We start from the raw sequence: 57,065 nt of genomic DNA on the forward strand, positions 1-57,065 counted from the left end.
ACCTGTTCGCCGACGCGCAACGTGCGGACGGACTTTTCCTGGGGTTCTTTGTTCATCTCATCCCTCTCCCGACGGGAGTATCAGGCCGTCCATGCTCCCAGCATAGACTAAACCGCGCGGGGCGCCGTCTACCTGATACTGGAGGGGCCCGCCCGGCGCAGCCGGGTGGGAAGGTGAGGGCGGCGTCTGCCACCTCACCTGCCCTCACCCTTCCGCCGGCATGGCCGGCTCCCTCCCTCTCCCGCCGGGAGAGGGAGAGTGGATTACAACGTCCGTTCGCGCATCTCGACTTCGAACGTTTCGAGGAAGTCGCCCGCCTTGATGTCGACGAAGTTCGACGTGAACGTCACGCCGCACTCCAGACCGGCGCGCACTTCGGGAACGTCGTCCTTGAAGCGACGCAGCGACGCGATCTCACCCTGATAGATGATGACGTCGTTGCGCGTGATGCGTGCCTTGAGCGCCTTGCGGATGATGCCCTCGACGACCAGCAGACCGGCGGCCTTGCCGTGCTTGCCCGCCGAGAAGACGTCGCGGATCTCCGCACGCCCCACCACGGTCTCGAACGCTTCCGGCCCGAGCTGCCCGGCCATGCCGGCGCGGATCTCGTCGGTCAGGTCGTAGATGACGTCGTAATATTTCAACGCCACCTTCTGCCGGTCGGCGATCTCGCGCGCCTTCGCATTGGCGCGGACGTTGAAGCCGATGATCGGCGCGCCGCTGGCACCCGCCAGCGTCACGTCGCTCTCGGTGATACCGCCGACGCCCGCATGCAGCACGCGCGCCTTGATGAGGTCGGTCGAGATCTTGTTGATCGACGCGACGATCGCCTCGACCGTCCCCTGCGTATCGGCCTTGACGACGAGCGGATATTCGATCGCCGCATTGGCCTTCAACGCCGAGAACATGCTCTCGAGGCTCGCCGGTGCGGTCGTGGTGCGCTTCTGCGTCAGCACGCCCTGGCGATATTCCGCGACCTCGCGGGCGCGGGCCTCGCTCTCGACCACCTGCAACGGATCGCCTGCCGAGGGGACGCCGGTCATGCCGAGCACCTCGACCGGCATCGCCGGGCCGGCTTCCTTCACCTGACGCCCCTTGTCGTCGATCAGCGCGCGGACCTTGCCGCTTTCCGCGCCGATGACGAAGACGTCGCCGACCTTCAGCGTGCCGCGGTTGACGAGGATCGTCGCGACCGGGCCGCGGCCCTTGTCGAGCTTCGCCTCGATCACGGTGCCTTCGGCGGCGCGATCGGGGTTGGCGCGCAGTTCGAGCAGCTCGGCCTGCAGCTGGATTTTCTCGATCAGCGTGTCGAGCCCGGTCTTGTTGAGCGCGGACACTTCGACGTCCTGGACGTCGCCGCCCATTTCCTCGACCACGACCTCTTCGCTCAGCAGGCGCTCGCGCACGCGCTGGGCATTGGCCTCGTACTTGTCGATCTTGTTGATCGCCACGATCATCGGCACGCCGGCCGCCTTGGTGTGGTTGATCGCCTCGATCGTCTGCGGCATCAGCCCGTCGTCGGCCGCGACCACCAGCACCACGATGTCGGTGACGTCCGCACCGCGCGCCCGCATCTGCGTGAACGCCTCATGGCCCGGCGTGTCGAGGAAGGTGACCTTCGACTTGTCCTTCAGCGTGACCTGATAGGCGCCGATATGCTGCGTGATGCCGCCGGCCTCGCCGCGCACCACGTCGGTGCCGCGCAGCGCGTCGAGCAGCGAGGTCTTGCCGTGATCGACATGGCCCATGATCGTGACGACCGGCGGACGCGGACGCAGCTGGTCGTCGGCATCCTCGCCGGTGTCGAGCGCCAGATCGATGTCGCTGTCGCTGACGCGGACGATGTTGTGGCCGAATTCGGTCACCAGCAGTTCCGCGGTGTCCTGATCGATCGTCTGCGTCATCGTGACGGGCATGCCCATCTTGAACAGCGTCTTGACCAGATCCGCACCCTTTTCCGCCATACGGTTGGCGAGTTCCTGGACGGTGATCGCCTCGGGAACCTGGACGTCGCGGATCTGCTTGGCCTGCTGCTCGCGCGGGCCGCCGAAGTGACGCTTTTCCTTTTCGCGCGCACGCTTGAGTGCGGCGAGGCTGCGCGAGCGCGCACCATCGTCGCCCAGCGCACGATTGACGGTCAGCTTGCCGCCGCGACGCTCGTCGCCCTTGCGGTCGCGCTGCGTCGGCCGGCTCGGCGGAGCGTTGCGCGGCGTTGCTTGGCCCGAGGGCAGGTTGCGCGATGCGGCGCCGCCCGCGGACGAAGCGGAAGCTGCCGCCGGTGCCGCCGCGGGAGCGGGAGCCGGTTCGGGCTTGGGCTGCGGCTTCGGGATCTCCGGGCGGGCGACCGGCGAGAAGCGGCGCGGGGCCGGCATCGACGGATCGCGACCGAGCTGCAGCGTCGGTGCGGGCGCGGGCGCCGGTGCAGCCGGACGCGGTGCGGGAGCGGGGGCGGGCGCCGGAGCTGCCGCCTCGACCGGTGCCGGCGCGGGGGCTGCGACCGGAGCGGGCGCGGGCGCCTCGACCGGTGCGGGCGGCGGCACGGGCCGCTCGACCGGGCGGAAGCCACGGCCGGCCGGCGTCGGCACGACGACGGGTGCCGCCTGCGGAGCGGCGGGTTCCGCCGCGACCGGCGCGGGTGCCGGGGTCGGTTCGGGGGCGGGCTCGGGTGCCGGGGCAGGCGCCGCAGCGGCGGCCGCCTTCTCGGCCGCGCGGATGCGCGCGTCCTCGGCGGCCTGCGCACGCGCGGCCTCCTCGCGACGGCGCGCGTCCTCCAGCGCATGCATGCGCTGGTCCTCGGCCTCGCGCAGCATCCGTGCCTGACGCTCCTGCGCCGTCTCGTTCGACGGGGCGGGACGCGGGGCAGGGGCGGGCGCGGCGACCGGCGCCGGCGCGGCGACGGGCGCCTGCACCTGCGGCTCGGGTGCGGCCGGCGCCTCACCCGGACGACCGAGCACGCGCCGCTTCTTCGTTTCGACGATCACCGTGTTGGACCGGCCATGGCTGAAGCTCTGCTTCACCTGGCCGGTCTCGACCGTGCGCTTCACCCCCAGGGGCGTGCGCATGCCAAGTTTCGGCTTCTCGTTGTCGGTGTCGCTCACTCAAATTCCTCGTTTACGTCTACGGCCGGTCGATGCCCGTCGGATACAGCCCCAAGAATCTCGGGGGAAAGTCCGGGCGCCGATGCGCCCTGCGAGGCCGTTTCGCAAGGCACGGGGGTGGGTTCAGGTCCGATAAAATGCAGCCAGCGGTCGAGCGCGTCGCTCACCCGCGCGGCGGCAGCGCGGTCGGTCAGGCCGATATGTACCACATTCTCGCGGCCTAGCGCCAACGACAATATGGTGCGCGGTACAGGTAATACCAAGCCCCTCAGCGCGGAGCCTTCGCGATCCGATCCGATCCGCCACGCCTGGTCGAGCTTGCGGTTGCCGTCGGTGCCGGCATCGGCGGCGTGATACAAAGCGTGGAGCTGCCCCGAACGCGCCGCGGTCTCGATCTTCTCGGAGCCGGTGAACAGGCCGCCGGAGCGCGATTCGAGCCCGAGCCGGTCGAGCGCATTGCGTTCGAGCGCCGCCTCGATCCGCTGGGGCAGGTCGTCGGGGATCGTCAGCGCCTCGCCCTTGAACGCCCGCGCGAGCGCGCCGCGCAGGCGTTTGCGGGCGATCGCCTCCTCGAGCGCGGCCCGGGTGACGCCGATCCACGCGCCGCGCCCCGGCGCCTTGGCACGCACGTCGGGCAGGATCCTCCCGTCCGGCGCGAGCGCGAGTCGGACCAGATTGTCGCGCTGGTCGCGATCCTGCGTGAGGATACACTTGCGGATCGGGTCGGTCATGCGACGCCTCCCGATGCCGGAGCGCAGGCGCGCACGATCGTCCCCGCGGTCACCCGCGAGTCGACCCGCCCAGCGCGAACCTGATGGAGCGCTAGCGGCTCATTGTGAGGGAACCGCATGCGCGTCCTCCCTCGGTTCGGGGGCATCGCGGTCGGCGAGCAGCTGCCCGCCGGCACCGTAATTCTCCGTCGAGACTTCCTCGATCACGACCTGCACCGCGGCCGGGTTCTTGCCCAGCCGCGTCACCAGCGAGGCCGTCACGTCGGCGACGATCCCCGCTTTCTGGTCGCGGGTCGCACTGCCCGCCAGTCGGATCGAGACGAAAGGCATCAGGCCTCCTCCGCCTCCCCGGCGTCGGCCGCCGGCGCGTCCTCGGCGGCGGGCGCCTCGTCATCGGCGAACCAGTGCTGGCGCGCGGCCATGATGATCTCGTTGCCCTGCTCGTCGGACAGGCCGTATTCGCTCAGGATGCCGCCCTTCGGCTCGGGGCGCTTGGGCGCATCCTCGTTGCGACGGCGCGGTTCGACGCGCTTCTTCTCGACCAGCTCGTCGGTGGCGAGATCGGCGAGGTCGTCGAGCGTCTTGATGCCCGCCTTGCCGAGCGTCACCAGCATCGCCTCGGTCAGGTACGGCATGTCGATCAGCGCGTCCTCGACGCCCAGACCGCGGCGTTCCTCGCGGTTCGCGGCCTCGCGGCGGTCGAGCGCTTCCTGCGCGCGGCTCTGCAGCTCCTGGCCCAGGTCCTCGTCGAAGCCTTCGATGCCGGCGATCTCGTCGAGCTCGACATAGGCGACCTCTTCCAGCGCGCCGAAGCCCTCGGCGACCAGCAGCTGCGCCAGCGTCTCGTCGACGTCCAGTTCGTTCTGGAACATCTCGGTGCGCTCGACGAATTCCTTCTGGCGCTTCTCGGAGGCATCGGCCTCGGTCAGGATGTCGATCGCCTTGCCGGTAAGCTGGCTGGCGAGGCGGACGTTCTGGCCGCGGCGACCGATGGCGAGGCTCAGCTGGTCGTCGGGAACGACGACCTCGATGCGCTCTTCCTCCTCGTCGATCACGACGCGGCTGACGCTGGCGGGCTGCAGCGCGTTGACGACGAAGGTCGCGATGTCGGGCGACCAGGGGATGATGTCGATCTTCTCGCCCTGCATCTCCTGCACGACGGCCTGCACGCGGCTGCCCTTCATGCCGACGCAGGCGCCGACCGGATCGATGCTCGAATCGCGGCTGATGACGCCGATCTTGGCGCGGCTGCCGGGATCGCGGGCCGCCGCCTGGATGGTGATGATGCCGTCGTAGATTTCGGGCACTTCCTGCGCGAACAGCTTCTTCATGAAGTCGGGGTGCGCGCGGGACAGGAAGATCTGCGGCCCGCGATTCTCGCGGCGGACGTTGAGGATCAGGCTGCGGATACGGTCGTTGACGCGGACCACTTCGCGCGGGATCTGCGCGTCGCGGCGGATCACGCCCTCGGCGCGGCCCAGATCGACGACGACATGGCCGAACTCGACGCGCTTGACGACGCCGGTGATGATCTCGCCCTGGCGATCCTTGAACTCTTCATACTGGCGCTCGCGCTCGGCATCGCGCACCTTCTGGAAGATGATCTGCTTGCTCGCCTGCGCCTGGATGCGGCCGAACTCGATCGGGGGCAGGGGATCGACGATATAGTCGCCGACGACCGCACCCTTCTGCAGCTTCTGCGCCTGGGTGACGTCCACCTGCTTGAAATAATCGTCGACCGCCTCGACCACCTCGACGACGCGCCACAGGCGCAGGTCGCCGCTGACGGGATCGAGCTTCGCCCGGATGTCGTTCTCGATGCCGTAGCGCGTCTTGGCGGCGCGCTGGATCGCCTCTTCCAGAGCCTCGATGACGATGCTCTTGTCGATCATCTTTTCCGAGGCGACCGAATTGGCGATCGCGATCAGTTCCGCGCGGTTGGCGGTGGCGACGGTGGCCATCTTACTTCTGTCCTTCGCTAAGGGCGTCGTTGTCGTCTGATTCTTCGAATTCGTCCGCACCTTCGCTCGAAAGCGGCGCGGTGGCGGCGAGCAGCCGGTCGGTGATCGTCAGCTTGGCGTCGTGGATCGCATCGAGACCGACGGTCATGCGGGTGTGGCCGCGCACGTCGATCGAGACCTGGTCCCCGTCGATGCCGACGAGGTCGCCGGTCAGGATCTTGCGGTTGTCGATCTTCTCGACCAGCGTGATCTTCGCCTCATGCCCGGCCCAGTTGATATAGTCCTGCGGGCGCGTCAGCGGACGGTCGATGCCGGGCGACGACACTTCCAGCCGGTACGCGTCCGGGATCGGATCGCGGCCCTCGGCCTCCAGCGCATCGAGCACGTCGGAGATGCGGCGCGACAGCTCGGCACAATCGTCGATCGTCAGCTGGCCGGTATCGGGACGCTCGGCCATCACCTGCAACGTCGGGTCGGATTTGCCGCCGAACATCTTCACGCGCACGAGGTCGAAGCCCAGCGCCCGGGCTTCGGGTTCGATCAATTGCGTGAGTAGGGCGATATCCGCCATGCAGGCTCCGGTCATGCGGCGTTGCCCCGCCGCGGGGATACAGATTTTCGCCGCCGCGGGAGGGTCCCCCGCAGCCTCTTTCACCTGACGATGTTAGAGAAGGCACGAGCCATATACGCGTGACCCGATGTGGAAACAAGCATCCATCGCACCCCTCGCGCGTTCGCCGCACAACCAACCGGGAGACCTCCATGCGCCTCAGCCTGCTCGCCACCCTGCCGATCGCCCTCATCGCCTGTTCCGGCAACGCGCCCGCCGCCGGCGACGGCGCGCAGGCGGGCGAGACGCTCCCCTCCGCCAAGCCGTTCCGCGAGACGGTCGTCGCCGACTTCGTCTCGCCCTGGGCGCTGGCGTTCCTGCCCGACGACCGGATCTTGGTGACCGAGAAGGCGGGGCAGATGATCCTGCTGTCCGCCGACGGCAAGCGCCGCCAGACGATCGCCACCATCACCGTCGATACCGAGGGGCAGGGTGGGTTGATGGACGTCGTGCCGGCGCCCGATTTCGCGACCAGCAAGCGCATCTACTTCAGCTATTCCGCGGCGGGCGAGGGTGGCAAGGGCGTGATCCTGGCGCGCGGGCGCCTGCGCCCCGACGGTGGCGGCACGGGCGGCGAGCGGCTAGGCGAGATCGAGGCGCTGTTCCGCGCGCGGCCGTTCGTGTCGGGCGGCGGCCATTATTCGGGCCGCATCGCCTTCTCGCCCGACGGCAGCTCGCTGTTCTTCACCAACGGCGAACGCCAGAAGTTCACGCCCGCGCAGGATCCGCAGGCGACGCTGGGCAAGGTGCTGCGGCTGACGCTCGACGGCAAGCCCGCGCCGGGCAACCCGCTGGTCGCCAAGGGATTCGCACCGGAAATCTGGAGCTACGGCCATCGGAACCTGCTCGGCATCGCCTTCGACGCGCAGGGGCGGCTGTGGGAGCAGGAGATGGGGCCGAAGGGCGGCGACGAGCTCAACCTCGTCATGCCGGGGCGCAACTACGGCTATCCCAACGCGTCGAACGGCAGCCATTACGATGGCCGCGACATTCCCGATCATGCGCCGGGCGACGGCTACGAACCGCCCAAGGTCTGGTGGAACCCGGTGATCTCGCCGGGCGGGCTGATGATCTATTCGGGGTCGATGTTCCCGCAATGGCAGGGCGACGCCTTCATCGGCGGCCTGTCGTCGCAGGCGCTGATCCGCGTCGATCTCGACGGGCAGACCGCGAAGAAGGGCGACCAATGGCCGATGGGCGCGCGCATCCGCGACGTCGAACAGGGGCCGGACGGCGCGATCTGGGTGATCGAGGATGGCGGCAAGTCGCAGGGACGCTTGATCCGTCTGACCGCGAAATAGGACCGTCCTAGTTCAGGCTGCGCATCAGGTTTTGCGCGCGGAGGGACGACGGCCTTATAATGCCTTGCCGTGCCCTCGCGCCCAAAACCGGGGACCATGCCGTAACCGAACGAAAGACGACCATGACCAAACCCCCCATCAGCCGCAATACGTTGCTGTGCATGTCGCTGTCGGCACGGCCGAGCAATTTCGGTACGCGGTTCCATAACCGGCTCTACGAACTGACCGGGCTCGATTACGTCTACAAGGCATTCTCGACCACCGACCTGCCCGCGGCGATCGGCGGCATTCGTGCGCTCGGCATCAGGGGGTGCGCGGTATCGATGCCGTTCAAGGAGGCGGTGATCCCGCTGCTCGACGGGCTCAAGGGCTCCGCCGCGGCGATCGACAGCGTCAACACGATCGTCAACGATGGCGGCCGGCTGACCGGCTACAACACCGATTATTCCGCGGTGAAGACATTGGTCGAACAGGCGGGGCTGCCCGCCGATACGACGGTCCTGCTGCGCGGATCGGGTGGCATGGGCAAGGCAGTGGCGACCGCGCTGCGCGGCGCCGGCCTTACCCGTGGCACGATCGTCGCGCGCAACGAGGCCGCCGGGCGGGCGCTGGCCGATTCGGTCGGCTGGGACTGGGCGCCGGAGGTCGGATCGCTGACCGCGGGCCTGCTCGCCAACGTCACGCCGCTCGGCATGGAGGGCGCCGACGCCGATGCGCTGGCGTTCGAACGCGGCACGATCGCGGCCGCCGATCTGGTCCTCGACGCGGTGGCGCTGCCGCCCGAGACGCCGTTGCTGCGTGCGGCACGCGACGCGGGCAAGCAGACGATCACCGGTATCGCGATCGGTATGTTGCAGGCGGTCGAGCAGTTCGTGCTCTACACCGGCGTCACCCCGACCGATGCACAGATCGCCGACGCGGCCGCGGTGGCGCGGGGATGATCCGGGGATCGCCCCTCCCCCGAAGAGGAGGGGGTTTCGACCGGGATCAGTCGCGTGCGATCAGATAGTTCATCCGCGCATGCGCGATCGGCCTGGTGCGGTCGTCCTGCCACGCGATCGCCTCGACATTGGCGACGCGGGTGCCGAGGCGGGTGACGATCCCTTCCGCATGCGTCGGCTTGTCGCGGCCGCCGCGCATGAAGTCGACGGTGACGTTGACCGGCTTGATACGCGCGGGCGGTTCCTTGGCGCCGTCTTCCTCCGCCAGCGCATGCTGCAACGACACGATCGCCGCGACCTCGAGCAGGCCGGAAATGGCGCCGCCATGCAGGAAGCCAGGGCGGCCGAGCACATCGTCGCGGAACGGCATGACCAGCACCGGTGCTTCGCCCTCGCGCGGCTCCAGCGTCACGCCGAGCAGTTCGGCATAGGGCGGCAGGGTGAGCAGCGGCGTCATGCCCTGGCGCCCGGCGCGGGGGCCTCCATCAGCATGAAGGTGCCGGCGACATGCGCGAGCGGATCCTCGGGGCTCTCGTCATAGCCGATGCCGCGGACGAAGGCGATCGAGCGGGTCAGCTTCAGGCATTCGCCGCGGCCGATCACGGTACGGCCGGGCACCGCGGGGCGCAGATAGTCGACGCGCAGGTCCAGCGTCGCCTGCGGTGCGAACTTCTCCCGCGCGACCCACACCGCGACGCTGGTCGCCATGTCCATCAGCGCGATGATCGGTCCCGACGCCAGCACCTTGCTGGCGGGATCGCCGATCAGCGTCTCGGCATAGGGCAGCGCCAGTTCGACCCAGCGCGCGCGCGCGCCATCATCGCTGCGCCCGTGATAGACGATGCCCAATGCCCCGCCATGGCCACCGAAGCGGTGCGCCATGAAGGCGTCGATGTTGAAGCCGCTCATGCCGGTTCCTCTACACGCTGACGGCGGTAGCGCAACGCGGGCGCTTGGCCTAGCAAGGCCGGTAAAAGGAGAGATGCCATGAACGACCGCGTCACGTGCACCGTCGCCAGCGGGATCGCCGACGTCCGCCTCGCGCGCGCCGACAAGATGAACGCGATCGACCCGGCGATGTTCGAGGGGATCGGCGCGACGATCGATGCGCTCGCCGATCGCAGCGACGTGCGCTGCGTCGTGCTGTCGGGCGAGGGCAGGGGGTTCTGCGCCGGCCTCGACATGGCGAGCATGGCGCGGGGCGGCTCGGGCACCTCGCAGGAGCGCAACGCGCAAGGCAGCATCCTGCCGCAGCACGTCACCTGGGGCTGGCGGCAATTGCCGATGCCGGTGATCGCCGCGGTCCATGGCGTCGCGTTCGGCGGCGGTTTCCAGATCATGTCGGGCGCCGACATTCGCATCGCCGCGCCGACGACGCGCTTCGCGATCCGCGAAATGCATTGGGGGCTGGTGCCCGACATGGCGGGCTTCCCGATCTGGCGCGGGCTGGTGCGCGACGACGTGCTGCGCGAACTGGTCTATACCGCACGCGAATTCGACGCCGACGAGGCGCTGCGCCACGGCTTCGTGACGCGGCTGGCGGCGGACCCGCTGGCGGAGGCGCTGGCGCTGGCGCAGGCGATCGTCGCGCGCTCGCCGCATGCGGTGCGCGGCGCCAAGCGGCTACTCAACATGGCGCACGACGCCGATCCGCGCGCGATGCTCGCGGCGGAGACGGAGGAGCAACTCAAGGTGATCGGCAAGCCGAACATGATGGAGGCGGTCGCCGCCAACATGGGCAAGCGACCGCCGGTGTTCGTCGATTGAGCGCCCGGGTGTTTAGTCCCTGCATCTGGTGGATCGGGTCGACGATGTAGCGATCTGGCTCTGACGTCCAGATTTTGGCAATGTATTCTTAGGCGCGCGAAGCTATAGGCCGCCATGAAGTCGGCAAGGTGCATCGGTAGCTGGTCGTGGCTCTCGTAGTGGAAGCCTTTGACGGTCGCCTGCTTGATGATGCGGTTCATCCGCTCAACCCCGGCCTTCGCCGCGGCAGGCTCTGACCGTTCGATTGGGTTTGGTGAGCCGGTGCTCGATGCCGACGAACAGGTCGAGCGTGCCTTCGGCGGTCCGCACCTCTGCGATATCGATGTGGAAGAAGCCGATCGGATAGCGCTTGAAGCGTTGCCGCTTCGGTTTGTCGCCTTCGTCCGGCAGGCGGGAGATGCTGTGCCGCTCATAGCAGGGGGTGATAGCAGCGGTGCAGCGCCGAGCGGGTCAGCTGCGGGATCGATGGCTGCAACGCATAGAGGCAGTTGTCGAACGGCAGCAGCGTGTGCCGCTACAGGATGATCTGGCTATTAACGTTCGGCTTAGCCGCCTTTCCGCGTGGGGAAAAGTAAACGCCAGTACGTCGCGGGCTCGAAAAGCATCGGATGTTAAGGGGCAGGGACGAAGCAATATGTTGTATCGAATGGCTCGGTAGGCTTTCATCGCGATCGACCGCCAGTGGTGAACGCAGTCAGCATTCTGGTGGACGCCTAATGCGAGCCGACACCGATAGCCTTGGTTCGGTGGCATGTTTCCATCGGCACCTTTCCCGACATGTTGCCTGACATCTTTTTGCCCCATGATGGCGGCGAGGGGCAATGAGCGAAGGCCGGATATCGACCGACCCCATCGGCGCCGGCAAAACCGATATGGTGTAATATTATTTACCATTCTGGTTTTATGCCCTTTGCAACAAGGGGTTAAGAAGATGGCAGAGGAATTCTGGGGGGCGGCTCAGCTTGGTCGCAGCCTTTGGCGCGACCGTCGCGGATCGGCGATCACGCTTATGGTGGCCGGGCTCATTCCAAGTATCGCGGCATTGGGCTCAGCCATCGATACCGGTCGCGTCTATGTCGTGAAATCCCAGTTGCAAGCCGGGGTCGACGCCGCCGCGTTGGCGGGCGCGCGCGCCTTCGAGGTCGCAGACGGGTCGCCGGCAGGGCGCGACGCCCAAGCGATGGCCTATTTCCGGGGAAATTTCGCCGACGGCTATATGGGCACCACCGGACTAACCGTGACACCGACGTTCGCGGCAATCGACGGTCGCAACAATACGACGGTGCGTGCGAGTGCGACCGTGCCGATGTCGTTCATGCGTGCATTCGGCTTCGACCGGCAGACCGTCACCGCTGTCGCGCGCGCGGAGATCCAGCCGCATCCCCTCGAGGTGATGATGGTGCTCGACAATACGGGGTCGCTCAAAGACAATCTGCCACGCGACGCCAATGGCGTGGTCAAGACGCGGATTACCGCGCTGAAAGATGCGGCAAAGAGCTTCCTCGGCGTGCTGTATCAGGGCGGTACGAGGCGGGCCGATCTTGCTGTGGGGATGGTGATGTACGACGTCACCGTCAATGTCGGGAAATTGCTCCCTAATTGGCAGTCTCCGGCGATTGTCCGGCAGCAGTTCGCGTTCAACGACCAGTATATGACCCAATATGGCGGATCGTGGCCCGCCAACCATCTCGCGTGGAAGGGATGCGTGTTCGCCGACGACAGCGTCAGGGATCTCAACAGCACGCTGACCTATCGCGAGCCGAATGCATGGGATATCGATCGCACGTTGCCGGGCGAGGGCGCGCACCCCCCGCTCACGCCCTATTTCATTCCGCCGATGTACGTGCCGCAGCTCGCGCAGGGTCAGGCCACCGCCGCAGAGCGGGCCAGCGATACCGGGAGCTATTACAAGGTCGCCGGCGTCGAGCCCAACAACAACCTTTACCGTCTCGATGCCAATTACGCCGACTATATGCTCAACTACGACGCCTACGCGAACAATTTTCAGAACAACCCGTATCGTCGCTGGATGTACATGATGTACATCGGACTCAACGACGGTGCCGGCAGCGCAGGCAACGATGTCATTACGCGCACGGATGGCAGTTACTACGATCCCGCCGATGCACCGTGGAATTTCTCGACGCGCACGGGCACGCCGTTCAAGGTCAATTACACGCGCATCCCGCGTCTCGCGACCGACTGGAAGGACGCCACCGAGTATAGCGTCAATCCGCTCGGCGGCAGCGTGAATGACGGCAGCAAGAACAAGACCGAATTTCCGTCCCCCAATTGGCAGTGTCCCGAAGAGGCATTGCCGGTCGCATATGGGCGCGACCGCAGCGTCTACACGAACATGATCGATCAGAAGAACGCGGCGATCTATCCGGCCAACGGCACGCTGCACCATGCCGGACTGTTGTGGGGATACCGGCTGCTCGTCCGCGACGACGTCTTCCGCCGCACGAACCCTTCCCGTGAATCCCCGAAACGCGCCCTGGTCTTCATGACCGACGGTGAGACCGCACTCGGAACGACGCAGAACGGGTACACCGATCGGACGTGGACCTTCTACGGCAACTACGCCGACAGTCCGATCTCGGCGACGCCGGGTGGATTGACCGGCCAGTCCGAACGCCGTTTCGCCAAAACCTGCGCGTCGCTGCAGGCGGAGGCGAATCCACCGACGGTCTATATCGTCGCACTGACGACGACCGACGCGAGTACGCTGAAGATGTTCGAGAAATGTGCGCCCGGGCATGTCTATCGCACGTCCGATGCGGCGACGTTGACCGCGGCCTTCAACGACATCGCGGCCGAACTCGTCGATCTTCACCTGGTGCAGTGATGATGCGACCTGTCCTTCGCGACACCCGCGGCGTCACCATCGTGGAGTTCGCCATCATCCTGCCGGCGATGCTGACGCTGATCTGCGGTACGATCGAAATGGGTCACATGATTCTCGCCCGCCAAGTGCTCGAAGGTGCCGTCGTCGAGGCCGCCCGCAAGGCGACGGCCAGTCTCGAGACCGATGAAGCGCATCGCAAAGGCATCATGACCGCCAGTATCACCCGGTCCATGGCCGCGTTCGCAACCGCGCCCGGGCAGGCGGTCGAGATCCAGACACGGGTCTATGCCGACTTCAGCTCGGCCTATCCCGAAACCTACACCGATCAGAACGGCAACGGGCGCTACGATGCCAGCGAACCGTATGTCGACCGCAACCGTAACGGCAAATGGGACGACACCACCGCCAAATCGGGGACGCTGGGCGGGCCCGGCGACGTCGTGAGCTATACCGTCCGCTTTCCCAAACGGCTATTGTTCGGGTTCGTCGGCCGATTTATCGGGCGTACGGCCACGCTGCCGCTGAGCGCGACGACCGTGGTCCGCAACGAAGCCGTGGTGCGCAGTTGAGCCCGGTGCTCATGTCGCGGCCGTTGCGACGGCTTGCCGGCGACACCCGCGCCGTGTCGATCCTCGAATTCGGACTGATGCTGCCGCTGTTCCTGGGCTTTGCGCTCACCGGGATCGAATTTGCCAATTACGTCATGGCGAACAATCGCGTGCAGCGGCTGGCGGCGATGAGCGCGGACCTCGTCGCGCAGAGCGGCACCGGCAGTATCGGCATCGGTGAGGGGCAGGTCTATGACCTGTTCAGCGCGATCGATCTTACCGCTCAACCGTTCGACCTGCGCAAATTCGGTCGCGTCGTCATCACGGGGGTGCAGGGGACCGACGCCGATAATGACGGCACGATCGAGAACCGCATCCTCTGGCAGCGGTTCGATGGCAGCTTCGTCACACCACCGATGCTGGGGTGCAATCAGGCGACGTCCACCGCGACGTTGCCGCAAAATCGCCGGCTGATCCGTGATGAGATCCTGTTCCATGTCCAGGTGAGCTACCGCTATCAGCCGCTCTTCAGCAGCCTGCCGTTCCGGTGGTTGACCCTGCCTACCAGCTTCACACGAAGCGCGATGTTCCGTGCTCGCAGCAAGGATTTCACGACGCCGACGCCCGACAGCCGCTTCCCGGCGAAAACGAACTGCTCCTCGGCAACCGGGCTGTAAGCGGGGCCGATGCAGCGATCCGGCTGTATGTCACCGGATCAGACGGACTTTCCCGGATCGGATGCTGCCGGGCGATGTCGCAGGATCGAGGATGCTCGCCGTTCGAGCACCTTGGCCCGCTTACGGTCTGGTCACCACTGGCCTGTAGGACAGCGGCAAAAGGAAGAAAAAGATGGCATTCTACGTTGTGATGTCCGGCTTTATCGCCGCAAACCTGACGGTCATTGGCGCCGAGGTGCGCAACAAGCGCCGGCTGGGGTCGGAAAAGCCTTCGGCAAGGAGTTAACCCCTGTTGGCAAAATATGAAAAGCACATGTTGCTGACCGGCCGTCCGCGGTTGGTATCACCGACGAACTGATCGGCAGCGCCGGCTCCGGCCGGCGGTCGCGCCGCGGCGCCGGATTACCTGTACGGCGACCCCAACAACCGCCTCGACCTGGAAAGCGGGTCAGGGCGTCCTGAACGATTGCGCGTGCGTCGCTGCGGCCTGAAAACGGCGTCAGATCACTATGCCTGAATGACCGCCTCCGGGGCGGTGACCAATAATGCGAACCAGCCAAGGCAACGACGCATCGGCTCCGTCTGTGATGTCAGAAGACATCCGAAGGGGATCGAATTCGTGTACCGCCTGCTCCTTACATCATCCGCCACGCTCGTTATTGCCACCGCGGCGTCGGCGCAGACCGTGGTTGATACCAAGCGCACCGCTGCCGTTCGCACGTCGACCATCAGGAACGGGGGCGCCGACAACGTCAGCATCGTCGCGGCAGGCAGCGTGGTGCCGGCGAGCGGTGCCGCGGTGACGATCGACAGCAACAATAGCGTCGTCAACGCCGGTACGATCCAGATCACCGACGCCGACGGGGCGACGGGCATCCTGGCACAGGCGGGGGTGAACGGGGCGATTACCAACAGCGGCAAGATCGTCGTCGACGAAAGCTATACCCCGACCGATACCGACAAGGACGGCGACCTCGACGGCCCTTTCGCGCAAGGCAGCGCTCGCACCGGTATCCGCACGGCCGGCGCCTTCACCGGCACCATCGTCAACAGCGGCGAGATCGCGGTCGAGGGCAATGATTCCTCCGGCATCTATCTGGGCGGACCGCTGACCGGCACCTTCAGCCACAGCGGCAAGACCAACGTGCTGGGCGATCGATCGGTAGGCGTGCGCATCGCGGCGGTGTCCGGCAACGTCACGCTCGGCGGGACCATCACCGCAAGCGGCCGCGACGCGATCGGTGCCCGCGTCGACGGCAACATCGGCGGCGCCCTCGTGATCGAGGGCCTCATCGGCGCGACCGGCTATCGCTCCACCGTGCTTCCGGCGGACGCATCGAAGCTGGACGCCGACGATCTGTTGCAGGGTGGATCGGCGCTGATTGTCGCGGCCGACGTCGCCGGCGGGATCACTGTGTCGGGCGCGACCGACAAGGCGGCGGATGTCGTGTCCTACGGTGCGGCGCCGGCGTTTCGGATCGGCGCGACGGATCGGTCGGTGACGATCGGGACGATCGCCGCCAGCGCGCCGTCCGCAGGACTGGCGATCAACGGCCGCGTTACCGGCAGCGGTGTCTATAGCGGGGTCGCGGCGACGGGACTGGCGATCGGTGGACTGGGCGGCGCGGTGACGATCGCCGGCGGCGTGAGCGTCGGCGGGGTGGTGCAGGCGAACGCCAACGGCGCCGCGGCGACGGGCATCCGCTTCGGCGCGGGCGCGACGACGCCGGAACTGCGGATCGGCGGAACGGTCGCCGCAGCCGGCGGTGGCACCGCCGCGACGCAATCGGTGGCGGTGCTGGTCGACACCGGCGCCGCGGTACCGACGATCCGTAACACCGGCACGATCCGCGCCGGTGCGCCCGGGGCCGCTGCGGTCGCGATCCTCGACCGCAGCGGCGGCGTGACCCTGATCGAGAACAGTGGCACGATCGCAGCCGCCGGCGGCGATGCCGCCCGCTCGGTCGCGATCGACCTGTCGGCGAACACCAGCGGGGTGACGGTGCGCCAGACCGCGCCGACCACGGGAGCGGCCCCGACGATCACCGGCGCGGTCCGCTTCGGCACCGGCAGCGACCGGCTCGACCTGGCCGCGGGATCGGTCAGCGGCGATGTCGCGTTCGGCGCCGGGAACAACCGGCTCGAGATGAGCGGCGCCAGCACCTTCGCCGGCACCGCCAGCTTCGGTGGCGGCGCGGACGTGATCGCGATCGGCGGCACCGCCCGCTTCACCGGCACGGCGGACTTCGCCGGCGGCGGTGCGGATACGCTCGCGATCAGCGGCAAGGGCGTGTTCGCGGGTCGGCTGGTCAATGCCGGCAATGTCGCGGTGACCGTCGCGTCGGGCGGCGGGACGTTCGCGGCGAACGGGGGCACGACGATCGGTTCGCTCGCGCTCGGCGACCAGTCGATCCTGTCGGTCGCCCTCGACAAGGCGAACCCAACCGCCAATCTGGTCCAGGTGACGGGCGCGACCGCGATCGGCACCGGCAGCCAGCTGGCGTTGCGCGTCGCCGGCGGCGTCGATGTCGCAGGACGCTACGTCGTGCTGCGATCGGGCACGCTGGTCGGTGCGCAGAACCTCACCCTCTCCACCGCCGCGGTGCCGTTCCTCTACAAGGGCGCGATCGTCGCCGGCGCCGCGAACGAGATCGCGGTCGACGTGGTTCGCAAGGCGAAGGCGGAACTCGGCCTCAACGCCGCCGCGACCGGCGCATTCGATGCGGTCGACACCGCGATCGGCAGCGATGCGAAGCTCGCCGCCGCGATCCGCGGCATCTACGATGGCGCAGCGTTCCGCGCCGCGATCGACCAGATGCTGCCCAATTATTCGGGTGGCCTGTTCGAGAGCGTCACGCTCGCCTCGCGCGCCGCAGCGTCGCAATTGCGCGAACCAGCCGGAACCTATTCCGAGGAGGGCGGCTGGGGCTTCTGGCTCAGCCCGGTCGGCTGGGACGCATCGAAGGCGCAGCGGAGCACGACCAGCTACGACGTTCACGGCTGGGGCCTCAGCAGCGGACTGGAGCGCAAGACCGACGCCGGCAACTTCGGCCTCTCGCTCGCCTATCTCAGCGGGCGCGACAGCGAGGGGCTGGCGGTCAACCGGATCAAGCACAGCCAGTACGAACTCGCCGGCTTCTGGCGCGGCCATTGGGGCGGGTTCGCGGCGCAGGTGCGCGGCGCGGCGGCGTTCGTCTCCTTCGACAGCGTCCGCCAGTTCGACGGCGTGCTCGGCACCGAGCCGGTGCAGCGGCGTGCCAACGCCGACTGGGACGGCATGCTGTATTCCGGCTCCGGCGCGGTTTCATACGAACAGGCGGTCGGCCAGTTCAGCCTGCGGCCGGTTCTCGCGATCGACTATTACCGGCTCAACGAGGATGCCTATCGGGAGAGCGGGGGCGGCACCGCCTACGACCTGACCGTGCGCAAGCGCAGCAGCGACGAGCTGGCGCTCACCGCCAGCCTGGCGGCCGGGATCAACTTCGGTGGCGCCAACCGCTACGACCAGTGGAGCCGGATCGAGGTCGAGGGCGGGCGGCGCGAGCGGGTCGCCGGCGCGGTCGGCCGCACCACCGCAAGCTTCGGTAGCGGCGCCGCCTTCACGCTCGACCCGGAGGCGCGCGACAGCGGCTGGACCGGCAAGGTGCGGGCGATCACCGGTACGACCGAAGTGCGGCTGAGCGGCGAAGTCGGCGCCGAGCAGCGTCTCGGCGACGTCGCGCTGTCCGCGCGTGCCGCCCTCCAGTTCGCCTTCTAGGCGAAGCGCGCGTGCCCGACCCCTGCATGCGCGCAGCACGGGAGCTCCACCGTCCCCCGGGTGGAGCTCCTTCTCTCTTCACGACGGTTCGGCTAGACGGCTGCCCTCCCACCCCCCTTCGACCGGTCATCGCCATGCCGCCCCCCGGATCTCCCACAGGGATCGAGGCCGTCTTCCTCGCCAATCGTGACAAGCTGGTCCGCTTCCTCGTCGTGCGCGGTGCGGGCGATGCGGCGGAGGACCTGATCCATGACCTGTGGATCAAGGTGTCGGGGCGGATGGACGGCCCGATCGGCAATCCGGTCGCCTATCTGTTTCGCGCCGCCGACCTGCTGATGATCGACCGCTATCGTGCGCGACGACAGGCGGAGCGGCGCGACCATGCCTGGAGCGAAGGGCAGGGCGATGCCGATCCGTCCGCCGACCGCGTCATCGCGGCCCGGCAGGAGGCGGAACAGGTGGCCGCAGCGCTCGACGGACTGGGAACGCGGACCGCCGCGATCTTCCGCCGTGCGCGGATCGACCGGGTGCCGCAGCGGCAGATCGCGGCCGAACTCGGGGTCAGCGTCAGCACGGTCGAAAGCGATCTGCGCATGGCCGCCCGCGTGCTCGCGGACCTGAAGGAACGAATGCGATGACCGATCGGCATATCGACGACGAAGCGCTCGACTGGGCGATCCGCATGGCGGAACCGGAGGCCGACTGGGATGCGTTCCTGGCGTGGCTGGAGGGCGATGCGACGCGCTCCGACCGCTACGATCGCGCGGTGGCGATGCTGGACGATGCGGCTGCGGCTTCGGCCGTAACGGCACCGGCGTCGGCACCTTCGGCACCGGTCGCGCGACCGACGCGGCGGCGCTGGATCGGCGGCGCGATCGCCGCGGCGCTGGCGGGAGCGATCGGGCTCGGCGTCTGGACGCAGCTGCCGCAGCCCTATGCGATCGCGACCGCCCCCGGCGAACAGCGGACCGTGGCCCTCGGCGATGGCAGCAGCATCGTGCTGGCCGGCGCCTCCGTCGTGACGCTCGACCATCGCGATCCGCGCGTCGCCACCGTCGAACGGGGCGAGATGCTGTTTCGCGTGCGCCACGACGCCGACCGGCCGTTCGCGGTGCGGGTCGGCGCCCTCCGCCTGATCGATCTCGGCACCGTGTTCGACGTGAAGACCGACGGCGCCCGCACCCGCGTCGCGGTGTCGGAGGGGGCGGTGATGGTCGACCCCGACGGCGCGGCGCTCCGCCTCGATCCGGGGCAGGCGGTGGTCGCCGAGGGCGAAACGCTGGCGCGCCACGACGTCGCCGCGGCCGATGTCGGCGGCTGGCGCGAGGGCCGGCTCGCCTATGACGATGCGCCGCTGTCCGAGGTTGCGGCGGACCTGTCGCGGCAGACCGGGCGGCGCATCGTCGCCGGGCCGGGGATCGCGGCACGGACGTTCCGCGGCACGCTGGACGTCGCGACGATCCGCGAACGCCCCGCGCTGCTGGGGACGCTGCTGGGCGTTGCGGTCCGTCAGGATGCGGAGGGCTGGACGCTGGAGCCACGTCGGTGAAGCTGCTGGGGGGCACCGTCGCGGCATTCCTCGTGGCAGCGGCGCCCGCCGCCGCAGCCCCCGCCGCCGCCGAGGTGCGGCCGGTCGACCTGCCCGCGGGCAGCGTCGGCCAGCAGGTGATGGCGCTCGGCCGTATCGCGCGGGTCAGCGTCGTGGTGCCGGACGCACGGCTCTGGGCGCGAGCCGTGCCAGCGCTGCGGGGGGCGTTGCGCGTCGAGGCCGCACTCGCGCTGATCGCCCGGCGGGCGGACGCGCGGGTGGAGAGCGTCGGGCCGAACAGTTGGCGGCTGGTCCCGAAACCCAGGGTCCGGGTAACCCCGCAACCGCTCGCCCCGCGATCCCCGCCACCCCCGGACACCGGCGCCGACATCGTCGTCACCGCCAGCAAGCGCGACACGATCCGGGGAAATTTCGCGGGGCAGTTCGCCCGCGTCGCGGGCAGCGATCTCGAATTCGGCGGCGCCGGCGGGACCGAGCGGCTCGCCGACCGGCTGACCAGCGTCGCCTCTACCCATCTCGGCGCCGGCCGGAACAAGCTGTTCATCCGCGGCATCGCCGATTCCAGCTTCACCGGCCCGACACAGGCGACCGTCGGTCAGTATTTCGGCGATCTCCGGCTCAGCTACAACGCGCCCGATCCCGATCTGCGCCTTGCGGACCTCGCCGCGGTCGAAATTCTGGAGGGGCCGCAAGGCACGCTGTACGGCGCGGGATCGCTCGGCGGTCTGATCCGGCTGGTACCCAACGCCCCCGACCCGTCGCGCTTCGCCGGCTCGGCGATCCTTGGCGGCTCGGCGACGACGCATGGCGCACCCGGCATCGACACGCAGCTGGTCGCGAACGTGCCCATCGTTCCCGACCGGCTCGCGATCCGGATCGTCGCCAATGCGGCCAGCGAAGGGGGGTATATCGACAAGCCGCTTCTCGACCGCACCGACGTCAACCGCACCCGCATCCACGGTGGGCGCGCCGCCGCGTATCTGGATATCGCACCGGGCTGGAGCGTCGAACTCATCGGTATCGGCCAGCGCATCCTTGGCGCGGACAGCCAATATGCCGATCGCGACGGCCGTCCGCTCAGCCGATCGGCCTCGGTGACGGAAGGGTTCGCAGCCGATTTCGGACAGATGCAGTTCGTGCTCGCCGGCGCGTTCGGCGACATCCGCTTCCGTTCGACCAGCGGCGTCACCGCGCATGACCTGATGGAACGGTACGACGCCACCGCGCCCGATGGTCCGCCGCGGCTTTTCGCGCAGGCCAACCGTACCCGGATGCAGGCGAACGAAACCCGCATCTGGTCGTCGCGTGCCGATGGATCGGGCTGGCTCGCGGGCTTCAGCCATATCCACAACCGCACGCGCCTGACCCGGCTCTACGGTGCGCCGGACGCGCTGCAACCCACCACCGGTGTCGTCAACGGGATCACCGAGACGACCGCGTACGGCGAAGGCAGCCTGCGCCTGTTGCCCGGATTGCTGACCACCGGCGGGGTGCGCGTCACCCGATCGGTCCTCGACGGCGAGGGGGCGGACGTGACGCAGCGGATCACGCTGGCGCAGCTCGCGATGACCGCGGAGCGGGCGCAGACGATCGTGCTGCCGTCGGCGTCGGCGTTGGTCGACCTGACGCCGCGCGTGCAGATGTTCCTGCGCTACCAGCAGGGATTCCGCCCCGGTGGCCTCGCGATCGAGGGCGAGTTCGTCCGGCGCTTCCGCAACGACCGGGTGGCGACGATCGAGGCAGGGCTGCGAACGGCGCGGCCCGGCAGTGACCGGTTCGATGGCGCGCTGACGCTGGCGCACACGTCGTGGCGCGACATCCAGGCGGATTTCATCGACGGTTCGGGACTGCCGAGCACCGCCAATATCGGCGACGGCGTATTGTGGACGATCGAAGCCACCGCGAGCGCGCGGGTGACCCGCACGCTGCGCATCGACGGAGCCGTGTCGTACAACGACAGCCGCATCGACGAACCCTCGCGTATGCGCCTGTTCGACCTCGTCGGCGGCTATGCGGTCGATCCCGTCGTCGCCCGTGCGCAACTTGCGGCGCGGCTCAGCCAGATTCCGAACATCGCCCGCGTCACCGCCCGTGCCGGCGCGGTGTACCGGCGGCAGCTCGGCGGCACGAAGGACCTCAGGATCGACGGCTGGGTCCGCTATGTCGGATCGTCGCGGCTCGGCGTCGGGCCGGTGCTTGGCCAGAGTCAGGGCAGCTATCTGGATAGCGGGATCACGGCGCGGCTCGGGCTCGGACCGCTCGGGCTGACCGCCGGCTTGACCAACGTCGCCGACGTGCGCGGCAACCGCTTCGCGCTCGGCACGCCGTTCACCACCGGTCGCGATCAGGTGACGCCGCTGCGCCCGCGGACGCTACGCATCGGCATTGACGCCGCATTCTGACGGCTGGTGGAACGTTCCATGGGTGAGGACGGCCTTTTGACGAGCACAGGATGCGCAGCCGCCCTCCATCTGTAGACGAAGTCGCTACCGATGATCCTTGGTCACCATGCCGAGGACCGACGATCGATCGCCTGAGCGAACCCGGCCGGTGCGCGCCGACCCTCTTACAAGGTACAATCGGACCGATTGCCCCTCGATAGATGAGCATTCAGGGGGTGAGCGCACTGGTGCAGAACCCTGTTCGTAACGTCGTCGCGGGCTGTCGACCGCCCTCGATGTGAGGCCGTGCGATCATGCCGGAACCGGTCGCTTCAGCACACCTAAGGAAAACTTCCTTCAATTCCCACCCCGTAAGAGGGCATTGCGCCGGCGCAGGGTGGCAAGGGTATACGTATTGACGAGCATATCGACCGAAGCGCGGCGTCATCGACCTTGGCGGCGCACGACGACCGCCGCCGTTCTTGCGATAGGCGCGATGCTGGCGGGCGCGTCATCGGGCAGCGCTCAGACCCCGGTCGGTAATCGACGGCCGCTGATCCAGAGCGCCACGACCGATGACCCCAGGCTTGTTCCGGTCCGGTCCGACGGGGCAAGCCGTTCCGTCACGATCCTCGTCGGCGGGCTTGTCTTCGACGCACAACTGGCGCGAACGACCCCCGGCACCGTCGTGATCGAGGGTAACAGGATCAGCGCGATCTGGCCCGCAGGCAGGCGCGATTGGCCCGCCGATGCCCGGGTCATCGATGTCGGTGGCAAGACGATCCTGCCGGGGCTGATCGATCTGCATGTCCATTTGACGTACCCGGACAGCGACACGCCGATCGACCGCCAGGCCAGCGAGGGTGATGGCGTCCTGAGAGGGGTCAGGAACCTGCGGTGGATGCTCGAGGCCGGGATCACGTCGGTCCGCGATCTGAACGGGGTCTCCGATGCGCCCTATATTCTCGCCGACTGGAGCGCGGCGAACCGCATCCCGGCGCCGCGTGTGTTCACGGCCGGCCACATCATCACCGGAACCGGCGGCCATGCCACGGAGCGGCCGGTCTCGCCCAGTCATGGCCCCGATTTCGCCTGGGAACGCGATGGCGCCGATGCCTGGCGCAGTGCGGTACGGGAGACGTTCAAGCGCGGCGCCAGCGTCATCAAGGTCGCGAGCCATTTCTCGCCCGAAGAGATTGCCGCGGCGGTGGATGAAGCGCACCGATTGGGCCTGAAGGTGACGTGCGACTGCGAGACGGTCTACACGGCGATCGCCGTAGACGCAGGCGTCGACATCATCGAGCATCCCTTGCCCCGGACCGATGAGACGATCCGCGCCATGGCGAGACATCGTACCGCCGCGGTGCCGACGTTGCAGGTCTACCAGAACGTTCTGGACCGTGCGGGCGGCTTCTATGGATCGACATCGCGTCGATTCACGCTGACCGCGCAGGCGGACTTCGATGTCTTCCGGAAAATGAAGGCGGCGGGGATCGTCATGGGGGTCGGCACCGATACGATCGGCGACGCGAACCAGTTGATACCCAATGTCTATCTCGCCGAGCTGCAATGGTTCATCCGGGGCGGATATTCCGCCGCCGAAGCGCTTCGCGCGGCGACGCTGACCAATGCCCGTATCCTCGACATGGACGACAAGCTCGGCAGCATCTCATCGGGCAAACTCGCCGATATCGTCGTGGTCGACGGTCGACCCGATCTGGACATCGAGGCGCTGCGCAGGGTCGACAAGGTATTCCGGGACGGGATCCTGCTGGTCGATGGCGGTCAGATCCTTGTCCCGCGACATCAGGCACGCCCGCTGACCAAAGCTCCGCCGTTCGACACCGTTCGCTGACGGCCCCGCCCGCTTTCCGTCATTTCCAACATCACGCTGTCCAGCGGAGATCCCATGCACATCGTATCCAGCCTTCTGGCCCTTTCCATCGCCTCGCTCTCACCCACGGCCGCTCAGGCGCAGCAGGTCGAGGCGCCGCCGTCCCAACCGGAGGAAAGTGAGGGCAGCGACATCGTCGTGACCGGTTCACGCGGGCAACCGCGCACCATTGCCTCCAGCCCCACGCCGATCGACGTCATCAGCGGGCAGGACATCGCCAGGCTGGGAGGCTCGCAACAGCTCAGGGATGTGCTGACGCAGCTCGTGCCGTCCTTTCAGGCGCAGCAGGTCGGCAGTTCGTCCTTCGACAGCGTCGCCCGGCCTGCGGGCCTCCGCGGTCTGTCGGGCGTCCACGTCCTGGTGCTGGTGAACGGCAAGCGACGGCACAATTCGGCGCTCATCAATCTGAATTCCGGCAACGTATCCGCCGGTGGCAACCCGGTCGACCTCGACCAGATCCCCGTCGGCGCGATCGAGCGGATCGAAGTGCTGCGGGACGGTGCAGCCGCGCAATACGGTTCCGATGCGATCGCCGGCGTCATCAACATCATCCTGAAATCCAATACGACCGGCGGCACCGCCAGCATCGAAACCGGGCAGCGGTACAGTGACGGCGTCAACGGCAGCGATGGCGAGACGATCAGCGCGCAACTCTCACAGGGCTTCGCGCTGGGGGATCGCGGTTCACTGGCCGTGTCGATCGACGGCAAATACCAGAATGCGACCGTCCGCAATTCCGATGTGACCGGCACATTCTATTTTCCGGTCAACGGCCAGCCCGATCCGCGCGAAGCCACCGTGGATCGCCGGACATATCAGGGCGGCTTGCCCCAGATCCGCCAGATCCAGGGCGCCCTCAACGGCAGATACGATCTCGGCAACGTAGAAGCCTATGTCACCACGACCCTGGGCTATCGGGAAGCGCGCGTCGGCCAGGCGGGGCGAAAGCCGAACACGACGAGCAATGTCATCGCAATCTATCCCGATGGCTTTACGCCCTATTACACCCTGCATGAGACGGATGGGCAGTTCACCGGCGGACTGCGTGGCTCGATCGGTGGGTGGAAACTCGATCTCAGCAGTACCTATGGCCGCGACTATGCGCGCAGCGGGGCGGACAATTCGCTCAACGCCTCGCTTGGCGCCGGCAGTCCTACATCGTTCGATACCTTCAGCGCCGCATTCGACCAGTGGACGAACAATCTCGATCTGACGCGCGGCTATGCCGTCTTCGGTGGCCGGAACCTGCAGGTGTCGGCGGGCGCGGAATACCGGTACGAAAGCTATGTCACGAAAGCCCTAGATCCGGCAGCGTACACCAACGGGGGCTATGTATACGCCGCAGGTACGCCACTCGCCCGCCAGCCGGGCGCGGTCGGTGCGCAGGGCGCGATCATCGTCACACCGGGCGATGAGGCCGATATCAAGCGCAATGTCTGGGCGGGCTATGTCGATCTCGCGCTCGATGTCACCGATCTTTTCCTGCTGACCGGGGCGGTCCGATACGAGACCTATGACGACAGTTCGGGCGACGTCTGGAGCGGAAAAGTCTCAGGGCGCTACAAGGTGGCGGATTGGCTGAACCTGCGCGGCGCCTTCTCCAACGGGTTCCGGGCACCCAGTCTTGCACAGCAGGCCTATGCCCAGACCTCGACCCAGTTCAACCTCGTGAACGGCGCGTACCAGCTGATCGAATCGAAGATCGTACGGACCGGATCTCCGATCGCTGCCGCACTCGGCGCGGAGCCGCTGAAGCCCGAAAAGTCGCGCAATTACAGCGTCGGCTTCGCACTGACGCCGCTGTCCGGCCTGTCGGTGACGGTGGATGCCTATCAGATCGACATCGATGATCGCATCACGTTGACCGGCCTGCTCTCCAGTGCGGGCGTGCGTGCGATCTTGCGCGCCAATGGGTTCTCCGGCGATCAATATGTGCGCTTCTTCACCAATGCGATCGACACCCGCACCCGCGGGCTCGACATCGTGGGTGCGTACAATCTGCCTCTCGGGAGCCTTGGGCGGCTCCGCACCACGGTCGGGTACAATCACAATGTCACCGATATCAGGAAGATCGCCCCCACGCCGACGCAGCTGGGCGGACTGGGTCTTACGCTCTTCGACCGCCAGACGCAGGGCTATTTCACGGTCAGCACGCCGAAGGACAAGCTGATCCTCGGTCTCGACTGGAATCTGGACCGGATCGGCATCAACGTGAAGCAGACGCGGTATGGGAAATGGGCGTCACTGAACAACACGCCCAGCTCGGACCAGTTTTACGGGGCGAAGTGGATCACCGACGTGGAGGTCGGCTATGACGTGACGCCCGCCGCCCGGGTGTCGGTGGGCGCCTACAACATCTTTGATACGTATCCGGATCGGAATACCGTTCCGAACACGATCGGAAGCTCGATCTACGGGTCGAACTCTCCGTTCGGGGCATATGGCGGATATTATTACGCTCGGTTGTCGCTGAGACGCTAGAGTATTGCGGCTTTCGACGGACATCATGACGCTGGACGTGATGGTCTTCCGGCCCGGTGCCGCCGAGTTTGGTTGGTCTGTGCCGCAACCGGGAAGGGTTGCGGCACATTCGGCTAGGCCGGTTGACCGTTTCCGCCCGTCGAACCGAAGATCTGGCCCGTCGAATAGCTCAGGGACGGGTCGGCTGCGGCAACGTAGAGCGCTGCGATTTCAGCTGGCTGGCCTGCTCGTGCCATCGGCGAGTCGCCACCGAAGCTCCGCAACTTCTCGGGCGTCGCTCCGCCGCTGACCTGCAGCGGGGTCCAGAACGGGCCCGGCGCGACCGCATTCACGCGGATACCGCGGCTGGCGAGCTGCTTGGCCATGCTCTTGGTGAAGTTCAACACGGCTGCGCGGGTGAGGGCATAGTCGACGATGTCAGGCGAGGGATTGCCCGCCTGTTCGGAGGATGTGTTGACGATGACGGCGCCGGCACCCATGCGCTCCAGAGCCGCCTTCGTCAGCCAGAACGGCGCGTAGACGTTGGTCTTCATGGTATCGTCGAAATCCTGGCTCGAAATATCTGCGATACCGGGACGGGTCTGCTGACGGGCCGCGTTGTTGATCAGAATATCGAGGCCGCCGAGCTGTTCGCTCGCTTGCTGCACCAGCCGGCGGCAAAACCGCTCGTCGCGCAGATCGCCGGGAATGGCGACCGCCTTGCGTCCCTCTGCCCGGATCAACGCGATGACTTCGCGCGCGTCGGGTTCCTCCGCGGGCAGGTAGTTGATGGCGACGTCCGCACCCTCGCGGGCATATGCGATGGCCGCAGCGCGGCCGATGCCACTGTCTCCGCCGGTGATCAGCGCCTTCCTGCCGGCGAGCTTGCCCGACCCCTTGTAGCTCGTTTCCCCGTGGTCCGGCCGCGGCGTCATCCTGGATGCGAGACCGGGCCAGGGCTGGCGCTGTACGGGGTAGGGGGGCTTGGGGTAGGCTGCGGCTGCAGGTGTCGTCGCGGCGGGGTTGCCATCACTCTGCGTCGCGGCGTTCGCCGCTGTAACGGCCATAGCCCCGGCTGTAATGGTCGCTCCCGTCACGAAAGTACGGCGTGTGGTATCGGTCATCGTGATTGCTCCCGGAATGGTCACCACCCCAAGCGCCAACGATTGCATCTGTTCCGAAGTCACCCGTCACAGGGTTTCGGATCGGGCCTACACCGCTGCTCCTGCAAGCGAATGCCAACATCGAACATTGCCCGACATCCGCCTCTCGTTCAGACATGTCGCCATCGACCCCTCACGTGACGCAGGGTAGCAGATGACGATATCGGTAGACCGCCGCTCACTTCTCCTGACCGCGTGCGGGCTTCCCCTCGTCAATCTGGGGGCGAATGTCCGTGCTGCGTCGTTGCCGATGCAAAGGGTCACCGTACCCGCGCCCTTCGATATGCCGACCATCGCCGTGCCGGATTTCACGGCGAGCCGGACATTCCTCATCACCGACTTTGGCGCGTCGCAAGGTGACAGGGCAGCGACGAGCGCGGCGATCCGGCGGGCGATCGACGCAGCGAACGCAGCGGGATCGGGCATCGTCGTCGTTCCGGCCGGCATCTGGCCGACCGGAAAAATCCACTTGAAGAGCAACGTGAACCTGCACCTGGACAAGGGAGCGACACTACGTTTCTCCGACCAACCTTCCGATTATCTGCCTGCGGTGCAGACGTCGTGGGAAGGTATCGAGTGTTTCAATTACTCGCCCCTGATCTATGCATTCGGGTGCGAGAATATCGGGATCACCGGCAAGGGCAGGCTGGAGCCGGTCCTGGATCGCTGGCTGATCTGGTCGGCCAGGCCCAAGCCGCACATGGATGCGCTGGTTGCGCTCTACAACATGGCCTATCGCAACGTGCCGGTGCGCGAGCGCCAGATGGCGGTGGGTACCAACAACCTGCGGCCGCATCTCATCCAGTTCAATCGGTGCCGCAACGTGCTGGTCGAGGATATCTCGATCGACGGCAGTCCGTTCTGGACACTCCATCCGCTGATGTGCCGCGACGTGGTGATCCGTCGCGTCAGCATCCGGGCGCATGGGCACAACAACGACGGTGTCGATCCCGAGATGAGCGAAAACATACTGATCGAGGACTGCCAGTTCGATCAGGGGGACGACGCGATTTCGGTGAAGTCCGGCCGTGACATGGATGCCTGGCGTCTGGCCCAGCCCTGCCGGAACGTCGTCGTGCGCAATTGCCGGATCGTCAACGGGCACCAGCTCATGGCCGTTGGCAGCGAGCTGTCGGCCGGCATCGAGAACGTCCTCGTCGATGATTGTCACTTCATTGGAAACGGGAAGGGGGCAGACGACCATGCGGTCCCGATCAACAACCTGCTCTTCGTGAAGACCAACGAGCGTCGCGGTGGTTTCGTGAAGAACATTCATATGACCAACGTCAGCGCGACGACGATCGCAGGCGGCGTGCTCGCCGTCGAAACCGACGTGCTTTATCAGTGGAAAGCGCTGCTGCCGACCTATGTGCGCCGCTTGACCCCGATCGAAGGGCTGTATGTCAGCGATGTGGCCGTAAATCAGGCCAAATTCATCTCAAGCATCAAAGCCGAACGCGAGATGCCGGTGCGGAACGTACGGCTCGATCGGATCAAGGTGGAAAGCATCACGGGCGTGCCCGTCGTCACGGAAAATGCGATCAATTTCAATTATGCGACCAACGCGCATCAATAACTATTCGTACCTTACCGGCGCTCCATAAAAGCATGCGTACAAGAATATAATAAGGGCAGTCCGAGCACCAGCAATGCGAAGCCGGGAGGCCTGCATCGTCGGCACACCCGATCCGCAGGCAAGCGCCAACTATTGCCGCGTTCCGCGACCCCGTTGGGGCCGAAGGTTGAGTGACAGGAATACGATACCGGCCGAAAGCATGACGGCGCCCAACCAGAGGACAGGCCCGAATGCCCAGCCTCGTGATGCTACGGCCGCACCGAAGGCGCCCATCAGGGCAAACCATGCACATGCTTGCCATCTCGTCTTGCTGTCAGGGGCAAGTCGGCGCCCGGTCAATCGATGATGGTGGTCATCGGTGGCGAAGCCGAAGCATGCGAACGCCAGCAGCGACAGCGCAAAGGCCAGCCACGTCATGCCATCACCTCCATCTCGGACATCGGGATTGCTGCAGCCCGTGCGCGTCGGGTTGCACGCACGGCAGGACGGTAGCGCGCAACGCGACGGGCAAGCCACAGGAAGGCGATGGCGAACACGATCACGGTTGCGTCGACGCCGAGCGGCAGCAGGTCGCCTGCCAGCAGGGAGGTCCAGGCATTCCAGCGCATGCCCAGCAGATTGTAGATCGGCAGTGCAGCCAGCGCGGCGCCGGTCAGGCCGAACAGCATTAGCCAGACTTTTGCCGGCCGCCCCACCAGCGACGGGATGAATGCCGCACCCCAAACCAGAAACAGGACGTGCACCTCCCATCGCGATCGATCCGGCATGGCCACCGGCAGTAACCGGTTGGCCCAGAACAATCCTGCGATCCCGAGCGGAAAGCCGCCGATGACCGCGACGTTGAGCCGCTCGACCATGCGAAACCCGACATGCGGGCGGGTGGGGTCAGGGAGTTTTTCGCGGCGCTTGACCGTCCATAGCACCAGCCCGCTCGCAACCATCAGCGTGCCTGCGATGCCGCAGAGGAAATAGACCCAGCGCAGCAGGAGGTCGGCAAATCTGCCGGCGTGCAGTCCGATCATCACCCCGGCGGTCGCCGCCGCTCCGCCCGGGGCGGGAGAGCGCCAGACAGGGGTCGCGGTGGTGCCGTCATAGGTGATGGCAGGCGCGCGTGTGTTGAGAAGCGAGGCCGGGGTGCGATAGAAGGTCACACGCGCCGCCGCGTCGCCGGGTTCACTCACCTGGATCGTACCGATCGGGCCGCCGAGCCGACGCTCCGCGTCCTGGGCGATCGCTGACAGCGACAGGATCGGCGCCGGCCGACCCGTGCGCTCCACCACCGGCGCTTCAGGAAACAGGTCGGCGAACATCCTGGTCTGGTCGGCGTAATTGGCCACGCTCGCCCAGGGCATGAGCAACGCCATGAGCGTCACGATGCCGGTGTAGGTTATCATGAGGTGGAAGGGGAGTGCCAACACGGCGGTGGCATTATGCCCGTCGAGCCACGATCGCTGGCCCTTGTGACGGCGTAGGGTGAAGTAATCGCGGAAGATCTTCTTGTGGGTGACGATGCCCGTGAGGATCGCGACCAGCATCATCACCGCGGCGACACCGACCAGCCAGCGCGACCAGATCACCGGCAGATAGTAGAGGTCGAAGTGGAAGCGGTAGAAGAACTCGCCCCCGCGTGTATCCCGGGCGTGCGTCGGCATGCCGTCCGCACCGATCAGCGCCTGATTGTCGCGCCGACCGCGTCCTCCGCCGCCTCGCCGTCCGCCATGCTCGCCCTTCTTGGGCTGCGGTTGCCATGTCACCTGCGCACCGGGCATTGCAGCGTTGGGCATGGCGATGAACCAGCTTTTCGCGTCGGGTGCCTTGCGGCCGAGGAAACGCTGTGCGCCGTCGAGAACGCGCATCGGCTGTTCGATCCGCGCCAGTTCCGGCCGCATGTAGCGGTTGAGCGCCTCGCGCCAGAAGGCGATCGTGCCGGTCAGGAAGACGAGGAACAGGACCCAGCCGAGCAGCAGGCCCGACCAGGTATGGAGCGTCGATTGCGACTGTCGGATGCTTTTGCTCATACCCGCCCCGTCATCATGATCGACCAGCAGACGATCCCGCCGGCCGCCGCACCGGCGAGACCCAACACCCATGTCGCCCGCCAGCCGCTGCGCGCGCCGTAAGCGTACATCGCGAACAGCGCGCAGAGCAGCAACGCGACCAGCGTACCGGTTGTTGTTGCTTCAGACCGTGCCATCGGCAGCACACGCGCCAGCGCAGCCGCCCACAGGCTGGCGACGGCATAGCCGAGCGGCACGGCGGCGACGAAGCGCAGCGTGTTGTCCCCACGCCGTCGCCAGATCACGGCGCGACCGGTCGCCGGCGCGATCACGGGTAGGCAAACCGCAGCGTCGCGAACACGGTTCGCGGCGTGCCATAATAGTTGCCACGACCGGTGGAGGAGATGCGGGCATAATAGGTCTTGTCGAGGACGTTGGCGACGTTGACCGAGAGGGACAATTGCTCGCTGACCTTGTAACCGGCACGCAGATCGACGACCGCATAGGCAGGTTGGCGGACAACCGAGGAGATCGAACGCCCGTTGGGCGTAGCGACGCTGACCGGCACGACGATCGACGGGGTGCCACCGAACGTCTCGCTGAACCAGGTGACGCTACCACCGACGCTCGCACCGCGCAGTGTCCCGGCCGGGACCGTGTAGTTGGTGAACGCCTTTATCATGTGCCTGGGAATGATCGGGGTCAACGACAGACCCTCGTACTGGGGCTGCGTGTCTTCGAGATACTTGGTGCGCGTATAGGTATAGCCGCCGTTGACGCGCCACCCCGGCAGGATTTCGCCGGTGGCCTCCGCTTCGATACCGCGAGAACGGACCTTGCCGACCTGCAGATAGACCGTGGTCAGTTCCGGAGGATTGAAGATGCGATTGGTCTGCTCGATCTGATAGACTGCTGCCGACAACAGCAGCCGGTCGTTCATCAGCGCCAGCTTGGTGCCGACTTCGTATTGACTTCCGATCAACGGCTCGACCTTGCCGCCATCGTTGCGGACGCGATTGGCCGGCGCGGCCTGCGGGGTGAAGCTGTCGGCGTAGCTGGTGTAGATGTTGAGGTTGTGCGTTACGTCCCAGACGATGCCGGCGTAGGGCGTGAACCGGTTGTCGATAGCCTGTGGCTGACCGCGTGCGGGGGTCGGCAGCAGTGTGTCGATCGTCTGTTCCCACCAGGTCAGGCGACCGCCGCCGACCAGCGTCAGGCCGGCGACCGGCTGCAGGCGCAGCTGACCGTACATGCCATATTGCTCGATGATCGTGTTCGTGCCGCCGGAACTCTGGATGACGCAATTGGCCGGCGCGGGCGTTACCGGCGTCGTCCGGTCGGGGCAGACGGCGTTCGTGCCCTGCACGGGGTAATAAGGGGACGGCGCATAGGGGTTGAGCGGCGGTTCCGCCGGAGACACGGGATTGAAGACGTTGATCCGGGCATAGCCGTTGAGGCGGGTGTAGTAGCTGTCGTAATCCTGCGCCTGGTAATCGGCACCCAGGATCAGCGTCTGGTCCCGCCCGAACAGCGGGAAGCTGCCGACCCCGTTGAAGTCGAACGACCGCGTTTTGGCGAAACTATCGCCGCGATAGGCGATCTGGGTGGTCGTGCCGTTGTTCGCGAGTGCCGGCGTTACCGCGTTCGCGGCCGTGGTCACCGCCGCATTCCCGACGTAGCTGTAGATGTCGACGCGATCGACGTCGGTGAAGAGGCCCGTGGCACGCAACGTCCAGCGGTTGCTGATACGATGGGCGATCTCGGCAAAGCCGGTCCAGGTCGTGGATTCGAACCGGTTCCAGTCGGCACCCAGATAGGTCGACCGGCGCACGTCGAGCAGCCGGCCCTCGTTGCCCGCGCTGTCGCCGGCATAGCCCGGCAGGCCCGACTGGATCGACGGGCGGAAGCGGTCGTATGATCCGCCGACGGTGACCGTGGTGCGATCGCCGATCTCGATACTGCCCACGGCAAAGGCGTTGACGCGGTTGCGGTGGGCGTAATCGAAGAACTGATCCTGGTCCTGGGCCATCACGCCCATCCGGACGCCTGCTCGATCGCCGAGCGGGGCGGAGACGTCGAGTTCGAGCCGAAGATTGTCGTAGCTGCCGTACCCGGCCGACCCCTGCATCCGGAAGGCGTCGAGTGGCCGCTTGCGGACGAGATTGATGCTGCCCGAGGGATTGCCCGAGCCGCTGAACAATCCGGCCGGCCCCCGGAGGACCTCGATCCGGTCGTAGGCGAAGAGGTCGGGCACCACCCCGGGAAAGTTGAAGGTGAGTGTCGGGACGCCGTCGACGAGATAATTGGTGATGGCGAAGCCACGCGAGAAATAGGACGGGTCTTCGCTACCGATGCCATTGACGGTGATGCCGTTGGTCGCGGTCAGCGCGTCTTCCAGCGTGAACAGGTTCTGCGCCTCGATCTGCTCGCGCTCGATCACAGTGACGGTGTTCGCGACGTCCTTCAACGGGGTGACGGTCTTGCCGACCTCCCTGCCATAGCTTTTGCCGACGACGACGATCTCGCTTTGATTCCGCTCGTCGCGCTCGCCGGTCTGGACCTGATCGATTCCCGCAGGATCGGCATCGTCTTTGGTAGCGGCCCCGGTCCTGGGCTCGTCCCGTTCCATCGCGAATGCACACGTGGGCGCAGTCGCCATCACTGCCGTGGTGGCGAGCAGCATCGTTGAAAAACGCACTGTTACTTCCCCTTCGATTTTGGGGTTTGCTAACAGCAACGCAATTGCAAGTCACTATCAATAATGATTCCGCGATAGCGCATCTTGCTCAAACCGCGGCGGAATCGCGGATTTCAGCGGTTCGCAATCCTGAATTTTTCATGATCGAAGGTCGCATTGTGGCGGCTGGAGTGGGGTCCGATGGTGGTGGTCGCCGGTCGCCCCTTGCAAAGCAGGTCGTCGTCGGACGACGCCGTCGATCGCGTGGCCGATATCATGTCCCGATGATCCGGGTGCCCACCGTTTCATCCCGAATGCACCAGCCTTTGAGTAGTGTCGCGGATCACCAGCCGAACGTCAGCATGTCGGGGGTGAGGTCGTTCCAGGTCGCATGTGCGACGAGGAGGTCGACATTGCCGAGGTGGAACAGCAGACCATCGGCGGTCTGTTCGCCATGACGGAAGACATCGGCGGCGCTGGTGAAGCTGCTGCCGGCGATCCGGATCGTATCGCGTTCGACGTCGCTCAGCCGGAAATCCTCGATCGTCACCCGGCCGGCCCGCGTCGTATCGATGACGAACGTATCGTCGCCGAGGCCGCCATTGAGCCGGTCGGTGCCGCCGCCGCCCGTCAGCCGGTCGTTGCCTTCGCCGCCATAGAGGACGTCATTTCCGCCGCGGCCGTCGATCGTGTCGTTGCCGGCACCGCCCGAGAGCAGGTCGTTGCCCGCCGTGCCGGTGATCGCGTCGCTGCCGGCGAGGCCGAACACGCGCGAGCCGGTCAACGTGTCATTGCCCGCCGTGCCCTGCCGGGCCGCGGTGTAGGCGACGTCCTGATCGAGCGATTCGAAGAAGCCGCTCCACGTCATATCCTCGAGATGGTCGGCGGCGAGTGCGTAGGTGCGGCCGACCAAGGGCAGGCCGGTATCGAGGAACGTCACCTTCTCGACGCCCGACACGATGTTAAGGCCGAAGGATTGCGAGAAGAACGCGGTCGTGCCGTCCGACAGGCGCGACACGCTCCAGTCGCTCATCCTGCCGTCCAGTTCCAGCGTGTCACTGCCCGCGCCGCCCTCGACCCGGTTGGCGCCCAGCCCGGTGCGGATGATGTCGTCGCCGGCACCGCCGTCGATATAGTCGTTGCCGACATTGCCGCGCAGCCGGTCGGCATAGTCCGAGCCGATCAGGAAGGCGGAGTCGCCGACATGGTCGTGCGTGTCCGACGGGCGGCGGACATCCTCGACCCAGGTGATGCTACGCGTCAGCCCGGTGAGGTTGGAGACGATGACCAGACTGTCGCGCGCGGTGTAATCGTAGAAGGCGGAATGCGTGATGCGCGGGATCGCGTCCGAGACGATTCCGGCGATATGCGCGCTCCACCCCCCGACCAGATTGTACAATGCGAAGGGGCCGGCCGGCCACAATGGGCTGGCGTAGTCGTCGCTGAACAGGATCAGATTGTCGGTCGAGGAGGCGAGGGCGTAATCCTGCCCCTGCAAGCCGGGGGCATGCGCGACCGCATCGCCGAACGTGGGAAAATCCGCCGCGGCGCGGTGCACGACGTCGTTCTCGTACCCGATGTTGAGCACGCGGTCCTGCCCCTCGAAGGTATAGGGCACCTCGTGCGCGATATAATTGCTGTTCGCGAAGAAGCCGCCGGCGAGCGTGTCGGCATATTTCGCCATGATATTGGTGTAGGCGGCGCCCAGCGAATAGCCGGTGACGAGGACGTGATCGGCGGCCACGTCATGCGCGAGCGCATAGGCGCGCACCGCGGCGAGCAGCGGTTCCAGCCGGGGCGCGATCTCCCCACTGTTGAGCTGGGTATAGTCGGGCAGATCGACGGGGGAGTTCGTTCCGGTGAAGGTCACCGACAGGCGGGTGATCCGCCCGGCGGCATCGCGTTCCTCGAACACCTCGGCCTGCGGGCCGGAATAGGTCCTGCCGGTCAGCGGGCTGTCGATGATGAAATAGCCGTCCGCATCCACCGAATCGGCCGGAAGGTGGAGCGGCGCGGCGCCAACCTTGGTCCATCCCGCAGGCAGCGCGGCATGCGGCGTATTGGCGGTCAGGCCGGCCGGCATGATGCTGCCGAACAGGTTGACGACCGCCGCACCGTCGATTCCGAGGATGCGATCGACCTGCCCGAAGGTAGCAAGCTTCAGCGAGGTTTCGGCAAGTTCCGCAGATTCCCTAGCGGAATATCGGCGGTAATCGAACATACCCATGACAGTTTCCTCTCCTCTGGCACCGGTCCCGCGTCGCATTCGCGTATCTGCGGGGGCAGGATATTGACCGAACCCGGTCGTGACGGGCCGATCTGCATTTCGTCTGGCCGCGTTATTTGCATGTTGCGCGGTCCATGGCGTTGCCGAGGCATGATAAGCGGCTTTCTGCTTGCGTCCACAGAAATGTCCGAAATGGTCAGGCGTGCTGAAACGCGAGATTTACGGTGCTTCCCCCGCGGCGCTTGGCTATGCCGTGGCGACAGCGACCGCGGGCCACCCGGACGAAGGCGCGCCGACGAGAGGGAGGGGACTTGCGATGACCTACGACCATATCCTGGGGGAGCGGCACGGCGACGTGCTCGTGCTGACGCTCAACCGGCCCGACCGGCTCAACGCCGCCCCGCCGGCGCTGTTCGACGAATTGCGCGCGGCGATCGGTACGCTGGACGGCGCGCGGGCGGTGCTCGTCACCGGTGCTGGGCGCGCCTTCTGTTCGGGCGCGGACGTGGGCGGCGGCGCGCTGGGCAGCGACAATCCGGGCGAGACGACCCATGCGGCGCTGACAGACCATTACAATCCGACGATCATGGCAATCGCGGAACTGGGCGTGCCGGTGGTGAGCGCCGTGCGCGGCCCGGCGGCGGGGATCGGGTGTAGCCTCGCGCTCGCGGCCGATTTCTGCGTCGCGAGCGAGACCGCCTATTTCCTCCAGGCCTTCGTCAACATCGGCCTCGTCCCCGACGGCGGCGCATCGTGGATGCTGCCGCGGTTGATCGGCCGGGCGCGCGCGGCCGAGATGATGATGCTCGGCGAGCGCGTGCCGGCGGCAAGGGCGCTGGAATGGGGAATGATCCACCGGGTCGTCGCCGACGAGGCGCTCGATGCCGAGGCGCTGGCGCTGGCGACGCGGCTGGCGGCGGGGCCGACGATGGCGCTGGGGCTGATGCGCCGCGCGCTCGGGCGCGCGCTGGAGACGGACTATGCCGATGCGCTGGCGGCGGAGGCGGATGCGCAGCGTACGGCGCGGGGATCGGCGGATGCGATGGAGGGGGGCATGGCCTTCCTCCAGAAGCGCAAGCCCGCGTTCACCGGGCGGTGAGTGGGCGCGGGTGTCCGCGCTGACACGCAAGCGAGACAAATTGCGACACAAAATCGCTGGACGCCGTCGGGTGTGTTGACCACACAGCACGCCATGGTTCGTGTTCCCGCACTCCTGCTGTTCACCGCTGCGCTGGCCGGCTGCACCGTCGGACCCGATTATCGTCCGAGAAGCGCGACCGAACTGGGCGTCCCGGCCGGCTATTCGGTGCCGGCGCAGGCGAGCCCGGAGGATCTGACCCGCTGGTGGTCGAACTTCGACGATCCGGTGCTGGGACAGCTGGTCGAGCAGGCGCGGGTCGCCAACACCGACGTCGCGCAGGCGGTGGCGCGGTTGCGGCAGGCGCGCGAGGCGCTGGTGCAGAGCCGCGCGACGTTGCTGCCGACGCTGTCGGGATCGGCCGGATACCAGCGCAACGAGAATCTGCGCGGCGGCGGACGGTCGTTCACGCTGCCCGACGGCACCGTGGTCGACACCGGCGGCGGTGGCACCAACAACTTTTCCGCCGGCCTGTCGGCAAGCTATCAGGTCGGCCTGTTCGGCGAGATCCGCCGCACGGTCGAGGCGAGCCGTGCGCAATATGAAGCGAGCGGGTTCGACTATGCGACGGTGCTGCTGACGGTCGAGAGCGAGGTCGCGCGCAATTACGTGCTCGCCCGCGCCTATCAGGCGCAGCTCGCCAATGCGCGCGCCAGCCTCGGCATCCAGGACGACAATCTGGAGATCGCCGGTTTCCGCGTGCAGGCGGGGCTGGTGTCGTCGGTCGACGTCGAACAGGCGCGCAGCCAGCGGGCGCAGACCGCCGCGACGGTGCCGCAGATCGAGCAGCAATATGCGGCATCGGTCGCGCGGCTGGGCGTGCTGACCGGGCAGGCGCCCGGTGCGCTGCGCACCGCGCTGGCGGCGGCGAAGCCGATCCCCAAGGGGCCGGCGACGGTCGGCGTCGGCATTCCGGCCGACACGCTGCGCCGCCGCCCCGACGTCCGCGCGGCGGAACGGACGCTCGCCGCGGCGACCGCGCAGATCGGCGTCGCCAAGGCGCAGCTCTATCCGGCGCTGGCGATCACCGGCAACATCAACACCAATGCGACCAGCATCGGCGACATCGGCAATGCGATCACCGGCGGCCTGTTCGCCGGGCTGACGCAGGCGATCTTCAACGGCGGCCGGCTGCGCAGTCAGGTCCGCTCCAGCGAAGCCGCCGCCGATGCCGCGTTCGCCACCTATCGCGGTACAGTGCTGACCGCGCTGGAGGATGTCGAGAATGCCATCGTCGCGCTCGACACCGCGCGGCAGCGCGAGACGCAGTTCCGCATCGCCTTCGACGCCGCCAGCGCGTCGGCGATCCTCAGCCGCAGCCAGTATCGCAGCGGCCTGACCGATTTCACGACGCTCAACCAGCAGGAGGCGGCGCTGCTGTCCGCGCGCAACGGCCTCGTCCAGGCGCGATCGGATCAGGCGACGGCGCTGATCGCGCTCTACAATGCGCTCGGCGGCGGCTGGGATGCGAGCGTCACCCCCGAAGCGCCGCCCGCGACCGGCGCGCAAACTCCCGTGGCAGAGACCCGCTGATGGCCGACGAACAGATCGACGATTTCCTCGGCGTGAAGCCGGTGCCGGCGTGGCGGCGCTACCTGAAATGGGTGTTCGTCGCGATCGGCGTGGTGCTGCTCGCGCTGCTGCTCAAGAGCTGCTTCGGGCCGAAGGCGGAGGCCGGCTATTCGACGCAGGCGGCGGAGCGGGGCAATCTGACCGTCACCGTGTCGGCGACCGGCAAGCTGGCGCCGACCAATCAGGTGACGGTGGGTTCGCAGCTGTCGGGGCTGGTCACCAAGGTGGTGGTCGACGTCAACGACCGCGTCACCGCCGGCCAGCCGCTGGCGCTGATCGATCCCGAGCAGATCGAGGACCAGATCCGCCAGCAACAGGCGCAGATCGCCGCCAACCGCGCGCAGGTCAATCAGGCGCAGGCGACGGTGGCGGAGAGCCGGGCGCAGCTGGCGCGGCTGGAAGAGGTCTACAAGCTGTCGAACGGCCGGGTGCCGTCGGGGACCGAATTGCAGGCGGGGCGCGCCGACTACCAGCGCAGCGTCGCCGCGCTGAAGGTCGCGCAGGCCAACGTCACCGCGGCGCAGGCGGCGCTGGCGCAGAGCCAGACGCAGCGCGCGCGCGCGATCATCCGCTCGCCGGTCAACGGCGTCGTGCTCGCGCGCCAGATCGATCCGGGCGCGACCGTCGCCGCCTCGTTCAACACCCCGACGCTGTTCGTCATCGCCGAGGACCTCAGCAAGATGAAGCTGGAGGTCGCGATCGACGAGGCGGACGTCGGCGAGGTCAAGGTGGGGCAGAAGGCGAACTTCACCGTCGACGCCTTTCCGGGCCGGACCTTCCCCGCCGAGATCACCCGCGTCGACCTGGGGTCGAACCTGACGGTGAGTTCGGCGAGCTCGACCGCCACGACGACGACCACGACGACGACCGGACAGGTGGTGAGCTATGCCGCCGACCTGACCGTCGCCAATCCGTCGTTGCAGCTGCGCCCCGGCATGACCGCGACCGCGGATATCGTGACGTCGGACCGGCAGAACGTGCTGCTCGTGCCGAATGCCGCGCTGCGCTTCAAGCCGACCGCCGCGGGTGCGGCGGGCGGATCGAGCGGCGGGATCGCGGGATCGCTGACCTTCCGCCCGCGCCGCGACCGGCCGGAGCGGACCGCCACGCTCGGCCGCGGCGCGAGCCAGACGATCTACGTCAAGGATGCCGAGGGCAAGCCGCAGGCGGTGCAGGTGACGACCGGCGACAGCAACGGCACGATGACCGAGGTGCTGGGCGGCGACCTCAAGCCCGGGCAGCAGGTCATCACCGGGCAGCTGGCGAGCGGCAGCGATGCGGCGGCCGGCGGCGCGCGGCGGGCCGGCGGCCAGCGGCGACAGCAGGGCGCGGCCGGTGCACAATAGGACGGCGAACGCCCGTGGCTGACCCGCTCATCACGATGCGCAACGTCACCAAGGTGTATGGCATGGGCGCGACGCAGTTCCAGGCGCTGAAGGGCGTCGACCTCGACATCGAGGCGGGGGATTTCGTCGCAGTGATGGGGCCGTCGGGGTCGGGCAAGTCGACGACGATGAACATCCTCGGCTGCCTCGACGTGCCGTCGGGGGGCACCTTCCTGTTCCGCGGCCATCATGTCGAGGCGCTGGATCGCGACCAGCGGGCGTTGCTACGGCGGCGCTATCTCGGCTTCGTCTTCCAGGGGTTCAACCTGCTCAGCCGGACGAGCGCGCTGGAGAATGTCGAGCTGCCGCTGCTGTATCGCGGCGAGGACAAGAAGGCGCGGCGCGAGCTGGGCATGGCGGCGCTCGCCAAGGTCGGGCTCGACAAATGGTGGGATCACACGCCGGCGGAGCTGTCGGGCGGGCAGCAGCAGCGCGTCGCCATCGCGCGGGCGATCGTGACGCAGCCCGACGTGCTGCTGGCGGACGAGCCGACGGGCAATCTGGACAGCGAGCGGTCGATCGAGATCATGGAATTGCTGACCGACCTCAACCAGAACAGCAACATCACCGTGCTGATGGTGACGCACGAACCCGACATGGCGGCGTTCGCGCGGACCGTGATCCATTTCAAGGACGGACTGGTCGAGCGGATCGAGGCGCAGCATCGGCCGGGCGAGATGCCCGAGCCGGACGAGCCCCTCCCCTTCAGGGGAGGGGTTGGGGTGGGGGAGTCCGGTGTTGGTCTCGGTGAGACATCCACCACCCCCAACCCCTCCTCTAAAGAGGAGGGGCTTTCCTGATGCTCGGCACCACGCTCATCCTCGCGCTGCGGTCGATCCGGCGGCATCTGTTGCGGTCGTTCCTGACCATCCTCGGCATCGTCATCGGCGTCGGTGCGGTCGTCACGATGGTGACGCTGGGCAAGGCGACGACGGCGGCGGTGCAGCAGCAGATCAGCGCGCTCGGCAGCAACATCCTGCAGATCCGTCCCGGGCAGGGCTTCGGCCGGGGCGGCGGCGGGCCGCAGCCGCCCAATTTCAAGCCCGAGGACGTCGAGGCGATCGCGCAGCAGGTCGCGGGCGTCACCGCGGTCGCGCCGCAGGCGAGCGCGTCGGCGACCGCGATCTACGAGGGCGCGAACTGGTCGACCTCGATCAACGGCACGACCAGCGCGTTCCTGACGGTGCAGCCGTGGCCGCTGACGGCGGGGCGCTACTGGACCCCGGCGGAGCAGGAGGCGGGCAAGGCGGTGTGCCTGATCGGCAATACCGTGCGTCAGAACCTGTTCCGTGGCGGTGACCCGATCGGCGCGCGCATCCGGCTGGGTAATATCAGCTGCGACGTGATCGGCGCATTGAGCACGCGCGGGCAGGGCGGCTTCGGCGATCAGGACGATGTCGTCGTCATGCCGATCAAGACCGTGCAGCGCCGCTTCACCGGCAACCGCGACGTGCGGCTGATGCTGGTCGGCGTCGATACCGACTATCAGACCAGCAACGTGCAGGCGGCGATCACCGACCTGCTGCGCGAGCGCCGGCACCTGACCGGGGCGCGCGACGACGATTTCAACATCTTCGACACCAAGCAGATCTCCGACACGCTGACCGGCACGACGACGCTGCTGACCCGCATCGTCGCGGCGGTGGCGGCGATCAGCCTCGTCGTCGGCGGGATCGGCATCATGAACATCATGCTGGTGTCGGTGACCGAGCGGACGCGAGAGATCGGCATCCGCCTCGCGATCGGCGCGGTCGCGCGCGAGGTGCTGTTGCAGTTCCTCGTCGAGGCGGTGGCGCTGTCGTGCCTGGGCGGGGTGATCGGGCTCATCATCGCGCAGGGCGTCATCCTCGCGCTGGTGCCGCTGATGCAGGTGCCCTGGACGTTCGATCCGCAGATCAACCTGATCGCCTTTGCGATATCGGCGGTGATCGGCGTGGTGTTCGGCTATTTCCCGGCGCGGCGGGCGGCGGCGCTCAACCCGATCGACGCGCTGCGGCACGAGTGACGGCGGCGGTAACCGGGACGACTTGAACGCCCTGGCGGAAACGATCGCCGCCTGATCGTCTCGTATCTGGCGGCGATGCGATGGAGGGTAACGGCGGGGGCGTCAGATACGCCGGCGCCGGGTATAGGCCTCGGGCGCGTTGACCAGTTGGCGCAGGCGTTCGAGTTCCTCGGGCGTGTCGACGTCGATCAGCTCCGCCGGGTTCGTCACGACGTGCTTGCCCGCGCGCACCATGTCGCGCGCGCCGGCATCGCCCTCCAGCCGCAGCAGCGCGTCGAAGCGGGCGCGGCCGAAGACGGCGGGGGGCTTGGGGGAACGGCCGTCGCTGGAGGCGACCACCGCATCCTCGCCCTCGGCGGCGTCGAGCAGCGTGTAGATATGCGTCGCGGTGACGCGCGGCATGTCGGCGAGCGCGACGACCACCGCCTTCGCCCCGCGTGCACGCGCGCAATCGACGCCGAGCGCCACCGACCGGCCCATGCCGAGCTGGGGATCGTCGTTATGGACGAGCGTGTAGCCGTGTGCGGCATAGTCGCAGTCCGCCTGTCCGACGACGGCGACGCGTTCCATGAACGGCATGTCCTCCAGCGCGACCGCGACGTGGAGGCCGAGCGGGCGGCCGAGGAAGGGTTCGTCCAGCTTGCTGCCGACGTCGCCCATCCGGCGCGAGCGGCCGGCGGCGAGCAGGATCAGGACGCAATCCCTGGCCGCGATCATGGCCTAGCCGCGATCATGGAAGGCCCCGACCATCGCTGCGGCGATCGACAGCGCGATCTCCGACGGGCCGATCGCGCCGATGTCGATGCCGACGGGGGCGTCGATCCGGTCGATCTGTTCCGCGGACAGGCCGGCGGCGGCGAGGCGTTCGCGGCGCGCGGCATGGCTGCGGCGGCTGCCGAGCGCGCCGACATACGGCGCGTTGGTCGCCAGCGCGGCGATCAGCGCGGGATCGTCGATCTTGATGTCGTGGCTGAGCGTGACGACCGCCGTGGCGGGGCCGGGCCTGAGCGCCGCTATCGCCTCGTCCGGCCAGCGATCATCGAGGGTGACGCCGGGGAAGCGTTCGTCGGTGAGGAAGCGCGCGCGCGGATCGATGACCGTGGTGTCGATGCCGAGCGTGGTCGCCAGCGCGGCGAGCGCCTGCGCGATCTGGACCGCGCCGACGATCAGCAGCCGGCGGGGCGGGTCATAGCGGTTGACGAACACCTCACCCGTTTCGGCCGGCCTGAGGTCGCTGTGGCCGGTGGCGAGATCGGTGGTGACGGTGAGCGCCGCGCCATGGTCGCGCGCCTCGGCGATGCGGTCGAACAGTTCGGGGTCAAAGCCCGCGGCGGAGACGGGCTGCACCATCACCGCGATCTCGCCGCCGCAGGGCAGGCCGACTTCCCATGCCGCAGCGTCCGCGACGCCGTAATGCTTCACCTGAAACGGCGCGCCGGCGATGACGTCGGCGGCGGTCTGCAGGATGTCGCTCTCGACGCAGCCGCCCGAGACGGAGCCCTCGAAGCGGCCGTCGGCGTGGACGAGCATATGGCTGCCCTTCGGCCGGGGGGCGCTGCCCCACGTGGAAACGACCGTCGCGATGGCGAGCGGTTCGTCCTTCCAGTTGCGGGCGGCGGTGAGGACGGAATCGTTTTCGGCCATGAACTCTTCTTCTTTAGTATGCCCGCCGTCACGCCTTGTCAGGCATCATTCCGCCGGACCTGCGCACGCTGATCCGGACGGAACCGGCGCGATCCGGTGAAACGCACCCGATCCGTGCCCGCAACGGGACGGCGCCGATGTAGGGTGCGCCGGTCGCGGGGCAACGGTTCGGGTGCGGATGCGGTCAGACCGCCGGCAGCCCCTCCAGCAGCTTGTCGAGGGTGAGCGGATAGTGGCGGACGCGGACGCCGGTGGCGTTGTAGACCGCATTGCCGATCGCCGCCGCCGCACCGCAGATGCCCAGTTCGCCCAGCCCCTTGGCATGGAGCGGATTGGCCTGGACGTCGCGTTCGTGGAGGAATTCGACCTCCAGCTGCGGCACGTCGGCGTTCACCGGGACGTGATATTCGCCCAGATCGCGGTTGACGATCTTGCCGTTGCGGGGGTCGTGGACCAGCTCCTCGGTCAGCGCGCAACCGATGCCGAAGGTCATGCCGCCGAGGCATTGCGAGCGCGCGGTCTTTTCGTTGAGGATGCGGCCCGCGGTGAACACGCCGAGCATCCGCTTCACCCGCACCTCACCGGTGACGACATGCACCGCGACCTCGGCGAAATGCGCGCCGTAGCTCGCCTGGTTGAAGGTCTTTTCCTGGCTGCCCGGGCTGACCTCGCCGGTCGCCTCCAGCCCGTCGCCGACCAGTTCGGCGAGCGGCACGCTGCGGTTGTCGGCGATGGCGCGGCCGTCCTTGAGCGTCAGGCCGGTTGCGTCGACCTTCATCGCCTTCGCGATCTTGTCGCGGAGCAATTCGCAGGCGAGATAGACCGAGGTGCCCGACGAGGCCGCGCCCCACGATCCACCCGAACCCGCGCCCGGCGGCGCATCGGTGTCGCCAAGGTGAACCGTCACGTCCTCGATCGGCAAGCCGAGCAGTTCGGCGGTGATCTGCCCGAGGATCGTATAGGTGCCGGTGCCGATATCGGTCATGTCGGTTTCGACGATCGCCTTGCCCTGGCCGTCGATGGATACCTTGGCAGCGGACTTGATAAGCATGTTCGACCGCGTCGCGGAGGCGACGCCGATGCCGTACAGCCAGTCGCCGCGCCGGTCGGTGCCCGCCGGCTTGCGCCGCGACCAGCCGAACGATTCGGCGCCCTTTTCGAGGCAGGGGATGAGCAGGCGCGACGAATAGGGCACCTGCTTTTCAGGGTCCTGCTCGGGCTCGTTGCGGCGGCGCAGCTCGATCGGATCGATCCCCGTCGCTTCCGCGAGTTCGTCCATCGCGCCTTCGAGTGCGATCAGGCCGACCGCTTCGCCGGGCGCGCGCATCGATCCCGCCAGCGTCCAGTCGAGCCGGACGATGTCGTGGGTGATGAGCCGGTTCTCGCCCGCGTAGAGGAAGTGCGTGGCGACGCCGGCGGGTTCGAAATAATCCTCGCCCGGCAGGTTCGACACCAGCGTCTCATGCCCGATCGCGGACAATTTGCCCTCGGCATCGGCGCCGAGCCGCAGCCTTTGTTCGGTGTTCGAGCGCCGGACGGTGGCGTCGAAGACCTGCTGGCGCGCCATCACCGCCTTGACCGGGCGGCCGAGACGCTTGGCCGCAATCGCCGCGGCGACGCTTTCGGGGGCGATGCCGAGCTTCGACCCGAAGCCGCCACCGACATAGGCGGCGACGATGCGGACCTTGTCCGCCGCCACGCCGAGCGCCTTGGCGAGCTGCAGCTTGTCCGACGAGGGCATCTGATAGGCGCCGTACAAGGTCAGCGCGCCGTCTTCCCACACCGCAAGGCTGGCATGCGGCTCCATCGCCGCCGAATTCTGGCTGGGCGTGGTGTAGGTGACGTCGATCCGGTGCGCGGCGTCCGCCATCGCCTTGTCGATGTCGCCCTGGCTGTGGTGCGGCGGGATCTGCTGCGCGGCGGGCTTTTCCGCCTCCTCGCGATGCGCGAGGAAGCTGTAGCGGCCTTCGGCGGGGGCATATTCGACCGTCATCTGCGTCGCGGCGTCGCGGGCGGCCTCGTAGCTTTCGGCGATGACGATCGCGATGATCTCGCCGTGATAGGCGACGTTCTCCACCCCTTGCGTCGGCGCGGCGGTTTCGCCGCCCTGCTGCGGGTTGCGGATGAAGCTGGCGTAATCGGTGACGACGTCGATGACGCCGGGCATCGCCTTCGCCCGCTCCGCGTCGAGCGAAATGATCTTGCCGGCACCGACGGTGGCGCGGACGAGATAGCCGTAGGCGAGATTGTCGAGCGAATATTCCGCGGCATAGGTCGCGGTGCCCGACACCTTCTTCGGGCCGTCGATACGGTCGATGGGCTTGCCGACGATGTCCTGCGCCGCCGTATCGAGCAGGCTGTCGGGATGCGCCTTGTTCATGGTGAGCGAATTGGTGTCGCCGCTGCCGAAACCAAACATGCTTATTCTCCCGTCAGATCGCGCAGCGTGGCGATCAGGACCCGCCGCGCGAGCGGAATCTTGAAATCGTTCGAGCCATAGCCCTTGGCGTCGGCCAGCAGCGCGTCGGCGGCGGCGCCGAACACCGCGTCGGACGGGGCCTGCCCGACCAGCGCGGCCTCGACCGCCGGGTTGCGCCACGGCATCGGACCGAGGCCGCCGAAGGCGAGCGCGGCGCTCGCGATCCTGCCGTCCTCGACGCTGACGACGCCGGCGACCGAGACCAGCGCGAAGGCATAGGAGGCGCGGTCGCGGACCTTGCGATAGACCTGCCGGCCCTTCGGCGGCGCGGGCAGCTCGATATGGGTGATGAGTTCGCCCGGCTGGAGCACGGTCTCGATATTCGGAGTGTCGCCGGGCAGGCGGTAGAAATCGTGGATCGAGATGCGGCGCTTGTCGCCGTCCGACGTCTGCGTGATGATCGTCGCATCGAGCGCGCGCATCGCCACCGCCATGTCACTTGGATGGGTGGCGATACACTGGTCGGAGGTACCGAGCACCGCCAGCACGCGGTTGAAGCCGCCGACCGCCGAACAGCCGGTGCCGGGCTCACGCTTGTTGCACGCCATTGCGGTGTCGTAGAAATAATAGCAGCGGGTGCGCTGGAGCAAATTGCCGCCGGTCGATGCCTTGTTGCGGAGCTGCCCCGACGCGCCGGCGAGCAGTGCGCGGCTCAGCACCTCGTATTTCGCGATCACGCGCGGGTCGGCGGCGAGGTCGGAATTGGGGACGAGCGCACCGATGGTCAGGCCGCCATCCTCGCGCTCCTCGATCTCGGCCAAGGGCAGGCGGCTGATGTCAACCAGCTTCTCGGGTGTTTCGACCTGCAATTTCATCAGGTCGAGCAGATTGGTACCGCCGGCGATATAGCGGGCGCCGGAGACGTGGGCGTCGCGGACAGCGGTGTCTGTGGTGTCCGCGCGGGCGTAGGTGAAGGTCTTCATGCGCCGGCCTCCGCCTTGTGACGGAGCGCGACGTCGACGACGCCCTCGGCCTCGGCGACCTCGCGGATCGCATCGACGATATTGGGGTAGGCGGCGCAACGGCACAGGTTGCCGCTCATCCGCTCCGAAATCTCCTCGTCGTCGAAGCGCGGTGCGTCGAGATCGCCGGTGACGTGGCTGGCCCAGCCCTTGCGCACCTCGTCGAGCATGCCGACCGCGGAGCAGATCTGGCCCGGGGTGCAATAGCCGCACTGATAGCCGTCGTGGCGGACGAAGGCGGATTGCAGCGCGTGCAGGTCGTCGGGCGTGCCGAGCCCCTCGATCGTCGTGATCTCATCGTCCTGATGCATCACCGCGAGGCTGAGGCAGCTGTTGATGCGGCGGCCGTTGACCAGCATCGTGCAGGCGCCGCACTGGCCGTGGTCGCAGCCCTTCTTGCTGCCGGTCAGGCCTAGGTGTTCGCGGCACAGGTCGAGCAGCGAGGTGCGGATATCGGGGTCCGCGTCATAGGATGTGCCGTTGATGGTGAAGTGCATGCGCCGCCTCGCGAAATTCGGGTGTCTCGCCCGTGTAGGATCGATGCCCTAACGCGTTCGGCCATGATGGTTTCCGCTTTGCGAATCGCTCTCACTGCCGCGACTCTGGCGTCGGCGCCCGCGCCCGGGCAGGATCGTGGCATGACCAAGCCGCTGTCCCCGCCAATCGTCATCGCCCATCGCGGGGCGAGCGGATCGCGCCCCGAACATACGCTCGCCGCCTATGAACTGGCGATCGATCAGGGCGCCGACGTCATCGAGCCCGATCTGGTGCCGACCAGGGACGACGTGCTGGTCGCGCGGCACGAGAATGCGATCGGCGGCACCACCGACGTCGCCGCGCATCCCGAATTCGCCGACCGCCGCACGACGAAGACGATCGACGGGCAGGTGCTGACCGACTGGTTCGTCGAGGATTTCACGCTCGCCGAACTGAAGACGCTGCGCGCGCGCGAGCGGCTGCCCGCGCTGCGGCCCGGCAACGCCGCCTATGACGGCCGGTTCGCGATCCCGACGCTGGCGGAGATCATCGCGCTGGCGCAGCGGCGGCACGTCGGCATCTATCCCGAAACGAAGCATCCGACCTATTTCGCGCGGATCGGCCATCCGACCGACGTGCCCCTGGTCGCCGCGCTGAAGGCGGCCGGGTGGGACAGTGCGGATGCGCCGGTGTTCATCCAGTCGTTCGAGGTCGCCAACCTGCAGCGCATCCACGCGCTCACCAGCGTGCGGCTGATCCAGCTGGTGGCGGGGCAGGGGGCGCCGGCGGATGGCGCGGCGCCGTCCTATGCGGACATGCTGACGCCCGACGGGCTGCGGCAGGTGGCGCGCTATGCCTGGGGGCTGGGGCCGGACAAGGCGCAATTGTGGGCGGGCGCGGTGCCCACGTCGCTGGTCGCGGACGCACATGCCGCGGGGCTGCGGGTGCATCCCTGGACGTATCGCGCGGAAAATGCGTTTCTGCCGGCGCGGTTTCGCCGCGGGGATGCGCCGAACGCGCATGGCGATGTCGCCGGGGAGATCGATGCGGCGCTGCGCCTTGGTATCGACGGATTCTTCACCGATTACCCGCTAATCGGCGTCGAAGCCCGCCATGCGGCCAAGGATCATCGGTAATGCGTATCGCCCCCCTCGTCTGTCTGCCCCTGCTGCTCGCCACCGGCGGCTGCATCAACACCGCCGCCTCGATCGTGAAGGCGCCGTTCCAGGTCGCCGGCAAGGCGGTCGACTGGACGACGACCAGTCAGGAGGAGGCGGACCGCAACTACGGCCGCAAGATGCGCAAGCAGGAGGCGAAGGAAGGCCGCGAGCGCAAGGAAGCGGCGAAGCAATGCCGCAAGCACCCCGACGACCGCCGCGCGTGCGAATATTCGGGGTATCGCGCCGGATATTGAACGCGGGCCGGAGGGGGGCATTCTTCCGGGTACGCCGGTTGTCTGCTTCGTTGCCGGTTGGGGACGTCCCTGCGCGGGGATGACGGATGGTGGGTGGACATTCTCCGCCCGATCGAACGTCGAGCCGCGCTAGCGGTCCTGCACGACGGTATCGCCAGCGAGTGCCGCCGCCACCGCGATCAGCACTTCGGGGTGGATGTGGACGCCGAGATGGCCGCTGCTGACCTCCACCGCCTCGGCGGTCGGGTCGTGGCAGATGAAGCCGTTGACGAAGCCGTCGCGCGCGCTCCAGATCGCGGTGCAGGGGACGGGAAGCGGCGCGGCGATCGCTTCGCTGCGGGCGATCACCGCGGGGTCGTCGACGCGCTCGCCGGTCGCCCATTCGAACGCGCGCCAGACGTTGGTGGCGCGGCCGCTGCCGGCATAGGGCGAGCTGACCGTCACCACGCGCGCGACCAGTTCCGGGCGGCGATGCGCGACCAGCCGCGCAAGGATGCCGCCGAGGCTGATCCCGACCAATATCACCGGCCCCGCCTCCGCATGCAGCGCCGCGACCCGCGCGATCAGCCGTTCCGCATCCGCGCCGACGCTCTTGACGCCGAGGTTGCGGCCGAGGCCCCAGCCTTCGGCGCGATAGCCGGCGCGTTCGAGGAAACGGCGCAGCACGAGGCTCGATCCGTCGGCGTCGAACAGCCCGGGCAGGATCATCACCGCGCCGCCACGCCCGCGCGGCACCGCCGCCAGCGCCGCGGCGTGGCGCCAGCGCGTCGCCAGCATCCAGGCGACGCGCGGCACCTCGCTCGCCGCCAGCGTCTTGGGCGGCGGTGGCGGCGCGAGGAAGCCGGTGCCGATCCGCGCATGCGGCGGCGCGCGATCCTGCCAGCGGGCAAGGCCGGCGGCGAGGCGGTCTAGAACCATGCCAGCACCGTCACCGGAAACGGCGTCCATCGGCCGATGCGCACGCCGGCGTAGCGGAGGGCGTCGCCCGCCCAGGCGTTGCAGGTGCGGATCGCGTCATAATGGCCGCGCGCGGCGTAGAAGGCGTCGTTGGCGCCATAGCCGCGGTGGCGTTCGCGCGACGGCGACAGGCTGGCGCGGATATAGGCGGCGAGGCGGCGATATTCCTCGGGGCGTAGCAATATGCTGCGGACGGCGCCGTCCGGGCGGGGCGCGGGGACATGCTCGACGTGCAGCAGCGTTGCGTCGCTGCCGCGCGCGGCGGCAAGCACTGTGCGCAGCTTGAGGTCGGCCCAGGTCGCCGTATCGAGGAAGAAGGCGCGTTCGCCCCAGCCGATCGCCAGATGGTCATAAGCGGCATAACGCGGATCGGCGAGGTCCGCTCCCGGTGCGATCCCGCGCCAGTCGACCCCGCCCGCGACCTTCGGAACGACGATGCCGACATGGATGCCGTTCGATTCGACATAGATGCGCACGCCCTCCACCGGTGGCCGCCAGCCCGCATTCGCCGGCAGCGCGCCGCCGACGAGGCCCGCGACGCCATAGCCACCGATCAGCACCGCCAGCACCAGCGCGCACCGGCCCAGCCAGCGGACGCAACGGCGCAGCAGGATCATGGCAGGGGCATCACTTGGTATCATTCGAAACCTTATGCTAGGCCATGGCCATGGCAGATGAATCGCACGCTCTCGATACGCCCCCGGCCGGTGCCGCACCCGACTGGACGATCGACCAGGACTGGCAGCATTACAGCGCGGAGGATCACGCGACCTGGGATACCCTGTTCGCGCGCCAATCCCAACTGCTTCCCGGCCGTGCGTCGGACGCCTATCTGCGCGGGCTCGACGTGCTCAAGCTGTCCAAGCCCGGCATTCCCGATTTCGCCGAACTGTCCGAACGGCTGATGAAGCTGACCGGGTGGCAGGTGGTGGCGGTGCCGGGGCTGGTGCCGGACGACGTGTTCTTCGACCATATGGCCAACCGGCGCTTCGTCGCGGGCAATTTCATCCGGCGGCCCGATCAGCTCGACTATCTGCAGGAACCCGACGTCTTTCACGACGTGTTCGGCCATGTGCCGATGCTCGCCGATCCGGTGTTCGCCGATTATCTGGAAGCCTATGGCCGCGGCGGACAGCGCGCGCTGGGGCTGGATGCGCTGAAATATCTCGGGCGGCTCTATTGGTATACGGTGGAGTTCGGGCTGATCCGCGAGGGCGACGACCTGCGCATCTATGGCTCGGGCATCGTGTCGAGCTTTGCCGAAAGCCGTTTCGCGCTGGACGATCCGAGCCCGAACCGGATCGGCTTCGACATCGCGCGGGTGATGCGGACCGAATATCGGATCGACGATTTCCAGCAGAATTACTTCGTCATCCCGAGCTTCGACGAATTGCTGCGGGTGACGGTGGAGACGGACTTCGCGCCGCTGTACGAAGAGCTGAAGGCGCAGGAGGACATTCCGGTCGCGGCGATCGTCGCCGGCGACGCGGTGCTGACGCAGGGGACGCAGGCCTATGCGCGCCGCAAGGCGCGGGGCTGACGGATCAGGTCACAGGTCCAGCGCCCAGCCGTCGCGGCCGTTGGGATCGAAGGGGGCGGTGGGGACGTAGCGGGTCGCGCCGGCGGTGAGGCGCAGGACGGTCCAATCGCCACGGCGGTCGATCGCGTCGAGCGTGCAGCCGCAGGCGGCATAGGCCGCGACCACCGTCTCGCGTTGCGTTTCGAGTAGGCCGGCGAGGACGATCGTCGCGCCGCCATCGGCGATCGCGGCGAGTTCGGGCGCCATCGACACCAGCGGGCCGGCGAGGATGTTGGCGATGACGAGGTCGAAGGGGGCCTGTGCGTCGATATCGGGATGGCGCGCGCCGTCCGCGACGAACAGGTCGACCCCCGCCACGGCGTTCAGCGCCGCATTCTCGCGCGTCACGTCGACCGCGACCGGGTCGATGTCGGTGGCGATCACCCTTGCCTCGGGCCAGAGGTCGACCGCGGCGAAGGCGAGCAGGCCGGTGCCGGTGCCGACGTCGATGACGCTGGCGAAACGCTTGCCCGCCGCCTCCAGCCCGTCGAGCATCGCGAGGCAGCCGCTGGTCGTGCCGTGATGGCCGGTGCCGAACGCCTGCCCCGCCTCGATCAGGAAGGCGCGGCCGCCCGCCGGCACGTCGACGGCATGCGTGCCGGTGTGGACGACGAACCGGCCCTCGCGGATCGGCTCGAGCCCCGACTGGCTCATCGTGATCCAGTCCTCGTCGGCGAGGCGGACGACCAGCGGATCGGTTGCCGACGCGCTCGGCACCAGCGCGTGCAGCTGCGCGAGCAGCGCGCCATCGGGCTCATGCTCCATATAGGCGTCGAGCCGCCAGCGTTCGACGTTGTCCTCCACCTCCTCGGTGGTCATCAGCACCGCGTCGATCGCGAGGTCGGACGCGCTGTCGATCGCCTCCGCCTCGGCACGGGTGCAGGGCAGGGTGACCTTCCACGATTCAGCGGACATAGCTGGCTCCGTTGACGTCGAGCACCGCGCCGGTCATCGATGCGGGCGCGTCCAGCGCGCAGAAGCGCGCGACCGCGGCGACTTCTTCGGGGTCGGCGACCTTGCCGAGCGGGATGTCGGCGAGCAGCTTGTCGCCGCCGCGGCTGGCGAGATAGTCGTCGGCCATGCCGGTCATGGTGAAACCGGGGCAGATCGCGAAGGCGAGGATGCCTTCGCCGGCATAGCCGCGCGCGATCGTCTTGGTCATCGCAACCATGCCCGCCTTTGCGGCGGCATAATGCCAGTGTGCGGGGCTGTCGCCGCGATAGGCGGCGCGGCTGGCGATGTTGACGATGCGGCCGCCGGTGCCGCGTGCCTGCCAGTGGCGCACCGCGAGGCGGCACAGTTCGGCGGAGGCGGTCAGGTCGATCCGCAGCGTCCGCTCCCAGTCGGCGACCCAGTCGTCGTGCGGCCGGTCGAGCGGGTTGGCCTCGAAGACGCCGGCATTGTTGACGAGCACGTCGATCGTGCCGCCGGCGCGGTCCAGCGCGGCGTCCCACAGGGCGCGCGGCGCGGCGGGATCGGCGAAGTCGGCGGCGATGCCGCTCTGCGTGCCATGGCCGATGACCGAAGCGCCCGCCGCGGTGAGCGTGTCGAAGATGGCCGCGCCGATGCCGCGGCTCGATCCGGTGAGGAGAATGGACATGGCCGCGGCATTAAGCGGGCAGGGACGGCGCGCAACCCCCCATCCGTCGCGCGGGGGTCAGCCGACGCTGGCGGAGAAGCTGTCGGCCGAGGCGCGGAGCTGGCCCAGACGATCGCCGACCTCGCCGAAGCCGGCGCCGAGGCTGTCGATCTCCCCCGCCACCGCCTGCGTGTCCGCCCGGATCGCGTCGATCGTCTGCGACATGGAATCCGCCGCCAGCGCGGTTTCGTCGACGGCGGCGGTGATCGCGGTGACGGTGTGCGCCTGCGCCTCCATCGCGAAGCGGATGCGGTCGGCCGACCCCTGCACCTCGGCGACGGTCGCCTTGATGCTGGCGTTGGTCGCGACTGTGGTGCGGGTCGCATGCTGGATCGCGGCGATCTTGGCGGCGATGTCGTCGGTGGCGCGCGCGGTCTGGTTGGCGAGGCTCTTCACCTCCTGCGCGACTACCGCGAAACCGCGACCGGCATCGCCCGCCCGGGCGGCCTCGATCGTCGCGTTGAGCGCGAGCAGGTTGGTCTGTCCGGCGATGGCACGGATCAGGCCGAGGATCGATTCGATCGAATGGGCGTGGTCGCTCAGCAATTCGCTCGCCCGGACCGCATCCTGCGCATGTTCGCTGGCGCGGGTGGCGATGGTGGCGGCCGAATCGACCTCGGTGCGCGCATCCTCGATCGCGCGGATCAGGCCGGCCGCGGTCTGCGCCGCCTCGCGCATGGCGAGCGCGGACTGCTCGGCGGCGGCGGCGACCTGGCTCGCCTTGCCGAGCACGTCGCGGGTCGAGGCGGAGGCGGCGTTCGCCTGCACGCGGATGCGCGCGCCGAGCGTCGCCGCCCCCTCGATCGAGGTCGCAATGCTCTCGCGGAACGCCGCGGAGCGGGTCTGGCGCTCCTCGCGCGCCGCCTCCGCCTGCATGGTCGCGAGATGGCCGGTCATCAGGTCGGATTCGACCAATGCGGTGCGCTGCACGCCGTCGAACAGGCGCAGCAGGCGCTTCGTGTCGCCCGCGCAGCGCGGTTCCAGCGTCGCCATGGTGAAGCTGTGCGACTGCGCCAGCGCCGCCTGCAGGCATTGCAGCGGCACGCCCGATTGCGCCGCCTGTTCGGCGTGGCGGATCGCGACGTCGACCCAGGCCTCGTCGAACGGGCCATTGTATTTGAGGAAGGCGTAATGCGCGCTGTCCTGGATCCGCCGTTCCAGCCGGTCGGCGGTGAAGATGTGCCGGATCCCCCGGGTGGCGGGCAACGACAGATAATGTTGCCAGAAGCGGCTGGCGATCCGGTGATAATCGTCCGCGTCGAGCAGCGTGCAGATGTCGCGGCACGCCTCGGCGATAAGCCCGTCGCGGTCATATTCGCCGAGATGTTCGACGATCGTGCGTCTTGCCGGCGTCACCGCCCCCAACGGCAATGCTTTGGCCATGCGTTCGTCCTTCCCGTCCTCACGCCGCGACCTTGGCGACGAATTCGCCGGCGCTGGTCTTGAGGGTGTTCAAGCGCCCGTCGAGCCGGTCGAACCCGCGGCCGACATTGTCGATCTCGGCGGCGACCGTCTCGGTATCCTCGCGGATCGCGGCGATCGTGCTCGACATCGAATCGGCGGCAAGCGCGGTTTCGTCGACGGCGGCGGTGATCGCGGTCACCGTCTGCGCCTGTGCCTCCATCGCATAGCGGATGCGGTCGGCGCTCTCCTGCACCTCGGTCACCGTCGCCTTGATGCTGGCGTTGGTCTCGACCGTCGAGCGCGTCGCGGACTGGATCGAGGCGATCTTGGCGGCGATGTCGTCGGTGGCGCGCGCGGTCTGGTTGGCGAGGCTCTTCACCTCCTGCGCCACCACTGCAAAGCCGCGACCGGCATCGCCCGCGCGGGCGGCCTCGATCGTCGCGTTGAGCGCGAGCAGGTTGGTCTGTCCGGCGATGTCGCGGATCAGGCCCAGGATCGATTCGATCGACTTGGCGTGGTCGCTCAGCGCCTCGGACATGCCGACCGCGTTGGTCGCCTGGACGGAGGCGCGGCTGGCGATCTCTGCCGCGGCCTCGACCTCGGTGCGCGCATCCTCGATCGCACGGATCAGGCCGGCGGCGGTCTGCGCCGCCTCGCGCATCGCGACGGCGGATTGTTCGGCGGCGGCGGCGACCTCGCTCGCCTTGCCCAGCATGCCGCGCGCCGAGCCGGAGCTGCGCTCCGCCTGTTCGCGCAGCGTATGGCCTTCGTCGGTGGCGGTTTCGACCGCGGTGGCGATGCCTTCGCGGAATTCGGCGGACAGCCGTTCGCGGGCGATGCGGGCGTTGTAATCGGCGAAACCGGCGAACAGCTCGACGGTCAATTCGGTTTCCATGCCGAACAGGCGCATCAGCGCGTCGACCAGCCCGGCCTGGCGCGGATCGTCGGCCGGCACCCGCCCCATCAGCGCCTTCAGCGCGGCGCGATCGCTGGCGCAGGACATCGCCAGCACCTCCATCGTCGACACGCCGGCGGCATAGGCCGCGGCGACCGAGCGTTCGAGCGATTCGACCCAGGCGCGGCCGTCGAGGTGGCAGCAGCGGTTGCGCAGATAGGCGACGCCCGCCGCGATCCGCCGTTCGGTTTCCAGCGGCGTCCATTCGGCCGCGCCGGGATTGGAAACCCGCCAGTGCGACCAATAGGCCTCGACGATTTCCGGTGCGGCGGGTTCGATGATCGCCCACAGTTCGGCGGCGCGCCCGAGCAGCGTGTTCTCGCCGCCGTCGAACGCCGTGATGCGACTCTGCAGATCCACGGAGGCCGCGATGCTGGTCGGCGGGGGCAGAACGATATCGGGCAAGTGCGTCTCCGGCGATCGATGGGCATGGGCAACGGGCATGGGTTCGTGCCTGTTGGTAAGCGTCGCTGGTTAACGTGAAGTTAGAGCAGGCGCCTGCGATCGATGCGTCGTTCCGGCGCGGACGATCCGGCCGGATGCGAGGATGCCGTGACGTTACAGGAGGTTGCGGCAGCGAATCGCGCGGGGCGCGGCGACGCGGAGGGCGGCGTGTGCCACGCCGGCCGGTCGGCTGCGGGCCGGCGGCGGTGCCGTGTCGCGGGACGGGCCGGGTCGCGCGAAAGGGGGATACCGGACCCCGCCAGGATGGTCATCGACTGGCGGGGCCCGGTCCGGGTCGTATCAGGGTCGTATCGTCCGGGCTTAGCGCAGCGCCAGCTGCGTCCCGCGCACCGCGCCCTTGGCGTCGGCGGTGCGGAAGGACACCGGCACGCCACCGGCGGTCCCGGTCACGCGATTGCCGCGAACGACGAGGCGGAACGGCGCGCCCGACGGATAGCGACGGCCGCTGATGACCTGACGGTCGTTGGCGACCGAGGTCGTGTAGACATAGGTCTGTCCCTCGTGCTGGAACGACCGTTCGCCCTCGCGTGCCATACCGATGGTCGAGGTGAGGGTGGCCGCAACGGTGGCCAGAATAGCAATGGTCTTGCGCATGATCGTCTCCCGCAATTGTGTGCGTCGAGCCAGATCAGGTCCTTCCCAACTTTCGAGTGCGGCGGATATTGCAGTGCAGCATGACGATCAAATGCAAAGCGGCCAGCCTGCGAATGCATTTACTGCAATCGGGCGTCGCGTCCCGGCGCTGGCACAGTTCTGCGACATCTCGCGCGTAGGGCATGTCCGGGGGCGAGGAGCATGACGTGTCGGACGCTGCCATCGCTTTGCAC

At 67.7% G+C, this 57,065-nt stretch carries 49 protein-coding genes and 1 pseudogene (2 of these 50 only partly in view); 23 read left to right on the forward strand and 27 right to left on the reverse strand.

The genetic code is table 11. The features are described from left to right. The 6 genes from rbfA to rimP form a co-directional block, all read right to left on the reverse strand. Positions 1 to 56, reverse strand: the 5' end (the start) of a protein-coding gene (gene rbfA, locus AC1RTO_RS01255) for a 30S ribosome-binding factor RbfA (protein ID WP_493159155.1). It extends 331 nt beyond the left edge of the window; only the first 56 of its 387 coding nucleotides appear in the window; the start codon lies at positions 54 to 56; its stop codon lies beyond the left edge, outside the window. 207 nt (positions 57 to 263) lie between these two features. Beyond that, positions 264 to 3,098 carry a translation initiation factor IF-2 gene (gene infB, locus AC1RTO_RS01260; protein ID WP_493159156.1) on the reverse strand — a complete coding sequence of 945 codons (2,835 nt, stop codon included), beginning with the start codon at positions 3,096 to 3,098 and terminating at the stop codon, positions 264 to 266. Then, the gene (locus AC1RTO_RS01265) at positions 3,095 to 3,829 is read right to left on the reverse strand and encodes a DUF448 domain-containing protein (protein ID WP_493159157.1); all 735 of its coding nucleotides are present in this window, start codon (positions 3,827 to 3,829) and stop codon (positions 3,095 to 3,097) included. The genes infB and AC1RTO_RS01265 overlap by 4 nt, the downstream gene beginning before the upstream one ends. A gap of 99 nt (positions 3,830 to 3,928) precedes the next feature. Further along, complete coding sequence (locus tag AC1RTO_RS01270) at positions 3,929 to 4,159, reverse strand: tautomerase family protein (protein ID WP_493159158.1); 231 nt, start codon at positions 4,157 to 4,159, stop codon at positions 3,929 to 3,931. Continuing rightward, the gene (gene nusA, locus AC1RTO_RS01275; RefSeq protein WP_493159159.1) at positions 4,159 to 5,790 is read right to left on the reverse strand and encodes a transcription termination factor NusA; all 1,632 of its coding nucleotides are present in this window, start codon (positions 5,788 to 5,790) and stop codon (positions 4,159 to 4,161) included. Before nusA ends, AC1RTO_RS01270 begins: the two co-directional genes overlap by 1 nt. A 1-nt stretch (position 5,791) precedes the next feature. After that, positions 5,792 to 6,361 (reverse strand): ribosome maturation protein RimP, encoded by a 570-nt coding sequence (gene rimP / locus AC1RTO_RS01280; RefSeq protein WP_493159160.1) that lies wholly within the window; start codon positions 6,359 to 6,361, stop codon positions 5,792 to 5,794. 191 nt (positions 6,362 to 6,552) lie between these two features. On the opposite strand from rimP, the gene AC1RTO_RS01285 reads away from it, so the two are divergent. Together AC1RTO_RS01285 and AC1RTO_RS01290 are read left to right on the forward strand one after the other, a co-directional pair. Then, positions 6,553 to 7,701, forward strand: a complete 1,149-nt coding sequence (locus AC1RTO_RS01285; RefSeq protein WP_493159161.1) for a PQQ-dependent sugar dehydrogenase — start codon at positions 6,553 to 6,555, stop codon at positions 7,699 to 7,701. Between the two features lie 122 nt (positions 7,702 to 7,823). Beyond that, positions 7,824 to 8,642 (forward strand): shikimate 5-dehydrogenase, encoded by an 819-nt coding sequence (locus AC1RTO_RS01290; protein WP_493159162.1) that lies wholly within the window; start codon positions 7,824 to 7,826, stop codon positions 8,640 to 8,642. Between the two features lie 46 nt (positions 8,643 to 8,688). Here AC1RTO_RS01290 and AC1RTO_RS01295 read toward each other — a convergent pair whose 3' ends face one another. Together AC1RTO_RS01295 and AC1RTO_RS01300 are read right to left on the reverse strand one after the other, a co-directional pair. Further along, entirely contained in the window at positions 8,689 to 9,099 is a 411-nt protein-coding gene (locus AC1RTO_RS01295; RefSeq protein ID WP_493159163.1) for a PaaI family thioesterase, read from the reverse strand. Next, on the reverse strand, positions 9,096 to 9,551 hold the full coding sequence (locus tag AC1RTO_RS01300; RefSeq protein WP_493159164.1) for a PaaI family thioesterase: 456 nt from the start codon (positions 9,549 to 9,551) through the stop codon (positions 9,096 to 9,098). Before AC1RTO_RS01300 ends, AC1RTO_RS01295 begins: the two co-directional genes overlap by 4 nt. 78 nt (positions 9,552 to 9,629) lie before the next feature. Here AC1RTO_RS01300 and AC1RTO_RS01305 point away from each other — a divergent pair, with 78 nt between their 5' ends. Beyond that, the gene (locus AC1RTO_RS01305) at positions 9,630 to 10,409 is read left to right on the forward strand and encodes a crotonase/enoyl-CoA hydratase family protein (protein WP_493159165.1); all 780 of its coding nucleotides are present in this window, start codon (positions 9,630 to 9,632) and stop codon (positions 10,407 to 10,409) included. Here the strand turns inward: AC1RTO_RS01305 and AC1RTO_RS01310 are convergent. Beyond that, positions 10,330 to 10,923, reverse strand: a pseudogene (locus tag AC1RTO_RS01310) (transposase family protein); the annotation flags it as partial. The gene AC1RTO_RS01305 and the pseudogene AC1RTO_RS01310 overlap by 80 nt on opposite strands. Before the next feature lie 417 nt (positions 10,924 to 11,340). Here AC1RTO_RS01310 and AC1RTO_RS01315 point away from each other — a divergent pair. The 9 genes from AC1RTO_RS01315 (at position 11,341) to AC1RTO_RS01355 (ending at position 26,544) form a co-directional block, all read left to right on the forward strand. After that, positions 11,341 to 13,257, forward strand: a complete 1,917-nt coding sequence (locus AC1RTO_RS01315) for a pilus assembly protein TadG-related protein (RefSeq protein WP_493159166.1) — start codon at positions 11,341 to 11,343, stop codon at positions 13,255 to 13,257. Between the two features lie 2 nt (positions 13,258 to 13,259). After that, positions 13,260 to 13,826 (forward strand): TadE/TadG family type IV pilus assembly protein, encoded by a 567-nt coding sequence (locus AC1RTO_RS01320; RefSeq protein ID WP_493160304.1) that lies wholly within the window; start codon positions 13,260 to 13,262, stop codon positions 13,824 to 13,826. Positions 13,827 to 13,831: 5 nt separating this feature from the next. Continuing rightward, positions 13,832 to 14,482 carry a TadE/TadG family type IV pilus assembly protein gene (locus AC1RTO_RS01325; protein ID WP_493160305.1) on the forward strand — a complete coding sequence of 217 codons (651 nt, stop codon included), beginning with the start codon at positions 13,832 to 13,834 and terminating at the stop codon, positions 14,480 to 14,482. Between the two features lie 685 nt (positions 14,483 to 15,167). Then, the gene (locus tag AC1RTO_RS01330) at positions 15,168 to 18,239 is read left to right on the forward strand and encodes an autotransporter outer membrane beta-barrel domain-containing protein (RefSeq protein WP_493159167.1); all 3,072 of its coding nucleotides are present in this window, start codon (positions 15,168 to 15,170) and stop codon (positions 18,237 to 18,239) included. Positions 18,240 to 18,373: 134 nt separating this feature from the next. After that, positions 18,374 to 18,877: an RNA polymerase sigma factor gene (locus AC1RTO_RS01335; protein WP_493159168.1), complete on the forward strand. Its 504-nt coding sequence runs from the start codon at positions 18,374 to 18,376 to the stop codon at positions 18,875 to 18,877. Continuing rightward, a complete protein-coding gene (locus tag AC1RTO_RS01340; RefSeq protein WP_493159169.1) occupies positions 18,874 to 19,788 on the forward strand; it encodes a FecR family protein in 915 nt (304 codons plus the stop codon). Before AC1RTO_RS01335 ends, AC1RTO_RS01340 begins: the two co-directional genes overlap by 4 nt. Beyond that, complete coding sequence (locus AC1RTO_RS01345) at positions 19,785 to 22,190, forward strand: TonB-dependent receptor (RefSeq protein WP_493159170.1); 2,406 nt, start codon at positions 19,785 to 19,787, stop codon at positions 22,188 to 22,190. Before AC1RTO_RS01340 ends, AC1RTO_RS01345 begins: the two co-directional genes overlap by 4 nt. Before the next feature lie 475 nt (positions 22,191 to 22,665). Continuing rightward, entirely contained in the window at positions 22,666 to 24,024 is a 1,359-nt protein-coding gene (locus AC1RTO_RS01350) for an amidohydrolase family protein (RefSeq protein WP_493159171.1), read from the forward strand. A gap of 54 nt (positions 24,025 to 24,078) precedes the next feature. Next, entirely contained in the window at positions 24,079 to 26,544 is a 2,466-nt protein-coding gene (locus tag AC1RTO_RS01355; protein WP_493159172.1) for a TonB-dependent receptor plug domain-containing protein, read from the forward strand. Positions 26,545 to 26,657: 113 nt separating this feature from the next. Here the strand turns inward: AC1RTO_RS01355 and AC1RTO_RS01360 are convergent, their stop codons facing one another. After that, on the reverse strand, positions 26,658 to 27,647 hold the full coding sequence (locus AC1RTO_RS01360; protein ID WP_493159173.1) for an SDR family oxidoreductase: 990 nt from the start codon (positions 27,645 to 27,647) through the stop codon (positions 26,658 to 26,660). A 193-nt stretch (positions 27,648 to 27,840) separates the two neighbouring features. Between AC1RTO_RS01360 and AC1RTO_RS01365 the strand changes: the two genes are divergently transcribed. Then, the gene (locus tag AC1RTO_RS01365; protein ID WP_493159174.1) at positions 27,841 to 29,262 is read left to right on the forward strand and encodes a glycoside hydrolase family 28 protein; all 1,422 of its coding nucleotides are present in this window, start codon (positions 27,841 to 27,843) and stop codon (positions 29,260 to 29,262) included. Between the two features lie 129 nt (positions 29,263 to 29,391). Here AC1RTO_RS01365 and AC1RTO_RS01370 read toward each other — a convergent pair whose 3' ends face one another. The 5 genes from AC1RTO_RS01370 to AC1RTO_RS01390 form a co-directional block, all read right to left on the reverse strand. After that, complete coding sequence (locus tag AC1RTO_RS01370) at positions 29,392 to 29,679, reverse strand: DUF3325 domain-containing protein (protein ID WP_493159175.1); 288 nt, start codon at positions 29,677 to 29,679, stop codon at positions 29,392 to 29,394. Continuing rightward, entirely contained in the window at positions 29,676 to 31,280 is a 1,605-nt protein-coding gene (locus tag AC1RTO_RS01375) for a PepSY-associated TM helix domain-containing protein (protein WP_493159176.1), read from the reverse strand. The genes AC1RTO_RS01370 and AC1RTO_RS01375 overlap by 4 nt, the downstream gene beginning before the upstream one ends. Further along, on the reverse strand, positions 31,277 to 31,564 hold the full coding sequence (locus tag AC1RTO_RS01380) for a hypothetical protein (RefSeq protein WP_493159177.1): 288 nt from the start codon (positions 31,562 to 31,564) through the stop codon (positions 31,277 to 31,279). Before AC1RTO_RS01380 ends, AC1RTO_RS01375 begins: the two co-directional genes overlap by 4 nt. A 23-nt stretch (positions 31,565 to 31,587) precedes the next feature. Then, on the reverse strand, positions 31,588 to 33,888 hold the full coding sequence (locus tag AC1RTO_RS01385) for a TonB-dependent siderophore receptor (RefSeq protein ID WP_493159178.1): 2,301 nt from the start codon (positions 33,886 to 33,888) through the stop codon (positions 31,588 to 31,590). 391 nt (positions 33,889 to 34,279) lie between these two features. Further along, entirely contained in the window at positions 34,280 to 36,163 is a 1,884-nt protein-coding gene (locus AC1RTO_RS01390) for a calcium-binding protein (RefSeq protein WP_493159179.1), read from the reverse strand. A gap of 316 nt (positions 36,164 to 36,479) precedes the next feature. Between AC1RTO_RS01390 and AC1RTO_RS01395 the strand changes: the two genes are divergently transcribed. The 5 genes from AC1RTO_RS01395 (at position 36,480) to AC1RTO_RS01415 (ending at position 42,263) form a co-directional block, all read left to right on the forward strand. Beyond that, entirely contained in the window at positions 36,480 to 37,262 is a 783-nt protein-coding gene (locus AC1RTO_RS01395; protein WP_493159180.1) for an enoyl-CoA hydratase-related protein, read from the forward strand. Positions 37,263 to 37,355: 93 nt separating this feature from the next. Then, positions 37,356 to 38,834: an efflux transporter outer membrane subunit gene (locus AC1RTO_RS01400; protein WP_493159181.1), complete on the forward strand. Its 1,479-nt coding sequence runs from the start codon at positions 37,356 to 37,358 to the stop codon at positions 38,832 to 38,834. Beyond that, positions 38,834 to 40,219, forward strand: a complete 1,386-nt coding sequence (locus AC1RTO_RS01405; RefSeq protein ID WP_493159182.1) for an efflux RND transporter periplasmic adaptor subunit — start codon at positions 38,834 to 38,836, stop codon at positions 40,217 to 40,219. Before AC1RTO_RS01400 ends, AC1RTO_RS01405 begins: the two co-directional genes overlap by 1 nt. A gap of 35 nt (positions 40,220 to 40,254) precedes the next feature. Continuing rightward, on the forward strand, positions 40,255 to 41,058 hold the full coding sequence (locus AC1RTO_RS01410; RefSeq protein WP_493160306.1) for an ABC transporter ATP-binding protein: 804 nt from the start codon (positions 40,255 to 40,257) through the stop codon (positions 41,056 to 41,058). Further along, the gene (locus AC1RTO_RS01415; RefSeq protein ID WP_493159183.1) at positions 41,058 to 42,263 is read left to right on the forward strand and encodes an ABC transporter permease; all 1,206 of its coding nucleotides are present in this window, start codon (positions 41,058 to 41,060) and stop codon (positions 42,261 to 42,263) included. The genes AC1RTO_RS01410 and AC1RTO_RS01415 overlap by 1 nt, the downstream gene beginning before the upstream one ends. Positions 42,264 to 42,365: 102 nt before the next feature. Here the strand turns inward: AC1RTO_RS01415 and AC1RTO_RS01420 are convergent, their stop codons facing one another. The 5 genes from AC1RTO_RS01420 to AC1RTO_RS01440 form a co-directional block, all read right to left on the reverse strand. Then, positions 42,366 to 42,980: a nucleotidyltransferase family protein gene (locus AC1RTO_RS01420; RefSeq protein ID WP_493159184.1), complete on the reverse strand. Its 615-nt coding sequence runs from the start codon at positions 42,978 to 42,980 to the stop codon at positions 42,366 to 42,368. Positions 42,981 to 42,983: 3 nt separating this feature from the next. Further along, a complete protein-coding gene (locus AC1RTO_RS01425) occupies positions 42,984 to 43,907 on the reverse strand; it encodes an XdhC family protein (protein WP_493159185.1) in 924 nt (307 codons plus the stop codon). 184 nt (positions 43,908 to 44,091) lie between these two features. Continuing rightward, positions 44,092 to 46,326, reverse strand: coding sequence for a xanthine dehydrogenase family protein molybdopterin-binding subunit (locus tag AC1RTO_RS01430; protein WP_493159186.1), 2,235 nt, complete (start codon positions 46,324 to 46,326; stop codon positions 44,092 to 44,094). Between the two features lie 2 nt (positions 46,327 to 46,328). After that, a complete protein-coding gene (locus AC1RTO_RS01435; protein WP_493159187.1) occupies positions 46,329 to 47,309 on the reverse strand; it encodes an FAD binding domain-containing protein in 981 nt (326 codons plus the stop codon). Then, entirely contained in the window at positions 47,306 to 47,845 is a 540-nt protein-coding gene (locus AC1RTO_RS01440; RefSeq protein ID WP_493159188.1) for a 2Fe-2S iron-sulfur cluster-binding protein, read from the reverse strand. The genes AC1RTO_RS01435 and AC1RTO_RS01440 overlap by 4 nt, the downstream gene beginning before the upstream one ends. Before the next feature lie 141 nt (positions 47,846 to 47,986). Here AC1RTO_RS01440 and AC1RTO_RS01445 point away from each other — a divergent pair, with 141 nt between their 5' ends. Further along, a complete protein-coding gene (locus AC1RTO_RS01445; RefSeq protein WP_493159189.1) occupies positions 47,987 to 48,961 on the forward strand; it encodes a glycerophosphodiester phosphodiesterase in 975 nt (324 codons plus the stop codon). After that, the gene (locus AC1RTO_RS01450) at positions 48,961 to 49,239 is read left to right on the forward strand and encodes a hypothetical protein (RefSeq protein WP_493159190.1); all 279 of its coding nucleotides are present in this window, start codon (positions 48,961 to 48,963) and stop codon (positions 49,237 to 49,239) included. The genes AC1RTO_RS01445 and AC1RTO_RS01450 overlap by 1 nt, the downstream gene beginning before the upstream one ends. Before the next feature lie 129 nt (positions 49,240 to 49,368). On the opposite strand, the gene AC1RTO_RS01455 is transcribed toward AC1RTO_RS01450, so the two are convergent. Beyond that, positions 49,369 to 50,157, reverse strand: a complete 789-nt coding sequence (locus AC1RTO_RS01455) for an alpha/beta fold hydrolase (RefSeq protein WP_493159191.1) — start codon at positions 50,155 to 50,157, stop codon at positions 49,369 to 49,371. After that, positions 50,148 to 50,813, reverse strand: a complete 666-nt coding sequence (locus tag AC1RTO_RS01460; protein WP_493159192.1) for a TIGR02117 family protein — start codon at positions 50,811 to 50,813, stop codon at positions 50,148 to 50,150. Before AC1RTO_RS01460 ends, AC1RTO_RS01455 begins: the two co-directional genes overlap by 10 nt. 50 nt (positions 50,814 to 50,863) lie before the next feature. Here AC1RTO_RS01460 and phhA point away from each other — a divergent pair, with 50 nt between their 5' ends. After that, positions 50,864 to 51,736, forward strand: a complete 873-nt coding sequence (gene phhA, locus AC1RTO_RS01465; protein WP_493159193.1) for a phenylalanine 4-monooxygenase — start codon at positions 50,864 to 50,866, stop codon at positions 51,734 to 51,736. A 9-nt stretch (positions 51,737 to 51,745) separates the two neighbouring features. Here phhA and AC1RTO_RS01470 read toward each other — a convergent pair whose 3' ends face one another. The 5 genes from AC1RTO_RS01470 to AC1RTO_RS01490 all read right to left on the reverse strand — a co-directional run bounded on the left by AC1RTO_RS01470 (position 51,746) and on the right by AC1RTO_RS01490 (position 56,832). Further along, entirely contained in the window at positions 51,746 to 52,690 is a 945-nt protein-coding gene (locus tag AC1RTO_RS01470; protein WP_493159194.1) for a 50S ribosomal protein L11 methyltransferase, read from the reverse strand. Then, positions 52,680 to 53,375: an SDR family NAD(P)-dependent oxidoreductase gene (locus tag AC1RTO_RS01475; RefSeq protein ID WP_293877766.1), complete on the reverse strand. Its 696-nt coding sequence runs from the start codon at positions 53,373 to 53,375 to the stop codon at positions 52,680 to 52,682. Before AC1RTO_RS01475 ends, AC1RTO_RS01470 begins: the two co-directional genes overlap by 11 nt. Positions 53,376 to 53,432: 57 nt before the next feature. Continuing rightward, on the reverse strand, positions 53,433 to 54,797 hold the full coding sequence (locus tag AC1RTO_RS01480) for a methyl-accepting chemotaxis protein (protein ID WP_493159195.1): 1,365 nt from the start codon (positions 54,795 to 54,797) through the stop codon (positions 53,433 to 53,435). 19 nt (positions 54,798 to 54,816) lie between these two features. After that, the gene (locus AC1RTO_RS01485; protein WP_493159196.1) at positions 54,817 to 56,178 is read right to left on the reverse strand and encodes a methyl-accepting chemotaxis protein; all 1,362 of its coding nucleotides are present in this window, start codon (positions 56,176 to 56,178) and stop codon (positions 54,817 to 54,819) included. Positions 56,179 to 56,538: 360 nt separating this feature from the next. After that, positions 56,539 to 56,832, reverse strand: coding sequence for a hypothetical protein (locus AC1RTO_RS01490; protein WP_293876641.1), 294 nt, complete (start codon positions 56,830 to 56,832; stop codon positions 56,539 to 56,541). Here AC1RTO_RS01490 and AC1RTO_RS01495 point away from each other — a divergent pair. Further along, positions 56,831 to 57,037, forward strand: coding sequence for a hypothetical protein (locus AC1RTO_RS01495; protein WP_493159197.1), 207 nt, complete (start codon positions 56,831 to 56,833; stop codon positions 57,035 to 57,037). The two genes, AC1RTO_RS01490 and AC1RTO_RS01495, sit on opposite strands and share 2 nt — an antisense overlap. A 1-nt stretch (position 57,038) precedes the next feature. Beyond that, on the forward strand, positions 57,039 to 57,065 hold the 5' end (the start) of the coding sequence (locus AC1RTO_RS01500; RefSeq protein WP_493159198.1) for a DUF1800 domain-containing protein. The gene runs 1,446 nt beyond the window's last position; 27 of the gene's 1,473 nt are visible here — the first part of the coding sequence; it begins with the start codon at positions 57,039 to 57,041; its stop codon lies beyond the right edge, outside the window.

It is taken from the genome of Sphingomonas sp. GW821-FHT10F09 (assembly GCF_058809195.1).

What these genes read in the sequence shown, in the direction of transcription:
- AC1RTO_RS01425 (WP_493159185.1), bottom strand. Translation starts at nt 43,907, where the DNA reads ATGGCCGAAAACGATTCCGTCCTCACCGCCGCCCGCAACTGGAAGGAC.
- AC1RTO_RS01370 (WP_493159175.1), bottom strand. Translation starts at nt 29,679, where the DNA reads ATGACGTGGCTGGCCTTTGCGCTGTCGCTGCTGGCGTTCGCATGCTTC.
- AC1RTO_RS01440 (WP_493159188.1), bottom strand. Translation starts at nt 47,845, where the DNA reads ATGCACTTCACCATCAACGGCACATCCTATGACGCGGACCCCGATATC.
- phhA (WP_493159193.1), top strand. Translation starts at nt 50,864, where the DNA reads ATGGCAGATGAATCGCACGCTCTCGATACGCCCCCGGCCGGTGCCGCA.
- AC1RTO_RS01410 (WP_493160306.1), top strand. Translation starts at nt 40,255, where the DNA reads ATGCGCAACGTCACCAAGGTGTATGGCATGGGCGCGACGCAGTTCCAG.
- AC1RTO_RS01460 (WP_493159192.1), bottom strand. Translation starts at nt 50,813, where the DNA reads ATGATCCTGCTGCGCCGTTGCGTCCGCTGGCTGGGCCGGTGCGCGCTG.
- AC1RTO_RS01480 (WP_493159195.1), bottom strand. Translation starts at nt 54,797, where the DNA reads ATGGCCAAAGCATTGCCGTTGGGGGCGGTGACGCCGGCAAGACGCACG.
- AC1RTO_RS01400 (WP_493159181.1), top strand. Translation starts at nt 37,356, where the DNA reads ATGGTTCGTGTTCCCGCACTCCTGCTGTTCACCGCTGCGCTGGCCGGC.
- rimP (WP_493159160.1), bottom strand. Translation starts at nt 6,361, where the DNA reads ATGGCGGATATCGCCCTACTCACGCAATTGATCGAACCCGAAGCCCGG.
- AC1RTO_RS01300 (WP_493159164.1), bottom strand. Translation starts at nt 9,551, where the DNA reads ATGAGCGGCTTCAACATCGACGCCTTCATGGCGCACCGCTTCGGTGGC.
- AC1RTO_RS01305 (WP_493159165.1), top strand. Translation starts at nt 9,630, where the DNA reads ATGAACGACCGCGTCACGTGCACCGTCGCCAGCGGGATCGCCGACGTC.
- AC1RTO_RS01470 (WP_493159194.1), bottom strand. Translation starts at nt 52,690, where the DNA reads ATGTCCGCTGAATCGTGGAAGGTCACCCTGCCCTGCACCCGTGCCGAG.
- nusA (WP_493159159.1), bottom strand. Translation starts at nt 5,790, where the DNA reads ATGGCCACCGTCGCCACCGCCAACCGCGCGGAACTGATCGCGATCGCC.
- AC1RTO_RS01415 (WP_493159183.1), top strand. Translation starts at nt 41,058, where the DNA reads ATGCTCGGCACCACGCTCATCCTCGCGCTGCGGTCGATCCGGCGGCAT.
- AC1RTO_RS01495 (WP_493159197.1), top strand. Translation starts at nt 56,831, where the DNA reads ATGATCGTCTCCCGCAATTGTGTGCGTCGAGCCAGATCAGGTCCTTCC.
- AC1RTO_RS01320 (WP_493160304.1), top strand. Translation starts at nt 13,260, where the DNA reads ATGCGACCTGTCCTTCGCGACACCCGCGGCGTCACCATCGTGGAGTTC.
- AC1RTO_RS01285 (WP_493159161.1), top strand. Translation starts at nt 6,553, where the DNA reads ATGCGCCTCAGCCTGCTCGCCACCCTGCCGATCGCCCTCATCGCCTGT.
- AC1RTO_RS01290 (WP_493159162.1), top strand. Translation starts at nt 7,824, where the DNA reads ATGACCAAACCCCCCATCAGCCGCAATACGTTGCTGTGCATGTCGCTG.
- AC1RTO_RS01420 (WP_493159184.1), bottom strand. Translation starts at nt 42,980, where the DNA reads ATGATCGCGGCCAGGGATTGCGTCCTGATCCTGCTCGCCGCCGGCCGC.
- AC1RTO_RS01270 (WP_493159158.1), bottom strand. Translation starts at nt 4,159, where the DNA reads ATGCCTTTCGTCTCGATCCGACTGGCGGGCAGTGCGACCCGCGACCAG.
- AC1RTO_RS01395 (WP_493159180.1), top strand. Translation starts at nt 36,480, where the DNA reads ATGACCTACGACCATATCCTGGGGGAGCGGCACGGCGACGTGCTCGTG.
- AC1RTO_RS01265 (WP_493159157.1), bottom strand. Translation starts at nt 3,829, where the DNA reads ATGACCGACCCGATCCGCAAGTGTATCCTCACGCAGGATCGCGACCAG.
- AC1RTO_RS01475 (WP_293877766.1), bottom strand. Translation starts at nt 53,375, where the DNA reads ATGTCCATTCTCCTCACCGGATCGAGCCGCGGCATCGGCGCGGCCATC.
- AC1RTO_RS01335 (WP_493159168.1), top strand. Translation starts at nt 18,374, where the DNA reads ATGCCGCCCCCCGGATCTCCCACAGGGATCGAGGCCGTCTTCCTCGCC.
- AC1RTO_RS01490 (WP_293876641.1), bottom strand. Translation starts at nt 56,832, where the DNA reads ATGCGCAAGACCATTGCTATTCTGGCCACCGTTGCGGCCACCCTCACC.
- AC1RTO_RS01450 (WP_493159190.1), top strand. Translation starts at nt 48,961, where the DNA reads ATGCGTATCGCCCCCCTCGTCTGTCTGCCCCTGCTGCTCGCCACCGGC.
- AC1RTO_RS01430 (WP_493159186.1), bottom strand. Translation starts at nt 46,326, where the DNA reads ATGTTTGGTTTCGGCAGCGGCGACACCAATTCGCTCACCATGAACAAG.
- AC1RTO_RS01340 (WP_493159169.1), top strand. Translation starts at nt 18,874, where the DNA reads ATGACCGATCGGCATATCGACGACGAAGCGCTCGACTGGGCGATCCGC.
- AC1RTO_RS01315 (WP_493159166.1), top strand. Translation starts at nt 11,341, where the DNA reads ATGGCAGAGGAATTCTGGGGGGCGGCTCAGCTTGGTCGCAGCCTTTGG.
- AC1RTO_RS01295 (WP_493159163.1), bottom strand. Translation starts at nt 9,099, where the DNA reads ATGACGCCGCTGCTCACCCTGCCGCCCTATGCCGAACTGCTCGGCGTG.
- AC1RTO_RS01405 (WP_493159182.1), top strand. Translation starts at nt 38,834, where the DNA reads ATGGCCGACGAACAGATCGACGATTTCCTCGGCGTGAAGCCGGTGCCG.
- AC1RTO_RS01385 (WP_493159178.1), bottom strand. Translation starts at nt 33,888, where the DNA reads ATGGAACGGGACGAGCCCAGGACCGGGGCCGCTACCAAAGACGATGCC.
- AC1RTO_RS01445 (WP_493159189.1), top strand. Translation starts at nt 47,987, where the DNA reads ATGACCAAGCCGCTGTCCCCGCCAATCGTCATCGCCCATCGCGGGGCG.
- AC1RTO_RS01350 (WP_493159171.1), top strand. Translation starts at nt 22,666, where the DNA reads ATGCTGGCGGGCGCGTCATCGGGCAGCGCTCAGACCCCGGTCGGTAAT.
- AC1RTO_RS01355 (WP_493159172.1), top strand. Translation starts at nt 24,079, where the DNA reads ATGCACATCGTATCCAGCCTTCTGGCCCTTTCCATCGCCTCGCTCTCA.
- AC1RTO_RS01375 (WP_493159176.1), bottom strand. Translation starts at nt 31,280, where the DNA reads ATGAGCAAAAGCATCCGACAGTCGCAATCGACGCTCCATACCTGGTCG.
- AC1RTO_RS01360 (WP_493159173.1), bottom strand. Translation starts at nt 27,647, where the DNA reads ATGACCGATACCACACGCCGTACTTTCGTGACGGGAGCGACCATTACA.
- AC1RTO_RS01435 (WP_493159187.1), bottom strand. Translation starts at nt 47,309, where the DNA reads ATGAAGACCTTCACCTACGCCCGCGCGGACACCACAGACACCGCTGTC.
- AC1RTO_RS01390 (WP_493159179.1), bottom strand. Translation starts at nt 36,163, where the DNA reads ATGGGTATGTTCGATTACCGCCGATATTCCGCTAGGGAATCTGCGGAA.
- AC1RTO_RS01455 (WP_493159191.1), bottom strand. Translation starts at nt 50,157, where the DNA reads ATGGTTCTAGACCGCCTCGCCGCCGGCCTTGCCCGCTGGCAGGATCGC.
- AC1RTO_RS01365 (WP_493159174.1), top strand. Translation starts at nt 27,841, where the DNA reads ATGACGATATCGGTAGACCGCCGCTCACTTCTCCTGACCGCGTGCGGG.